This window comes from Acrocarpospora catenulata (assembly GCF_018476525.1).
GTDB lineage: Bacteria > Actinomycetota > Actinomycetes > Streptosporangiales > Streptosporangiaceae > Acrocarpospora > Acrocarpospora catenulata.
Genome location: NZ_JAHCST010000013.1, coordinates 56178 through 113471, shown reverse-complemented (window position 1 = coordinate 113471; position 57294 = coordinate 56178). Strand labels below are relative to the sequence as shown.

Annotated in this window: 50 protein-coding genes and 1 pseudogene (1 of these 51 cut by a window edge); 30 read left to right on the top strand and 21 right to left on the bottom strand. The window is 69.5% G+C overall.

Annotated elements, in window-relative coordinates; all coding sequences use genetic code 11:
• The first annotated feature begins 45 nt into the window (after positions 1 to 45).
• Entirely contained in the window at positions 46 to 3267 is a 3222-nt protein-coding gene (gene icmF / locus KIP79_RS16165; protein ID WP_214105630.1) for a fused isobutyryl-CoA mutase/GTPase IcmF, read from the top strand.
• Positions 3268 to 3281: 14 nt separating this feature from the next.
• Positions 3282 to 4145 carry a 3-hydroxybutyryl-CoA dehydrogenase gene (locus tag KIP79_RS16160; RefSeq protein WP_214105629.1) on the top strand — a complete coding sequence of 288 codons (864 nt, stop codon included), beginning with the start codon at positions 3282 to 3284 and terminating at the stop codon, positions 4143 to 4145.
• Between the two features lie 4 nt (positions 4146 to 4149).
• Here the strand turns inward: KIP79_RS16160 and KIP79_RS16155 are convergent, their stop codons facing one another.
• From KIP79_RS16155 to KIP79_RS16140, 4 genes are all read right to left on the bottom strand, one after another.
• Positions 4150 to 4692, bottom strand: a complete 543-nt coding sequence (locus tag KIP79_RS16155; protein ID WP_214105628.1) for a type 1 glutamine amidotransferase domain-containing protein — start codon at positions 4690 to 4692, stop codon at positions 4150 to 4152.
• Between the two features lie 54 nt (positions 4693 to 4746).
• A complete protein-coding gene (locus KIP79_RS16150) occupies positions 4747 to 7041 on the bottom strand; it encodes an ATP-binding protein (RefSeq protein WP_504742113.1) in 2295 nt (764 codons plus the stop codon).
• Between the two features lie 178 nt (positions 7042 to 7219).
• On the bottom strand, positions 7220 to 8122 hold the full coding sequence (locus KIP79_RS16145) for a hypothetical protein (protein ID WP_214105626.1): 903 nt from the start codon (positions 8120 to 8122) through the stop codon (positions 7220 to 7222).
• 249 nt (positions 8123 to 8371) lie between these two features.
• Positions 8372 to 8986 carry a trimeric intracellular cation channel family protein gene (locus KIP79_RS16140; protein WP_214105625.1) on the bottom strand — a complete coding sequence of 205 codons (615 nt, stop codon included), beginning with the start codon at positions 8984 to 8986 and terminating at the stop codon, positions 8372 to 8374.
• A gap of 649 nt (positions 8987 to 9635) precedes the next feature.
• Here KIP79_RS16140 and KIP79_RS16135 point away from each other — a divergent pair.
• Entirely contained in the window at positions 9636 to 10682 is a 1047-nt protein-coding gene (locus tag KIP79_RS16135; protein WP_214105624.1) for a LacI family DNA-binding transcriptional regulator, read from the top strand.
• Positions 10683 to 10757: 75 nt separating this feature from the next.
• Here the strand turns inward: KIP79_RS16135 and KIP79_RS16130 are convergent, their stop codons facing one another.
• The gene (locus KIP79_RS16130) at positions 10758 to 12227 is read right to left on the bottom strand and encodes an endo-1,4-beta-xylanase (protein WP_214105623.1); all 1470 of its coding nucleotides are present in this window, start codon (positions 12225 to 12227) and stop codon (positions 10758 to 10760) included.
• Between the two features lie 929 nt (positions 12228 to 13156).
• Here KIP79_RS16130 and KIP79_RS16125 point away from each other — a divergent pair.
• Complete coding sequence (locus tag KIP79_RS16125; RefSeq protein ID WP_214105622.1) at positions 13157 to 14491, top strand: extracellular catalytic domain type 1 short-chain-length polyhydroxyalkanoate depolymerase; 1335 nt, start codon at positions 13157 to 13159, stop codon at positions 14489 to 14491.
• 92 nt (positions 14492 to 14583) lie between these two features.
• On the opposite strand, the gene KIP79_RS16120 is transcribed toward KIP79_RS16125, so the two are convergent.
• The 3 genes from KIP79_RS16120 to KIP79_RS48385 form a co-directional block, all read right to left on the bottom strand.
• Positions 14584 to 15303, bottom strand: a complete 720-nt coding sequence (locus tag KIP79_RS16120) for a family 43 glycosylhydrolase (RefSeq protein ID WP_214105621.1) — start codon at positions 15301 to 15303, stop codon at positions 14584 to 14586.
• Entirely contained in the window at positions 15300 to 15629 is a 330-nt protein-coding gene (locus KIP79_RS16115) for a hypothetical protein (protein ID WP_214105620.1), read from the bottom strand. The genes KIP79_RS16120 and KIP79_RS16115 overlap by 4 nt, the downstream gene beginning before the upstream one ends.
• A 76-nt stretch (positions 15630 to 15705) precedes the next feature.
• On the bottom strand, positions 15706 to 15840 hold the full coding sequence (locus KIP79_RS48385) for a hypothetical protein (RefSeq protein WP_256447283.1): 135 nt from the start codon (positions 15838 to 15840) through the stop codon (positions 15706 to 15708).
• Between the two features lie 27 nt (positions 15841 to 15867).
• Here KIP79_RS48385 and KIP79_RS16110 point away from each other — a divergent pair, with 27 nt between their 5' ends.
• From KIP79_RS16110 to KIP79_RS16100, 3 genes are all read left to right on the top strand, one after another.
• Positions 15868 to 16479, top strand: coding sequence for a hypothetical protein (locus KIP79_RS16110; protein ID WP_214105619.1), 612 nt, complete (start codon positions 15868 to 15870; stop codon positions 16477 to 16479).
• On the top strand, positions 16446 to 16820 hold the full coding sequence (locus KIP79_RS16105; RefSeq protein WP_214105618.1) for a phosphotransferase: 375 nt from the start codon (positions 16446 to 16448) through the stop codon (positions 16818 to 16820). The genes KIP79_RS16110 and KIP79_RS16105 overlap by 34 nt, the downstream gene beginning before the upstream one ends.
• A gap of 354 nt (positions 16821 to 17174) precedes the next feature.
• On the top strand, positions 17175 to 17516 hold the full coding sequence (locus KIP79_RS16100) for a hypothetical protein (RefSeq protein ID WP_214105617.1): 342 nt from the start codon (positions 17175 to 17177) through the stop codon (positions 17514 to 17516).
• A gap of 163 nt (positions 17517 to 17679) precedes the next feature.
• Here KIP79_RS16100 and KIP79_RS16095 read toward each other — a convergent pair whose 3' ends face one another.
• From KIP79_RS16095 to KIP79_RS16085, 3 genes are read right to left on the bottom strand one after another with little or no spacing between them, the layout of a single operon-like run.
• A complete protein-coding gene (locus KIP79_RS16095; protein WP_214105616.1) occupies positions 17680 to 18021 on the bottom strand; it encodes a hypothetical protein in 342 nt (113 codons plus the stop codon).
• A 46-nt stretch (positions 18022 to 18067) separates the two neighbouring features.
• Positions 18068 to 18379, bottom strand: a complete 312-nt coding sequence (locus KIP79_RS16090; protein WP_214105615.1) for a hypothetical protein — start codon at positions 18377 to 18379, stop codon at positions 18068 to 18070.
• Positions 18380 to 18417: 38 nt separating this feature from the next.
• Positions 18418 to 19458: a tyrosine-type recombinase/integrase gene (locus KIP79_RS16085; protein WP_214105614.1), complete on the bottom strand. Its 1041-nt coding sequence runs from the start codon at positions 19456 to 19458 to the stop codon at positions 18418 to 18420.
• 643 nt (positions 19459 to 20101) lie between these two features.
• On the opposite strand from KIP79_RS16085, the gene KIP79_RS16080 reads away from it, so the two are divergent.
• The 8 genes from KIP79_RS16080 to KIP79_RS16045 all read left to right on the top strand — a co-directional run bounded on the left by KIP79_RS16080 (position 20102) and on the right by KIP79_RS16045 (position 32990).
• Positions 20102 to 21061, top strand: a complete 960-nt coding sequence (locus KIP79_RS16080) for an ABC transporter ATP-binding protein (RefSeq protein WP_214105613.1) — start codon at positions 20102 to 20104, stop codon at positions 21059 to 21061.
• Complete coding sequence (locus KIP79_RS16075) at positions 21058 to 21897, top strand: ABC transporter permease subunit (protein ID WP_214105612.1); 840 nt, start codon at positions 21058 to 21060, stop codon at positions 21895 to 21897. The genes KIP79_RS16080 and KIP79_RS16075 overlap by 4 nt, the downstream gene beginning before the upstream one ends.
• Before the next feature lie 28 nt (positions 21898 to 21925).
• Entirely contained in the window at positions 21926 to 23944 is a 2019-nt protein-coding gene (locus KIP79_RS16070) for a YcaO-like family protein (protein WP_214105611.1), read from the top strand.
• A gap of 539 nt (positions 23945 to 24483) precedes the next feature.
• Positions 24484 to 26400, top strand: a complete 1917-nt coding sequence (locus KIP79_RS16065) for a TOMM precursor leader peptide-binding protein (protein ID WP_214105610.1) — start codon at positions 24484 to 24486, stop codon at positions 26398 to 26400.
• Between the two features lie 9 nt (positions 26401 to 26409).
• Positions 26410 to 28005: a SagB family peptide dehydrogenase gene (locus tag KIP79_RS16060; protein ID WP_214105609.1), complete on the top strand. Its 1596-nt coding sequence runs from the start codon at positions 26410 to 26412 to the stop codon at positions 28003 to 28005.
• The gene (locus KIP79_RS16055; protein WP_214105608.1) at positions 28002 to 30743 is read left to right on the top strand and encodes a lantibiotic dehydratase; all 2742 of its coding nucleotides are present in this window, start codon (positions 28002 to 28004) and stop codon (positions 30741 to 30743) included. The genes KIP79_RS16060 and KIP79_RS16055 overlap by 4 nt, the downstream gene beginning before the upstream one ends.
• Positions 30736 to 31758, top strand: coding sequence for a thiopeptide-type bacteriocin biosynthesis protein (locus tag KIP79_RS16050; RefSeq protein WP_214105607.1), 1023 nt, complete (start codon positions 30736 to 30738; stop codon positions 31756 to 31758). The genes KIP79_RS16055 and KIP79_RS16050 overlap by 8 nt, the downstream gene beginning before the upstream one ends.
• Positions 31755 to 32990 carry a M50 family metallopeptidase gene (locus tag KIP79_RS16045; protein ID WP_214105606.1) on the top strand — a complete coding sequence of 412 codons (1236 nt, stop codon included), beginning with the start codon at positions 31755 to 31757 and terminating at the stop codon, positions 32988 to 32990. The genes KIP79_RS16050 and KIP79_RS16045 overlap by 4 nt, the downstream gene beginning before the upstream one ends.
• Here the strand turns inward: KIP79_RS16045 and KIP79_RS16040 are convergent.
• On the bottom strand, positions 32980 to 33753 hold the full coding sequence (locus tag KIP79_RS16040) for an AfsR/SARP family transcriptional regulator (RefSeq protein ID WP_214105605.1): 774 nt from the start codon (positions 33751 to 33753) through the stop codon (positions 32980 to 32982). The two genes, KIP79_RS16045 and KIP79_RS16040, sit on opposite strands and share 11 nt — an antisense overlap.
• A 265-nt stretch (positions 33754 to 34018) precedes the next feature.
• On the opposite strand from KIP79_RS16040, the gene KIP79_RS16035 reads away from it, so the two are divergent.
• From KIP79_RS16035 to KIP79_RS49460, 6 genes are all read left to right on the top strand, one after another.
• Positions 34019 to 35866 carry an AfsR/SARP family transcriptional regulator gene (locus tag KIP79_RS16035; RefSeq protein WP_214105604.1) on the top strand — a complete coding sequence of 616 codons (1848 nt, stop codon included), beginning with the start codon at positions 34019 to 34021 and terminating at the stop codon, positions 35864 to 35866.
• Positions 35867 to 35959: 93 nt separating this feature from the next.
• The gene (locus tag KIP79_RS16030) at positions 35960 to 36271 is read left to right on the top strand and encodes a PadR family transcriptional regulator (protein WP_308169744.1); all 312 of its coding nucleotides are present in this window, start codon (positions 35960 to 35962) and stop codon (positions 36269 to 36271) included.
• Positions 36268 to 37566 (top strand): tetratricopeptide repeat-containing protein, encoded by a 1299-nt coding sequence (locus KIP79_RS16025; RefSeq protein ID WP_214105603.1) that lies wholly within the window; start codon positions 36268 to 36270, stop codon positions 37564 to 37566. Before KIP79_RS16030 ends, KIP79_RS16025 begins: the two co-directional genes overlap by 4 nt.
• Positions 37563 to 38501: a sugar phosphate isomerase/epimerase family protein gene (locus tag KIP79_RS16020; RefSeq protein WP_214105602.1), complete on the top strand. Its 939-nt coding sequence runs from the start codon at positions 37563 to 37565 to the stop codon at positions 38499 to 38501. Before KIP79_RS16025 ends, KIP79_RS16020 begins: the two co-directional genes overlap by 4 nt.
• Positions 38502 to 39095: 594 nt before the next feature.
• Positions 39096 to 41159 carry a cellulase family glycosylhydrolase gene (locus KIP79_RS16015; RefSeq protein WP_214105601.1) on the top strand — a complete coding sequence of 688 codons (2064 nt, stop codon included), beginning with the start codon at positions 39096 to 39098 and terminating at the stop codon, positions 41157 to 41159.
• A gap of 136 nt (positions 41160 to 41295) precedes the next feature.
• Positions 41296 to 42381: a GNAT family N-acetyltransferase gene (locus KIP79_RS49460; RefSeq protein ID WP_214105600.1), complete on the top strand. Its 1086-nt coding sequence runs from the start codon at positions 41296 to 41298 to the stop codon at positions 42379 to 42381.
• Positions 42382 to 42400: 19 nt separating this feature from the next.
• Here KIP79_RS49460 and KIP79_RS16005 read toward each other — a convergent pair whose 3' ends face one another.
• A complete protein-coding gene (locus KIP79_RS16005; protein WP_308169743.1) occupies positions 42401 to 43492 on the bottom strand; it encodes an ADP-ribosylglycohydrolase family protein in 1092 nt (363 codons plus the stop codon).
• Positions 43493 to 43569: 77 nt separating this feature from the next.
• Entirely contained in the window at positions 43570 to 45210 is a 1641-nt protein-coding gene (locus KIP79_RS16000; protein ID WP_214105599.1) for a phosphodiester glycosidase family protein, read from the bottom strand.
• Positions 45211 to 45550: 340 nt separating this feature from the next.
• Here KIP79_RS16000 and KIP79_RS15995 point away from each other — a divergent pair, with 340 nt between their 5' ends.
• The 8 genes and pseudogenes from KIP79_RS15995 to KIP79_RS15965 all read left to right on the top strand — a co-directional run bounded on the left by KIP79_RS15995 (position 45551) and on the right by KIP79_RS15965 (position 50634).
• Entirely contained in the window at positions 45551 to 46156 is a 606-nt protein-coding gene (locus KIP79_RS15995; RefSeq protein WP_214105598.1) for an HAD hydrolase-like protein, read from the top strand.
• A gap of 222 nt (positions 46157 to 46378) precedes the next feature.
• Positions 46379 to 46618: a hypothetical protein gene (locus KIP79_RS15990; protein ID WP_214105597.1), complete on the top strand. Its 240-nt coding sequence runs from the start codon at positions 46379 to 46381 to the stop codon at positions 46616 to 46618.
• On the top strand, positions 46611 to 47114 hold the full coding sequence (locus tag KIP79_RS15985; RefSeq protein WP_214105596.1) for a DUF6879 family protein: 504 nt from the start codon (positions 46611 to 46613) through the stop codon (positions 47112 to 47114). The genes KIP79_RS15990 and KIP79_RS15985 overlap by 8 nt, the downstream gene beginning before the upstream one ends.
• A gap of 17 nt (positions 47115 to 47131) precedes the next feature.
• Positions 47132 to 47335 (top strand): annotated as a pseudogene (locus KIP79_RS50065) (helix-turn-helix domain-containing protein); the annotation flags it as partial.
• 102 nt (positions 47336 to 47437) lie between these two features.
• Positions 47438 to 47980: a DUF5753 domain-containing protein gene (locus KIP79_RS46995; protein ID WP_250213313.1), complete on the top strand. Its 543-nt coding sequence runs from the start codon at positions 47438 to 47440 to the stop codon at positions 47978 to 47980.
• Between the two features lie 188 nt (positions 47981 to 48168).
• The gene (locus tag KIP79_RS15975) at positions 48169 to 48459 is read left to right on the top strand and encodes a hypothetical protein (protein WP_214105594.1); all 291 of its coding nucleotides are present in this window, start codon (positions 48169 to 48171) and stop codon (positions 48457 to 48459) included.
• 4 nt (positions 48460 to 48463) lie between these two features.
• Entirely contained in the window at positions 48464 to 49453 is a 990-nt protein-coding gene (tgmB, locus tag KIP79_RS15970) for an ATP-grasp ribosomal peptide maturase (protein ID WP_214105593.1), read from the top strand.
• On the top strand, positions 49441 to 50634 hold the full coding sequence (locus tag KIP79_RS15965) for a methyltransferase domain-containing protein (RefSeq protein WP_214105592.1): 1194 nt from the start codon (positions 49441 to 49443) through the stop codon (positions 50632 to 50634). Before tgmB ends, KIP79_RS15965 begins: the two co-directional genes overlap by 13 nt.
• 172 nt (positions 50635 to 50806) lie before the next feature.
• On the opposite strand, the gene KIP79_RS15960 is transcribed toward KIP79_RS15965, so the two are convergent.
• The 6 genes from KIP79_RS15960 to KIP79_RS15935 form a co-directional block, all read right to left on the bottom strand.
• Positions 50807 to 51856: a vWA domain-containing protein gene (locus KIP79_RS15960; RefSeq protein ID WP_214105591.1), complete on the bottom strand. Its 1050-nt coding sequence runs from the start codon at positions 51854 to 51856 to the stop codon at positions 50807 to 50809.
• Positions 51857 to 52798, bottom strand: coding sequence for a VWA domain-containing protein (locus KIP79_RS15955; protein ID WP_214105590.1), 942 nt, complete (start codon positions 52796 to 52798; stop codon positions 51857 to 51859).
• Positions 52795 to 53676: a DUF58 domain-containing protein gene (locus KIP79_RS15950; RefSeq protein WP_214105589.1), complete on the bottom strand. Its 882-nt coding sequence runs from the start codon at positions 53674 to 53676 to the stop codon at positions 52795 to 52797. Before KIP79_RS15950 ends, KIP79_RS15955 begins: the two co-directional genes overlap by 4 nt.
• A 4-nt stretch (positions 53677 to 53680) precedes the next feature.
• Positions 53681 to 54664, bottom strand: coding sequence for an AAA family ATPase (locus KIP79_RS15945; RefSeq protein ID WP_214105588.1), 984 nt, complete (start codon positions 54662 to 54664; stop codon positions 53681 to 53683).
• Positions 54665 to 54683: 19 nt separating this feature from the next.
• Complete coding sequence (locus tag KIP79_RS15940) at positions 54684 to 55481, bottom strand: S1C family serine protease (protein WP_214105587.1); 798 nt, start codon at positions 55479 to 55481, stop codon at positions 54684 to 54686.
• Positions 55482 to 55582: 101 nt separating this feature from the next.
• Positions 55583 to 56509, bottom strand: coding sequence for an SDR family NAD(P)-dependent oxidoreductase (locus KIP79_RS15935; RefSeq protein ID WP_214105586.1), 927 nt, complete (start codon positions 56507 to 56509; stop codon positions 55583 to 55585).
• Positions 56510 to 56595: 86 nt separating this feature from the next.
• Between KIP79_RS15935 and KIP79_RS15930 the strand changes: the two genes are divergently transcribed.
• Positions 56596 to 57183, top strand: a complete 588-nt coding sequence (locus tag KIP79_RS15930) for a TetR/AcrR family transcriptional regulator (RefSeq protein WP_214105585.1) — start codon at positions 56596 to 56598, stop codon at positions 57181 to 57183.
• A 32-nt stretch (positions 57184 to 57215) separates the two neighbouring features.
• On the opposite strand, the gene KIP79_RS15925 is transcribed toward KIP79_RS15930, so the two are convergent.
• Positions 57216 to 57294 carry the final stretch of a heavy metal translocating P-type ATPase gene (locus KIP79_RS15925; RefSeq protein ID WP_308169742.1) on the bottom strand. Its footprint extends 1910 nt past the window's final position, so only the last 79 of its 1989 coding nucleotides appear in the window; the start codon falls outside the window, past its right edge; it ends in the stop codon at positions 57216 to 57218.

Here is a 57294-nt window from a genome sequence, read left to right as displayed (position 1 = left end):
CCAAGTAACTTACCTGTGGCTGACCCATTCCCCCGGAGGACCCCCATGCACGTTCCCCAGCACCCGGTCCGCGTGGTCACCGCGGCGGCGTTGTTCGACGGTCACGATGCGGCGATCAACATCATGCGGCGCATCCTCCAGGCCCAGGGCGCCGAGGTGATCCACCTGGGGCACAACCGGTCGGTGGAGGAGGTCGTCACCGCGGCCGTCCAGGAGGACGTGCAGGGGGTGGCGATCAGCTCCTACCAGGGCGGGCACGTGGAATATTTCACGTATCTGGTGGATCTGCTCCGCGAGCGCGGCGCCGGTCACGTCAAGGTGTACGGCGGGGGCGGCGGCGTGATCGTCCCCGAGGAGATCGAGCGGCTGCACGCGCACGGGGTGGCGGGCGTCTTCTCGCCGGAGGACGGGCAGCGCCTCGGCCTGGCCGGGATGATCAACACGATCGTGCGGGCCTGCGACGTGGACCTGAGCACCGGGGAACCGCCCGCCGTCGCCGCGGTGGCCGCAGGGGACCAGCGGGCCCTGGCCCGGGCCGTCACTCTGGTGGAGTCCGGCGCCGCGGACCAGGAATGGCTGGCGAAACTGCACGCCGCCGCCTCCGCCAGGACCGTCCCGGTGCTCGGCATCACCGGCACCGGCGGCTCCGGCAAGTCCTCCCTCACCGACGAACTGCTCCGCCGGATCAGGCTCGACTACGAGGACAAGCTCCGGGTCGCGGTGATCGCCGTCGACCCGACCCGGCGGCGGGGCGGGGGAGCGCTGCTCGGCGACCGGATCCGGATGAACAGCCTGGCCGGGGGCGGCGTCTACTTCCGCTCCCTGGCCACCAGGGGCGCCCAGGAACTGCCGCCCTGCCTCGGCGACGTGATCGCCGCCTGCCGCGCCGCCGGGCACGACCTGGTGATCGTGGAGACGCCGGGCATCGGTCAGGGGGACGCCGCGATCGTGCCGTACGCGGACGTCTCGCTCTACGTGATGACCCCCGAGTTCGGTGCGGCCTCCCAGCTGGAAAAGATCGACATGCTCGACTTCGCCGACGTGGTGGCGATCAACAAGTTCGAGCGCAGGGGCGCGGAGGACGCGCTCCGCGACGTCCGCCGCCAGCTGGTCCGCAACCGGGAGGCGTTCGGCGTGCCGCCGGAGCGGATGCCCGTGTACGGGACGATCGCCTCCCGCTTCAACGACGACGGCGTGACCGCGCTCTACCAGCGCCTTCGCGACCTGCTCCATGAGCGTGGCCTGCCTGCCGGGCCCGCGCTGCTGCCGGCGGTGGCGGCGACCACTTCGACGGTCGCCACGGCGGTGCTGCCGGCGGGCCGGGCGCGCTATCTGGCCGAGATCGCAGAGGTGGTCCGCGACTACCACACGCACACCGACACACAGGCCGAGGCGGCTCGCAGCCACCAGCGCCTCCTGTTCGCCCGGGATGCGGTCGCCGCCGCCGACGGGGACACCGCGGTGCTGGACGACCTGGTCGCCCGCGCCGAGTCCGGCATCGACCGGCAGAGCAAGGAGTTGCTGGCGGACTGGTCGGCCACCCGGGACGCGTACGAGGCGGACGAGCTGGTGGTCAAGGTCCGTGATCGCGAGCTGCGCACCCCGCTGTGGCGGGAGACCCTGTCGGGCAACCGCATTCCCCGCGTCGCCCTGCCACGGCACACCGACCACGGCGACCTGCTGCGCTTCCTCCGCACCGAGAACCTGCCCGGCAGGTTCCCGTTCACCGCCGGGGTCTTCCCCTTCAAACGGGACGACGAGGACCCGACCCGGATGTTCGCCGGCGAGGGCGACGCCTTCCGCACCAACCGGCGTTTCAAACTGCTGTCCCAGGGCCAGAACGCGACCCGGCTCTCCACCGCGTTCGACTCGGTCACCCTGTACGGCAACAACCCCGCCGAGCGCCCCGACATTTACGGAAAAGTCGGGACTTCGGGGGTGTCGATCGCCACCGTCGAGGACATGAAGGCGCTGTTCGACGGGTTCGACCTGGCCGCGCCGAACACCTCGGTGTCGATGACCATCAACGGCCCGGCGCCGACCATCCTGGCCTTCTACCTCAACACCGCCATCGACCAGGCGGCCGAGCGGTTCCGCGCGACACACGGCCGGGAACCCGCCCCGGCCGAGGCCGCCGACCTGCGGGCCCGTACGCTGGCCACCGTGCGCGGCACCGTACAGGCTGACATCCTCAAAGAGGACCAAGGGCAGAACACCTGCATCTTCTCCACCGAGTTCAGCCTGCGGATGATGGCCGACATCCAGGAGTGGTTCATCGCCAACGGCGTACGCAACTTCTACTCGGTGTCGATCTCCGGCTACCACATCGCCGAGGCCGGGGCCAACCCGATCAGCCAGCTCGCCTTCACCCTCGCCAACGGCTTCACCTACGTGGAGGCCTACCTGGCCAGGGGCATGGACGTCGACGACTTCGCGCCGAACCTGTCGTTCTTCTTCTCCAACGGCATGGACCCCGAATACTCGGTGCTCGGGCGCGTCGCCCGCCGCATCTGGGCGGTCGCCATGCGGGAACGGTACGGCGCGAGCGAGCGGGCGCAGAAGCTCAAGTACCACATCCAGACCTCCGGCCGCTCCCTGCACGCCCAGGAGATGGACTTCAACGACATCCGCACCACCCTCCAGGCCCTGATCGCCATCTACGACAACTGCAACAGCCTGCACACCAACGCCTTCGACGAGGCCGTCACCACCCCCTCGCCCGAGTCGGTACGCCGCGCCATGGCCATCCAGCTCATCATCAACCGCGAGTGGGGCCTGGCGATGAACGAGAACCCCCTCCAGGGCTCCTTCATCATCGACGACCTGACCGACCTGGTGGAGGAGGCCGTACTGACCGAATTCGAGCGCATCTCCAGCCGGGGCGGCGTCCTGGGCGCGATGGAGACCGGCTACCAGCGCGGCAAGATCCAGGACGAGTCCATGCTGTACGAGCAGCGCAAGCACGACGGCACCCTGCCGATCATCGGCGTCAACACCTTCCGCAACCCCAACGGCGAGGTCGCCCACGGCAGCCTGGAACTGGCCCGCGGCACGGAGGTGGAGAAGCAGTCCCAGCTGACGCGGCTGCGGAGCTTCCACGACGCGTACGCCGGGGCGGCGCCCGCCGCGCTGGCCCGCCTCCGCCAGGCGGCGATGTCCGAGGGGAACGCCTTCGAAGCCCTGATGGACGCGGCCAGGGTCTGCTCGCTCGGCCAGATCACCGACGCACTCTTCGAGATCGGCGGGCAGTACCGCCGCAACGTGTGAAAGGAACCACCAGAATGACCGACATCACCCGGGTGGGCGTGATCGGCTGTGGACTCATGGGCGCCGGGATCGCCGAGGTCTGCGCCCGCGGCGGTCTGGACGTCGTGGTCCGCGAGATCGACGACGCCGCCCTGGCGGCAGGCCGGGCCAGGCTGGAAGGCTCCCTGCGGCGGGCGCTCAACAGCGGCAAGATCACCCAGGAGCAGTTCGACGCGGCGGCCGGCCGGCTGACCTACACCACCGCGCTGGACGACCTCGCCGACCGCGACCTGGTCATCGAGGCGGCCACCGAGAACCCCGAGCTCAAGGCGGCGCTCTTCGCCGAGCTGGACCGGGTGGTCAAGCGCCCCGACGCGATCCTGGCCTCCAACACCTCCTCCATCCCCATCGCCCGGCTCGCCCAGGCCACCACCCGGCCCGCCCAGGTGATCGGCCTGCACTTCTTCAACCCCGCCCCCGTGCAGAAGCTGGTCGAGGTCATCCCGTCGATCCTCACCGACCCGGCCGTCCTCACCCGGGCCCGCGCCTTCGCCGCCGATCAGCTGGGCAAGACCACGATCGAGGCGCCGGACCGGGCCGGGTTCGTGGTCAACGCGCTGCTGGTGCCGTACCTGCTGTCGGCCATCCGGATGGTGGAGGCCGGCCATGCCACCGCCGAGGACGTCGACACCGGCATGACCCTGGGCTGTGCCCACCCGATGGGCCCGCTCCGCCTGTCCGACCTGGTCGGCCTGGACACGCTACTGTCCGTCGCCGAGTCGCTGTACGCGGAATACGCCGAGCCGCACCACGCGCCGCCGCCGCTGCTGCGCCGCATGGTGGAGGCCGGGCGCCTCGGCCGCAAGTCCGGGCGAGGCTTCTACGACTACTCGGCGTGACCCGCTAGGCGAACGCCTCCACCGCCGCCTCGCCGAACGCCTTCAGGTCATCCGGCATCCTGCTGGTGACCAGTTTCGACGGGGCCGCGGTGCAGACCACGACCTCCTGGTCGTGCCAGGTCGCGCCCGCGTTGCGCAGGTCGGTCTGCAGGCTGGGCCACGAGGTCATCGTGCGTCCCCGGACGACCTCGGCCTCGATGAGCGTCCACGGTGCGTGGCAGATCGCCGCGACGGGCTTGCCCAGGTCGAAGAACGCCCGTACGAACCGGACGGCTTCGGGCCGGGTGCGCAGGTAGTCCGGGTTGGCCACGCCGCCTGGCAGGACGAGCCCGTCGAACTGGGCGGCTTCGACCTCATCCACGGTGGCGTCCACCGGGAACGTGTCGCCACGGTCGAGGTGGTTGAACGCCTGGATCCGGCCTTCCCGGGTGGAGATCAGCCGGGGCGTGCCCCCGGCGTTCATGATGGTCTGCCACGGTTCGGTCAACTCGACCTGCTCCGTGCCCTCCGGTGCGACGAGAAACGCGATGGTCTTGCCTTGAATCATGGCTGGCTCCCCTCTGAGCTGCCTGGACTCTTCCCCTTCCCGTTCTCGATGGCCCTATTCGGGGAGGGGAAGGCGGAGCACGAAGCGGGCACCGTGCGGGGACGCTTCCTCGGCGTGGAGGGTGCCGTGGTGGGCGTGCGCGATCTCCCGGGCGATGGCCAGGCCGAGACCGGTGCCGCCCTGGCGGCGGCCGCGGGCGGTGTCCGGGCGGGCGAAGCGCTCGAAGACGCGGTCGCGTTCGGCCTCCGGTATTCCGGGGCCGTCGTCGGTGACGGTGAGCTCCGCCTGGTCGCCGACGCGGCGGACGGCCACGGTGACGCTGCCGGCGGCGTGGCGGTGGGCGTTGTCGACCAGGTTGCTCAGCAGGCGGACGAGCTGGGCGGGGACGGCGTCGACCGTCACCTCGCCCGTCAGGTCGAGATGGGTGGTGTGGCGGTCGCCGAGCCGCCTGGCCGCCTCGCTTTCCGCCAGGCGGGCCAGGTCGACGCGCTCCAGCGCACTGGGGGGAATGGCGCCGATCTGGGCGAGCAGCAGCAGGTCGGTGATGATGGCCTGCAGTCGGCCCACATCGCCCAGCGTGCGGTCAAGCAGGTCCGCCAGGTCGGTCTCGTCGGGATGGAGCCGAGCTTCCTCCAGTTGGGTACGGAGCCCGGCCAAGGGGGTGCGCAGTTCGTGGGAGGCGTCGGCGGTGAAGTGCCGCTGGCTGTCCAGCGACTGTTTCAACGACGCGGCGGCGCGTTCCAGCTCCAGCGACATCGCGTGCTCGTGGGTGTAGCGGCGGGCGTTGTCCACGCACACCGCCGCGCGGCTGACCAGTTCGGCGGCCAGGGTCACATCGTCGTCCTCGAACGCGTCGGTGTGCGGCGCGCGGTAGAAGCTGACCACCCCGAGGGTGACGCCGCGTGCCCGCATCGGCACCGCGATGACCGAGCCCACGCCCTGCTCGCCCTCCTCCAACGCGGTGTCCGGCCCGGACTCGAGCACGGGCTGACCCATGGCCAGGCAGTGCGCCTGCGGGGTGGACGGCAGCAGGTGGAGGAGCGAACCGACCCCCTGGAGGCAGGATTCCCGCTGGGCGGTGGCCAGGGCGATGCGGAGCAGCCCCGCACCCAGGCTGGACGGCTCCCGGCCGCGTAGCACGTCGGGGGACACATCGACGGCGGCGTGGTCGGCGAACCGCGGGACCGCGACCTCGGTGAGTTCCTCGGCGGTCCGGGTCACCTCCAGGGTGGTGCCGATCCGGGCGCCGGCCTCACAGAGCAGGGCGAGCCGTTCCCGCGCCTGTAGCGCCAGCCGTCCGATGCTCGGCTCGCTCACCGCCAGCAGCCATCTGTCCGTGGCGGCCTCCGCGGGAACGGCAGGGGCCGATGCGGCGGGCGTGGTTGCCGGGGCGGTTGCCTTCAGCACGGCGTCGAGCGACGGCGGGCCGGTCTTCGCCGGTGGCGTCCCGTCCCCGGGATCGCTGGATGCCACGTACCTGGGCGGCCCGCCGTCGAGGACGGCCTCCACCGCGATGCCGCTCACCCCGCCCGGATCGTCGACCGGAAAGCTGCGCAGCGTCGCGGCGCGGTTCCCTGACAGCGGCACCATCGCCATCCCCACATGACCGACGGAGATCAACTCCGTGGCCTTCTCCAGCAGGCGGAGCCGATCGTGTGACGGCAACAGGTCGGCGGGTAGGACGCCCGCCCGATGCGTGGCGTCGAGGAACGCCCGGAGCAGCATCTGTTCCCGTTCGGATGTCTGCTCAAGCAGGCGTTGTTCGATGCGGGCGGCGGCGTCCACGACCAGGCTGAGCATGGCCGGGTGGGCGATCCGGTCCAGGCAGGTCAGATCCAGTACGCCCAGGATGCGGCCGCTGATCGGGTCGCGGATGGGAGCGCCGGCGCACGCGTGCAGCCGCAGCGATTCCGCGAAGTGTTCCGGCCCCCGGATGAGGACGGGACGCCGCTCGACCAGTGCGGTGCCGACGCCGTTGGTGCCGACGATCTGCTCGGGGCACCCCCAGCCGGGCAGCGCCGGCAGCTCATCGAGCGATCTCAGAAGTGCCGACTCTCCGACGCGGCGCTGCAGGATCCTCGCCTTCTCGTCGCAGAGCAACACGCTGACGTCGATGCCGGAGATCTGAGCTTCAAGCTGATCGAGCACAGGCAGGGCGGCATGAACGAGCCTGCCGTTCATGTCAACGTCCGGGTGGTACAAGTAGGGCGCGTGCTCGGGCACGAGGCCCAGGCTCCGACACCGCTGCCATGACATCAGTACCCGATTGCGCACCCCGTGCCCGACGGCTTCGTCGGCGAAAAAGCGCTCACGAGCAACGGCGATGCCTCCTTCGTCGACAGCCGCCATTGATCATTTCTCTCTGGTAGGCGCCATTTCATTCCACTGTGCACGTCCAAAGCCAAGGATTCTGCTCAAACGGTTAAACGTCTGGCGATTAAAAACCACAATAGCCTTGAAATATCGGGGTTTAACGCCAGAGCCCCTCCACCGGCACGGGGGAAGGGCTCTGGATCGTCGCCGGGGATCAGCCGGGCGGGAGGTTGCCGTTCTTGGCGACCGGCAGGGCCAGCTGGCTGGGGCCGGTGAGGGTGGCCTGCTCGGCCGGGAGGCCGGCCAGGACGGGGTTGATGTGCCGCAGGGTCAGCGTGACCGTGGGCAGCACGACCGAGGTGGTGAGGTCGAACTTCTCCAGGTCGATCCACCGGACGATGTTGAACACTTCGGCCGGGATGTTGTCGCCGGCCTTCTGCACCGGGACGCACAGCTGGCGGGCGTAGAGGACCTGCACGCTGTGCGTGGGGATCGTCGAGGTCAGGACGGGGTTGAGCTGGCGCAGGGACAACTGCGCGTTCAGCGAGGTGTTGGGGGTGATGCCGTAGCACTTGAGATCGATGTGGCTGACCAGCGACAGCACCTCGGCGGGTGGGACCACGTTGTTCTTGATGACCGGCACGCACAGCTGCTGTGGGGTGTTCATGGAGATCTGCGTGCGCGGCAGGGTCTGGAACAGCGGGTTGAGGTGGCTGAGCACCAGGCCCGTGGTCACCGTGGCGCCGGAGATCTTGTAACAGGCCAGGTCGATGTACTTGATGAAGTCGATCGCGGGCGACGGTGCCATCTGGTTGTTCTTGGCGACCGGGACGCACAGCTGCTCACGCTGGCCGAGGGTGACGGTCTCGGGCGGCAGGTTGGCGAGCACGGGGTTGATGTGCCGGAGCGTGAGCGTGGTGGCGGGTGGCTGGTACGGGTTGGTCTTGAAGCATTCGAGGTCGAGGAAGGCCGTCAGATCCTTCGGGGTCGGCAGCGCTAGGGCGGTGGCGGGCGGCACGCAGAGGAACACCACGGAGAGCACTGCGGCGGAGGCGGAGACGATGCGCCGGAGCGTCGATTTTCTGCGCCCGTGAATTCCGATTACGGCTCGGTCCATTGCGGCTCCAAAAGTAGGGGTCAGGCCTCCTTTGTCGCGAGTGTGTGCCGCCATGGCCGGATTATCAATATCACGCGAAATTCGGGCCGACCGGTGGGGGAGTTAGCATCAGGTGCAAAGCGTTCTCCGTTCGCAGGGAAAACGGAATTCGGTCGGATTTACAGAGACCCTGTCTGCCTGATGGCGCAGGTCGTCAGACGTGTGCGCCGGGGCCGGTCGGCGTGGTTTCGGTTCATGAAAATTTCGCGCTCATTCCGGCGTTGTTACGCCTCTGGCCAGGGGTGCCCGCCAGGAGTAGCGCATCGCCAGCATCCGCAGGGTGAAGGCGAGCAGGGCGGCGGAAAGGATGGCCGCGTAGTCCGGCACGCCGAGGCGGGACAACACCGCCATCAGGATCGCGCCGACCATGGCGGGGACGGCGTAGAGCTGCCGGTCGTACAGCAGTGTGGGCGTCTCGCCCGAGAGCAGGTCGCGCAGGATGCCGCCGCCGACGGCGGTGCACACGCCGAGCAGCACCGCGTGCGGCGCGGACAGGCCGAACAGCAGCGCCTTCTCGGTGCCGACCGCGCAGTACAGGCCCAGCCCCGCCGCGTCGAACACCAGCACGGCGGGCATCAGCCGGGCCACCTGCGGATGCCAGAAGAACACCACCGCCGTCGCCGCCACCGGCACCAGCAGGTAGCCCAGGTTGCTGAAGGCGGCAGGCTGGATGCCGAGGAACAGGTCCCGCAGGATGCCGCCGCCTACTGCCGTGAAGAACGCCAGCACCACCATGCCGACCACGTCCAGCCGCTTCCTGACGCCCTGCAGTGCCCCGGAAATGGCGAAGACGAAGATCCCGGCCAGGTCGAGTACAGCCGTCATGGCATCGGGTCGCCTTTCTCATGACGTGCGTAGGCCGTCCAGACGAATGCGGCCTAACGGGGAAATGATCGCCATCCGGCGATGTCCCGATCAGCATACGATTACCGACCAAAATGATGATTCCGGCCACTCCGGCGGCTCCCGCGAGATGGCACCTTCTCCATTGCTCGCGGACAAGCATGGAGAAGGTGCCGCTGAGTGTGACTTGTCAGCCGGTGTGGATTGTCGGCTAGCCCCAGTAGGCCAGGGCCTGCCTGCCGAGCGATTGTTGTCCGGCGGTGTTGGCGTGGCAGCCGTCGGCGACTTCGTTGCTCCTGAGACGGAACGTCCCGGGGTAGGTAACGTTCTGTGTCGTGTCGGCGGCCGCCTGCCTGGCGAGGCTGTCGGTCAGCTGCGGTGTAGGCGACCGGTGGCCGCGTGCGCGGCCGGCAAGTCAGAAAGTTTCTGCTGTATAGAGAAAGTTACAGGATCGGGGCGGCCTCACTCATGGTCGGCGAGTGTCTCCCGCAGTGGCGACGACCCCGGCCTGCCGGGTCTTAACCCCCGTTGCCCTGGCAGCCAGTGCAGGCCCTACGGCGGGTATACATTTCGTATGATCACCGAAACTGTCAGGGGAAGGCCTCTGAGGCCTGACCACTAGACTGCGTTCATGAGCGCCGTCGACGAGCCGTCCGCACCTGGCTCCGAGCCGCTGACCCTCGCGCAGATCGCCGAGCTCGCCGGTGTGTCCGTGGCGACGGTCTCCAAGGTGGTGAACGGCCGCTCCGCGGTGGCGCCGGAGACGCGCGCCCTGGTCGAGGGCCTTATCCAGCAGCGCGGTTTCCGCAGGCAGCGACGGCGTGGCAACCCGGCCGCCGTGGTGGAGCTGGTTTTCCACGAACTGGCGGGCGACTACCCGACAGAGATCATCAAGGGCGTCGGGCAGGTCGCACGCGAGCACCACCTGGCCGTGGCGGTCTCCGAACTGCAAGGCTCACACACCCCCGGGGCCGACTGGCTGGAGGACGTGCTCAGCCGCCGCCCCACCGGCGTGATCGCGGTTTTCTCCAGCCTGACCGACCTCCAGCGCGACCGGCTCGCCAACAGCGACATCCCGCTCGTCCTCCTGGACCCGCCCGGCGACCCCGGCCACCGAATCCCTTCCGTGGGCGCGGGCAACTGGCACGGCGGGCTCACCGCCACCCGCCATCTGCTGGAACTCGGGCACCGGCGCATCGCCATCATCACCGGCCCCGCGGGCACGCTGTCCAGCCGGGCCCGGCTCGACGGCTACCGCGCGGCACTGGACACGGCCGGGCTGCCGGTCGACCCCGACCTGATCTGCCAGGGCGACTTCCAGATCCAGGACGGCCTCATCCACACCCGCCGGCTGCTGCGCCTGCCCCACTCGCCCACCGCCATCTTCACCTGCAACGACGGCCAGGCCACCGGCGTCTATCACGCGGCCCACGGCCTGGGGCTGCGCATCCCCGAGGACCTCAGCGTCATCGGCTTCGACGACATGCCCTCGATGCGCTGGGCCATCCCCCCGCTGACCACGATCCGCCAGCCACTCACCGAGATGGCGGCGGCGGCCACCAGGATGGTGGTGACCTTGGCCAGCGACGAGCCTCTCTCGCAGGACCGAATCGAATTCGCCACAAACCTGATCGTTCGCGCCAGCACCTCCCCCCCAAAAAAGGCCGGAACCACGTAGCGCGGTGACTTGAGCCGATGGCCTCCGGTGCGGCGGGGTCGTGCCGCACCGGAGCGCGCTCATCGAGGGATCAGCTCACGTCCTGGTCCATTTCTGGTTGTTGCCGCCCCAGCAGGAGTACAGCTGGAGCTGGGTGCCGTTGCCGGTGCCGGCGTTGACGGCGTCCAGGCACAGGTTGGACTGGACTCCGACGATGGTGCCGTCGGAGTTGATCCGCCACTTCTGGTTGTTGCCGCCCCAGCAGGAGTAGATCTGTACCGCCGCGCCGTTGCCGGAGCCGCCGGCGTCCAGGCACTTGTTGCCGTACACGCGCAGTTCCTGGGCGGAGGTGTAGGTCCACTGCTGGTTGGAGTTGGTGTGGCAGTCCCACAGCTGTACCCGGGTGCCGTCGGTGGTGCTGGAGTTGGGTACGTCCACGCAGCGGTTGGAGGCCACACCCCTGATCTGGCCGCTGCCACCACCGGTGGAAGGAGTGGGCGTGGGCGTTGGGGTCGGCGGGGGTGAGGGGTTCGGGCTGGCGGCGTTGAGGGCGTTCAGCACCGAGGTGTAGGCGGCCTTCTTGTTGCCGCTGCCGTCGAACAGCAGCGGGGCGCTCCCCGAACCGAGCCAGGAGTCGCTGTCGCGCACGCCCCAGACGGTGATGCCGGCGCAGCGCGCCACCGCCAGGCAGTCGTTCACCACGCTCGCGTAGGTGGTGGCCGAGCCGCCCTGGATGTCCAGCTCGGTGATCTGCACGTCCACACCGAGGGCCGCGAAGCTGGAGATGGTCGTGCGGTAGTTGCTGTTGTACGGGCTGTTGCTGTTGAAGTGCGACTGCAGGCCGACACAGTCGATCGGCACGCCGCGCGACTTGAAGTCGCGGACCATGTTGTAGACGCCCTGGGTCTTGGCCCAGGTCCAGTTGTCGATGTTGTAGTCGTTGTAGCAGAGCTTGGCGGCCGGGTCGGCGGCTCGCGCGGTGCGGAACGCGACCTCGATCCAGTCGTTACCGGTCCGCTGCAGGTTGGAGTCGCGCCGGCCGCCGGAGTTGCCGTCGGCGAAAGCCTCGTTGACCACGTCCCAGGCGTAGATCTTGCCCTTGTAGTGGGCCATCACGCCGTTGATGTGGTCGATCATCGCCTGACGGAGCGTGCTGCCCGACAGCGACTGCATCCAGCCCGGCTGCTGGGAGTGCCAGGCCAGCGTGTGCCCGCGTACCCGCTTGCCGTTCTGCACGGCCCAGTTGTAGACGCGGTCGCCGTTGGTGAAGTTGAACTGCCCCCGGTTCGGCTCGGTGGCGTCGATCTTCATCTCGTTCTCGGCCGTCACCATGTCGAACTCGCGGTTGGCGATCGTGGTGTACGCCGAGTCGCCGAGCCTGCCCGCGGCGATGGCGGTACCGAAGTACCGGCCGCTCTGCTGGGCCGCCGCGCCCAGCGTGCTCGCCGCGGCGTTGGAGGGAAGCGGCACCACCAGCGCCGCGACCACGCCGAACACGCCGACCGCGCCGGCGACCAGGGACCGGCGTAGCCGGGTTCCAGGTGGGGGTATGGCGATTGCGCTCATACCTGAACCTCCATAACTGAATCAGTGGAAAACGGGAGAAAGGGGAATATGGGCGCCCCGCGAAACGACGCCGCGGCCCCTCGCCAGGGGACGCACACCACCAGAGCGTCGCCAACGGCGGCCCCCTGCCTGTGCATCACCCCGCAGGGGAGAGCGCCTCGGAGAGTCAGTTTGGAAACGTCCCCGAAACTTGTCAAGACTGTTCTGAAAAGTTTCGGAAAATCACCGGTGCTGAGCTTGTAACACCGGCCCTACACGCCGGTACGGCAGGCGGAAATTTTCGCTGATCTGCGCTGTTAGGTAGACAAGGCCTAGCTGAAAGTTTCATCACGGGCGCTCCTCGGGGAGGTGCATTCGCTCCCGATAACGCCAGATAAGCCGCCCTCAGCTGCCACGCAGTCGACGCGAACATGCGTGGACGCCTTGACAGTGGCTCTCTCCCTCGTATTTGCTCCGCCCCACACCGCCTCCGACCGCCGGATGGAGAGGAGACCCACCAACAGTCGAATGTGAGCGTTAACAGTTGCGGCACCCTACGTGCTGTGGCCAAATATCCGTGCAATCCGGGCCGACGTCATATGTCTGCCCGCAGGGCACGGCTATCTCGCGGCATTCATTGACGAGTGCTGAGGTATCGGCAAAGCCGAGGCTAACGTACCGAGCTCGAACGTCTCGTAGACGGCTGGCGGCAGCCAGGTCACCGTGACCAACGTCAGCTACGACGGCTCGGTACCACGGCGGGCTCCCAGGGCTTACAGGCCCCAGAAACGGCAGGTCGCCGAACCCACCCCCATTCACCCTCAGTGGGACCCCTCGCTCTTTCCTGACGCGCCTGTCCGGCGACGGCCGGGCACTCGTCTCCTGCCCGCGATGCGACCTCTATCGATTCGACCGCGATGAAGCGCGGCCTCCCAAGAAAAGGCGGATGGATGAAACGCCATATCAGGAAACTCGCCGGTGCCAGTGTCGCGGCCATGGTCACGGGACTGTCCATGCTGGTGGCGTCCGCGCCGCAGGCGTCGGCGGCGAGCCTGACCGAGGTGACCAACTTCGGTGCCAACCCCGGCAACATCCGGATGTACCTGTACGTCCCCAACAACGTGGCACCCCGCCCAGGCGTACTGGTGGCGATGCACGGCTGCAACGGCACGGCTCAGGGCTTCTACCAGGGCACCGAGTTCGCCTCGCTGGCGGACAGGTACGGCTTCATCGTCGTCTACCCGCAGGCGAACAAGAGCGCCAACGGCCTCTCGAACTGCTTCGACGTCTGGTCGAACGAGGCCCTGCGCCACGGTGGCGGCAGCGACCCTGTCTCGATCGTCTCCATGGTCAACTACGTCCAGCAACGCCACAACGGCGACCCCGAGCGGGTGTTCGCCACCGGCTTCTCCTCCGGCGCGATGGAAACGAACAACCTGCTCGCGACCTACCCGGACGTGTTCAAAGCCGGCGCACCGTTCTCCGGGGTGCCCTACGGCTGCCTCGGGCCCGCCGGGTGCGGCGACAAGACGCCCCAGCAGTGGGGCGACCTGGTCCGTAACGCCTACCCCGGCTACACCGGACCGCGGCCCCGCGTGACGGCCTGGCACGGCACCGCCGACAACGTGCTGAACTACAGCATGCTGCAGGAGGAGGTCGACCAGTGGACCAACGTGTGGGGGATCAGCCAGACCCCCACCTCCACCAACAGCCCGCAGTCCGGGTGGACCAGGCGGGTCTTCGGCTCCGGCCAGGTCGAGGCGTACACCGTCAACGGAGCAGGCCATGACCTGCCGCGACCCGGAATGGCGGCCTACGCGATCCGCTTCTTCGGCCTGGACAGCACCACGACACCGTCCCCCACTCCCACGCCAACCCCCACACCGACTCCTTCCACCGGTGGTGGCAGCGGCCAGATCAGGGGTGTGGCCTCCAACCGCTGCGTGGACGTACCCAACTCCAGCACCACCGACGGCACCCGGGTACAGCTGTGGGACTGCCACACCAACTCCAACCAGCAGTGGACCTACACCTCCGCCCAGGAACTCCGCGTGTACGGCAACAAGTGCCTGGACGCCGGCGGCTCCGGCAACGGAGCCGTCGTGCAGATCTACTCCTGCTGGGGCGGCAACAACCAGAAGTGGCGGATCAACTCCGACGGCACCATCGTCAACGTTCAGTCCAACCTGTGCCTGGACGCCGTCAACTCGGGCACCGGCAACGGCACCCAGCTCCAGCTGTACTCCTGCTGGGGCGGCAACAACCAGAAATGGACCAGGACGTGAGCTGATCCCTCGATGAGCGCGCTCCGGTGCGGCGAAACCCGTCGCACCGGAGGCCCTCACCCGGTGTCCTCTTTCTGATCAGGTGTGGGTGATCATGGGGTGGTCAGGTCGAACCGTCGTACGGTCACCGAGCCGCCGAGGGCCTGGGTGGCGTAGTTGAAGATCCCGAATCGGTAGCCCATGAAGAACCGCCAGGAGTTGTTCAGGGCGAACGCGGAGCCGAGGGCGGTGAAGTTCACGCCGTCCGTGCTGTAGGAGAAGCGCGCCTGCCGTCCCGAGCCCGGGCGGACGTCGGCGTTGGCCCGCAGCCAGATCCGGCCGCCGGGGTAGGCGTCCACGAACGCCATGTAGTACCAAGCGCCGTTCTGGGTCTGCACCAGGCAGCCCTGGTGGGGCACCCCGCCGCCGGAGATCGGGCCGGGCATGTCCAGCAGGACCTGGCGCATCTCGTACGGGCCGAACGGGCTGGTCAAGCAGAGCACGTACTGGCCGTTGGCGGGGCGGGTCAGCCAGATGTAGTAGTAGCCGTTGCGCTTGTAGAAGCGGGCCCCCTCCAGGGTGCCGACGCTGGACGGCGTGCTGAACACCTGCTGGGCGCGTACCTGGCTGAGGCCGTCGGCGGACAGTTGCGCGACGCTGATGGTGGTGTTGCCGTAGGCGACGTACATGGTGTCGTTGTCGTCGATGAGCAGCCCGGCGTCGTAGTAGCAGTTGTTGATCCGCGACCGCTTGGTCCAGGTGCCGTCCACCGCCGACGCGGTGTAGACGTAGGTGCGGTTAAAGGGCAGTTCGTGGCTGACGATGACGGTCATGCACGACAAACGAAGGCGGAGCACTCCACCTCGGCGCGGCGGTAGCTCATGCCGCACCGGATGGATTCGCGCAGGCACACGATCTGGCGCTTGCTGAGCCGGAGCTTCCCGCACACGATCACATTCGAGTACCTGCGGCAGTCGAGGTTGTGATCCCAGGCTCTCCCGTCCTCCGGGTGGCAGTCCTGGCGGGTGGCCTGCCTGTCGAGGTACGAGCACTGGTGGCTGACCTGCTCCTTGCCGGTGGAGTCTGCCGCGAAACCGGTGCCGGCGGTCGTGAGCACGGTCGTCGCGGCGAGTGCGGCAACACAGATGATCTTTTTCATGGCAAATCCTCACTTCTGTGAATTCGGAGGCCCGCTCGACGCCGGAGCACGGTGGCGGAGGTGTGGCCTCGGGGTGTCACCAGGTGACGGGGAGTTCGTAGACGCCGTAGGCGAGTCGGTCGTGCTTGAAGGTGAGACGGTCGAACTCGGTGGCGAGTTCGAGGGTCGGGATGCGCTTGTAGAGGGTGCCGTAGACGATCTGCAGTTCCACCCGGGCCAGCTGCTGGCCGACGCACTGGTGGCGGTCCGCCCCCAGTGGGCGAGCCTGCCCGGACACGTCCGCCACGCGATCGCCGACCGGCTCGGCGGGCCCGTCACCGACGTCGCCGATCAGACCGGCGGCTTCACCCCCGGGGTCGCCGCCCGCCTCCGGCTCGGCGTCGGCGCGCCCACCCGGCATGTGTTCGTCAAGGCCGTACAGGCCGGCCACCCCTTGGCCGCCGCCTACCGGCACGAGGCCGCCGTCGCGGCGAGGCTGCCAGCGGCCACGCCGGCACCTGGCCTGCTATGGGCAGCCGAGGTGGACGGCTGGTTGGTGCTGTGCTTCGCCGCGATCGCCGGCCGTCACCCCGACCTGACGCCCCGCTCACCCGACGTGCGGCTCGTGGTCGACGCGGTCGCCGCCGCCGGGCCCGTGCTCACCCCAAGCCCGGCACGCGAGGTTCCCACCTCGGCTGAGGCGCGGGGCCGCTGGCTGCACGGTTGGCAGGCCATGGCGGCCGCCGGGGGCGACCTCGATGAGGCACGCCCATACGGGATCGACGTGCTCGCCCAGTGGAAACCCTGTGGCTCGATGACGCCGACGGGGAAACCCTCGTGCATGGGGACCTGCGCGCCGACAACATGCTGATCAGCGGCGGCCGGGTGCTGCTCGTCGACTGGGCGCACGCCACCCGAGGCGCCGCCTGGCAGGACCACGCCGACCTCATCCCTCATCTGATCATGGCAGGGCACGACCCCGACCAGGCACTCAAGATCGCCTTTCCGGGCCGTCAACCCGCCTGGGAGACGCTCGCCGGCTACGCGGCCGCCTACGCCGGATACTGGCTGCGGATGAGCCGCGAACCCGCCCCCGCCGGGGTGCCGCACCTACGCGGCTACCAGCGGCGGCCCGCCCGCGCGGCGCTGGCCTGGCTGCACGCGCTGACCGGCCCGCTTGATGACGACGTGCCGATCTACGCCAAGGACTAGGGCCCGCTCTCGACCGACCGGGGACGGGCATTTCACTTGCTGCCAGCCTGGGGCAAACCGATTACCACGCGACCCAAACGCCTCTGCCCGGCTAAACGGGAATGGCCCCCTCATGTTTAGTCACGTAGTCGAAGATTCGCGGCCAACCCCGAAAATCGGGGTTAGATCGAGGTCAAACGTCTAGACGGGCACAGAAATCCACTCACATGCTGGGAAGGAACGACAGGTTAGAAAGGAGGTGGAGACCTTCACAACTCACCTTGCCTTTATGAGATCGGCTCTCTTGAGCCATTTCCAGGCGCTATTTCCTCGACCGGATCACCTTGGCCGAGATAGCGCCGGAAGGAGACGAAGATGCGCGGAAAACGTCTACTCTTCGCCAGCCCGCTGATCGCCGCCCTAGCGTTCGGGACGGTCGACACCGCACAAGCCACGGCCGCTCCGACCTCCGCAAGCGCCGGCAACAGTCACCTCACGCCCACCTCGAACATGGCACCGCCCACGTGCAGGCAGAACTTCGCGGAGGCCGCCCTCAAGGAGTGCGCGCAAGGCTACGACGACGGATACGAGGCAGGGCTAGCCTCGTGCAACGACCTGCATTCTCACCACCATCGCGCGCTGACGCCTGAGATTCAGAACATGGCTTACGGCCATGGCTACGAAGCCGGGAAGGAGCGGGGTCGGGCCAAGTGCTAGCCGCTGCGGAGCTGCAGCCATACATGGCGTGCACCATTCCGTAAAGGATCTCAAGCCGTCCAAGGTGGGTCTGTCCGGCTACAGGCCGGACAGGCCGACTTCCCATTGAGCGATCCACGCCTGGATCAGCGCAGTTGGCCTCCTGCGGTTGGCTTCCCCATGGTCAGCCGGCAAGTCTCCATCCGTCTGCTGCCCGGATGTACAGCCCCGGTTTGAACTGCTGGGCCTGGAGGACAATTTCGAGCACCAGGCCGAGCTCGCCGAAAAGCCGCGCGTGCCGGTCCTCGTCGTTGTCGCCGAGGATCGCCGCCATGTCCTCGTACGGGTCGTCCCCGCCGAACGGGCGCCGGTGGTCCAGGCCGGGCGCGCCCGTCTCCCGGTGTCCTTCCCATGCGCTGCGGGCGCGGCCGAGCAGGGCGAGGTGCTCGGGCAGCACCTCGAACTGGTCGGTGTCGGCGATGGCGCGCCACACCGTGTAGGGGCTCGGGTCGTACATTTCCGTCATCGTTCAACGCCTCTCGTCGCTTTTCCTCGGCTGGCTTTCCCGGGGGTCAGCCCACGGGTCTCCATCCGTCTTGCGCCCGGATGTAGATTCCTGGCTCGAACTGCTCGGCCTGGAGCAGCACGCCGAGGACGAGGCCGAGTTCGCCGTACAGGCGTGCGTAGCGGGGTTCGTCGGCGGGGTCGTGCCGTCCGTCGGTGCGGCCGTCGACGATGCGCGCGATGTCGTCATAGACGCTGCCGTTCCCGAATGGGCGTTTGGCGCTGAGGCCGGGGGCGGTGCCTTCGCCGGTCTGCAGCAGGTGCGTGTTCGCGTGGCGCAGCAGGGCGAGGTGGGCGGGCAAGACGTGGAATTCGTCCACCCATTCGAGCTTTTCCCACGTTTCTAGGGACAATTCGTCTATTTGTCCTCCATGATCACAGTCCGACGCCCCTCATCTTTTCGCGCCACCGGTCCACCGCGCGGATATAACGCAGCAGCACCGGAGAGTTGATCGCCCACCGGCCGTGTTTGGCGATGACCGAGACCGGCACCCCGGCTGCGTACGCCACGGTGGCGCCCCGGCGCGCAGGCTGTGCGCGGTGTACTCATCCGCCCGAGGCACCCGGGCCGCGACTGCCAGACCCCTGACGATGGTGTTGACCGCGACATCCGACAGGCTCGGGCCGAGCCGTCCGCCCGCCCAGATGCGGCGCAGCAGGCGACCGTCATGCTGGTCGTCCTCATCGAGGACGGCGCACCAGCCCGCCAGGCGGTGACTGGGTCGGTCAGCGGGTGAGTGCCGCGGGGGATGGCGATGATCGCCCCGCGGGCGTCCTTGTCGGTCTTGCTGGCGCGCACCAGGACTTCGATCCCCTCGGCCGCCTCGCTGACGTCGCCGCGGTGCAGGGCTGCGAGTTCGCTGCGGCGGCCCATGAGGGCCAGGCCGAGCATGAGCACCAGGCGGTCGCGGACGCCGGCCCGGGTGGACAGGTCGCACGCCTCTGTCATGGCGCGCAGGACGGGGATCGTGACCGGGGGTGCCTCCCGCTGGGCGGCCCGGCCGGTCGCTGCGCGGTCGCGGCGGTAGCCGCGTAGCACGACCAGGGCGGCGGCCGAGTCGGGTTGGCCGGGATACCCGGCGGCGCGGTGCATGGAACGGATGGCGCCTTGGGCCTGCTCGATCGTGCTGGGGTCGTACCCGGCGTCGCACAGGTGGGTGACGTAGTCGGCGAGCGTCTGTGCGGTGGCGGGCAGGGCCAGGCGGCCGTGCTGGGCGCACCAGGTCGTGAAGAGGTTCCATTGGCGGGTGTAGGCGCGGCGGGTGTTGGGCGGGACGGCGTCGGCGAGGCGTTCGCGGGTCCGATCGCTGATTGCGAAGTCTGCATCTGTGTATCCGATTTCGGTGGTTATGGGCCCGGTGTCACGGGAGTCGCGTTTGGCAAGCTCTGACCCGTGCATCCCCACCCCCGGCCCCCACTTTCGATAAGGACAGCTACCGCAACTTCGGCTGGATCGTGGAGGACGCGAACCCGTCCACCACCGGCTCGGTCACACTCAAGCTGAAGCGAGATCGTCGCATCAAGAACCGGCCGCTGCTCGTGGAACTCCAGCGCAAGTGCGACGCCGCGCTCACCGCGATCTGGAACATGGAGCGGGCGAAGACCACGACGGCGACCGCCGCGGCCGTCGGCGTCGGCGTCGCCCGCCGGGGCCGCCTGCCTCGCCGGCGCCGTTTTCGCGCTCAACGCCGACCTGCTTCCGCTGTCCATTCCGCTGGGTGCCCTCGGCCTCATCGGCTGGGCTCTGGGGCACTTCGTCCACCGCTATGTGAAGGCGACCAAGACCGCACAGCTGACGCTCCTGATCGACCGCCAGTACGACTTCGTTTACGAGACCGGGGAGCAGGCCAGCCGCCTGCTGTCGAAGCCTCACTCTCGCTCGGCCGGCCTGAGGTGATCGCGGCGCAGGAAACAGCCGCCGACCGATTACCGGGGAGCGCGTCGGGAGCATGCGGGGAGCGGCTCGGCGAATTATTCCCTCAGCCGATGTCTGGTGCTGAGGAATGGGTGGTTGACATGAGCCCGCGAACTGCGCGGCAGGTATGACGGATCACCAGGACGTGCGGCCGGGCTCCACCACCGCCGCCCCTGTGGTGGTCGAGTTGGCGAACGTGACGAAGGCGTTCGGTGCGGTCCAGGCGGTGCGCGGCGTGACGCTGCGGGTCGAGCCAGGACAGGTCTATGGTCTGCTCGGCCCGAACGGCGCGGGCAAGACGACGCTGATGCGAATCCTGCTCGGCCTGGTACGCAGTGACGCGGGCACCGTCCGGGTCCTCGGCGAGCCGCCAGGGGACCCACGGACGCTGCGCCGGATCGGTGCCCTGATTGAATCGCCCGCTTTCGTCCCTCATCTGTCGGGGCGCGTGAACCTTCAGGTGCTCGCCCGGGCTCGCGGGCTGCCCGACGCGGAGGTCGACCGGGTGCTGCGGGTGGTGGACCTGGAAGGGGCAGCCGACCGCCGGGTAACCGGCTACTCCCTCGGGATGCGGCAGCGACTGGGTGTCGCGGGCGCGCTGCTCGGCGAACCGTCGCTGCTCATCCTGGACGAACCGACCAACGGCCTCGACCCCGAGGGCACGGCCGCGATGCGTTCGCTGATCCGCGACATGGCGGCCCATGCGACTGTCCTGCTCTCCTCGCACCTGCTCGGCGAGATCCAGCAGGTCTGCGACCGCGTCGTGGTGCTGGACAAGGGTGAGGTCGTGGCCGAGGACTCGGTCTCCGAGCTGCTGTCACGGGCCGGAGAAAGGACCGTCGTCCTCGAGGCCCAGCCGGCGGACCTGACGGAAAAGGTCCTGAAGGCGAACGACGCCTGGTCCGGCGCCACCCGGGACGATTCGTCCTGGCGGCTGGAACTGGACGGGGCCGGCGTCCCCGCGCTGGTCCGGGCACTGGTCGAGGCCGGCGTCGAGGTGCACGAGGTACGGCGCGAGCGCCGGTCCCTGGAAGAGGTGTTCTTCGCGCTGACCGGAGACCACCACCCGGTGAGGAGCGGCACATGAGGAACGCGCTCGCCGCCGAGGCGCTGCTGATGCGCAAACGCCTGGCGCCATTGGTGGTCGGCGGGACCTGGATCGTGCTGGTGGTCGCCTTCGGCTTCGGCGTCCCCTACATCGTCTACGCCACGCTGGACCCGGTGACCAAGGCCGCCGACCGGGCCGCGCTGCTGGACCTGCTGCTGCCCTCCGCCGCCCACACCACCGCGGCGGGCAGCTATCCCCTGTTCGGCGGAGCGATCATGCTGATTCTCGGCGTGCTCGTCACCGGGCCGGAGTACCGCTGGGGGACGTGGCCGGCCCGGCTGTCCCAAGGTCCTGGCCGAACCCAGGTCGTGCTCGCGAAGGTCCTGGCCGGCGCCGTCGTCGTGGTCGTCATCGCGGTCGCGGCCCTGGCGGCGTCGATGGTGACCTCGGTCGTCGTCGCGCTGGTCGAGGGGCAGCCCCTCACCTGGCCCGCCGCCGGCGCGGTCGCCGCGTCGCTCGGCGTCGCGGTGTTCATCTCCGTCGCCTGGCTGAGCCTCGGGGCCGCGCTCGGCGTGATCTTCCGGGGCGTCGGCACGGCGCTCGGCGTGGGCCTGGTGTGGACGCTCGGCCTGGAGAACGCGCTGTCCGGCCTCGCCGGGGTCGTACCCGCGCTGGAACCCGTACGCGCGGTCCTGCTGGGTCCGGCCAGTGGCTCCCTGGTCGCCGCGCTGGGCGTGCCCTCCCTGAGCGAGGGGGGCGCCGTGGGCGTGGGGGAGTACATGAGCGGTCCCGTCGCCTGCGCCGTGCTGCTCGCCTACACGGCCGCCGGGCTCGCGGTCGCCACCGTCCTCATCCGCCGCCGTGACATCACCTGACGCCGAGCACCGCACCCGGGAGGCTGTCTTGACCACCCAGATCCCCGTCGTCGTCCGTCCACGGATGCGTACCGACATGGCGTTCCTGGAGACCCAGGACGGCGTGTACGTGCGCGGGCACGGTGACGGCTTCGTCATCAGGGGCGCGGGCGCCTACCGCTACCTGTCGGCGCTGCTGCCGCATCTCGACGGCTCCACCAGGTTGAGCGACCTGCTGGACGGGCTGCCCCCGGCGCATGCGGAGAGCGTCCGGTCCCTGATCGTCATGCTGGCCGCCCGCGGGGTCATCACCGACGTGCCAGAGAGCGACGCGCTCCAGGATCCGGAGCTCCGGGCCAGGTTCTCCGGCCAGATCGCCCTGCTTGAGCAGCACGGCGACGACGGCACGGGCTTTCTCCGTGCCGCGACGGCACGGGTTCTGGTGGTCTCCGAGGACCCCGCCCACGCGGCGGCGCTGGCGGACGCGCTGACCGCCAACGGTGTCGGCAGCGCCGCTCCGGGGGCGGTCCTGGTCGGCTCGGCCGCGGGCGTGTCCGGCGCCGACGTCGTCTGCCTGATCGCCGCGGACCGCCCGTCGCCCGCGCTCTTCGACCTGGCCGAGCGGGCCAGGGCGGCGGGTGCGGCCTTCGTCCCGCTGGTACGGATCGGGGACCGCCTGGTGCTCGGCCCGTGGCAGCACGGCGAAAGCGCGTGCGCCTACTCGGCCGTCCTGCGGATGAGCGACAACGGGATACCGGGCAGCCCGGACGTGTGGCAGGCGGCCGGTGCGGGCGCCGGCGCGGCCGGCCCGGTTGCGGCGCTCCCCGGCACCGCGGTGTCCATCGCCGTCAGCATCGCCGGTTTCGAGGTGTTCAAGGCGCTCACCGGCGGCATCGCCTGCGACCTCGACGACGCCGTCGTGATCGTCGATCCGGACCGCCTGACCGTCGGGATCGAGCGCGTCGTCGCCCATCCCGCCTCGCCACACGAGCCGGTGTACCGGGTTCCCGAGGACGATGGTGCCGACATGTTGCCGGTCGAGCGCGCCTACCAGCGCTTCGAGCGCGTGGTCGCCGGCACGGTCGGCATCATGCGGGCGTTCGACGACGACGCGCTCTCCCAGATCCCCGTCAAGGTCTCCGCCCTGATCGCACCGGCCGCCGATCCCGCGCCGATCGTCGCGTTCGGCTCGGAGACCCTGCTCGAAGCCAGGGTGGCGGCCCTTGAGGAAGCGGCCCTGCGGTACGCCCTCAACATCCAGCGCCGATGCGGCCTTCTGGCTCCGGCCATGCCGGGCGCCGAGGTCGTCGCGGCCGAGCGGTTACAGACCTGGCTCGGCGGCGCTCCGCTCAGCCACGACCCGCTGGTGGCCGGAACCGACCTGGCCGGGGGCTCGCTCGCGATTCCGCGCGCGGCCGTGCTCGCGGGTCCCTGGGATCGTAGGAACGCCCGATTCGAGCCTGACCTGGTCGGGGCGGCGGCGGGGGACACGCCGCAGGTGGCCCTGTCCAGGGCGCTGTTCGGGGCGGCGGGCGCGTACACGATCGCGGCGGTCGCCCGCGGCGACATCCGGGCCGCCCGGGTGGACGACCCGGCGGAGGTCGAGGGCGCGGAGCCGCAGCAGCTCACCCGCCTGGCCATGCTGGTGGACGCGGTGCGTCAGGACGGCCGCTCGGTGGTGTTCCATCAGGCCCACGGCCTCGTACCGGTCGCGATCGTGCTGGTGCGGGACGGCGCGCGGGAAGAACTCCTAGCCCGGGCGGGCAGTACCTGGCTCAACGCGGCCGAGTCCGCGTTGCTCGCCCTCGTGGGCGAAGGCCAGCTCGCCGGGTCGCCGACGGGCTGGGCGACCGGGCCGTGCCTGCCCGCCGCCCCGGCTCTCGACGGCTTCTCCCTCACGGCGGCGGAGGACGTCCCGGCCGAGCCCGTTGATCACGACCTGGTCGTCGCCCGGCTGCGCGCCGCCGGCCTGCGGGCCGGGGCCGTCGATCTCACCCCGCCCGACCTGGCCGGGGTCACGACTGTCACCAGGGTCCTGCTGTTCCGCGGGACCGGCTTGTCGCAGTGACCAGCCGGCTGGGCCCTGGGGCGAATTCCCCCGGGAAGGAGGTGAATGACCATGGCGCTCAGGGATGAACTGCTGGCCCTGGAGACCGCGACGTTCGAGATCGCCGACATCAGCGATGTCGGCCAGGACGCCGCCGGCTGGTGCAGCTCGTCGTGCAGCTGCTCCAGCTGCTGCTCGTGCAGCACGTCCAGCTGCTGCTCCACCAGCACCAGCACGGGATGCGGCGGCGGCTGAGCCGCGTATCCGTCCAGCCGGCACTGACCTGAAAGGCACCGGATGAGCAAGACGCTCGGCCTCGAGCTGCTTGAGCTTGAGGCGGCCACCTTCGAGGTGGTCGACACCATCGACCCGGCCATGGACATGGCCGCCACCAGTTCGTCCTGCAGCTGCTCCAGCTGCTGTTCGTGCAGCACCTCCAGCTGCTGTTCGTGCAGCACCAGCACGTCCAGCTGCGGCTGATCCACAACTGAACCCTGCGGGCCAAGGGCCCTGGCCCGCAGCAGTCCATCAGCCCGTTCCGCACGGAAGGTCCGCGTCCATTGACGAGCTTGACAGAGGAGACCACCGCCCAGCCGGCCGCCGCCGTGCTGCGGGACCACATCGCGTCGGTCCTCTCCGACGCGGTGGCCGAACGCTGTGGCGCGGTGGACATCGCCACGCTCGGGGTGCCGGGGGAAACCGATCACTTCACGATCCCCGGGCACGCGCGGCGGGCTTCGGTCAGCGTCCGGCGCCACGACATGACCATGATCGTGGCCGCCACGCCCGGCGGCGGCCCGTGCTCCCGCTGCCTCGACCGCCGTTGGACGGGGTGCCGGCCCATGGTGGAGCGGCAGGCCCTCGACGAACCGCATGGGGTCGTGCGTTCTGCGGTCACCGTACCGGGCCCGCATGTGCTCGCCATCGTCGCCGCGCTGATCGAGGCGGCCGGGCGCAACGCCGTACCGGACGCGCCGACCCAGCCCGTGTGGGAGATCGACCTGCTCACCGCGCGGATCGACCGCTTCAGCCTGCTCAAGGACTCCTCCTGCGAGGCCTGCTCGGCGCCAGAGCCGGACACTGCGGAGAACGCGCATATCCTGCTCGCCCCCACCTCGGCCGCCCGCCCCGGCGCGACGCGCTCGCGCGCGCCCGAGGACCTCGGGCTGCCGATGGACGCGCTCGCCAATCCGGTGTGCGGGATGCTGGGCAGACCGCCGCTGCGCGTCTACCACGCCACCGCAACCGCCCCCGTCACCGGCCGCTTCCTGGCCCGCAGCAAGTACGGCCTGCACGAGATGTACTGGAGCGGCCACGCCGAGAGCTACGGCCGCAGCGAACTGCTCGGCGCGCTCGAAGGGCTGGAACGCGACGCGGGTCAGCGGGTTCGCCGCGTCGAGGTGGCCCGGTGGGCGCGGGTGACCGAACTGGACGCCCCGCACGTCCCCATGGAGGAGTGCGGGCTCTACGACCCGGCCTTCTACCTGTCGCACGTCGACAAGTACGTGCCGTGGCACGAGAACCCCTCCGTGCCCTGGGTCTGGGGATGGTCACTCCGCGATGACCGGGCGGTCCTGGTGCCCGAGCAGCTCGTGTACTACCTGGACCACCGCACGAACCACCGGAACACCGTCCAGGAGTGTTCCAACGGCTGCGCGTCGGGCAGCTCGGTCACCGAGGCGGTCCTGCACGGCCTGCTCGAACTCGTCGAACGCGACGCCTTCCTGATCAGCTGGTACGCGGGGATCACCCCTCCGGAGATCGATCTCGACACGGTGGACCACCCCTTGGTCCAGCAGATGCGCGCCCATGTCGACCTCCAGGGCTACGACCTCCGCTGCTTCGACATCCGCGCCGATGTGCAGGTGCCGGCCGTGGGCGCGGTCGCCGTACGGCGGGACGGCGGGCTGGGGCGCCTCTGCTTCGCCGGGGGCGCGTCCCTCGACCCGGCCGACGCGGTCAGGGCCGCCGTGTGCGAGGTGGCGTCCTACGTGACCGGATTCGCCGACCGGGTGGCCGCCTCCCGCGACCACGTCGAGCGCATGGTCGCCGACTACGACCACGTCAGCGAGCTGGAGCATCACGCGCTGCTGTTCGGGATGCCGGAGATGGCGCGGCACGCCGAGCACTGGCTGCGCCAGACCCGCCGCACCCCCCTCGATGAGGCGTTCGCCGACTGGACCGCCGGGCGGGAACCGGTCACCGACCTCGCCAGGTCCGCCCGGGAGATCGTCGCCCTGCTCGCCGCAGCCGGGTTCGACACGGTGGCGGTCGACCAGACCACGCCGGAGCAGCAGGCGATGGGGCTGCACACGGTCGCCGCGCTGGTTCCGGGGCTGGTGCCGATCGACTTCGGGTGGCGCAGGCAGCGGGTGCTGTCGATGCCGCGGACCCGGTGGGCGCCCTACCGGGCGGGGCGGACAGCCCAGCCCCTGAGGCCGGAGCAGCTGCATCTCGTCCCGCACCCCTTCCCGTAGGAGTTTCAGGTGAGCGCTGAGATCGCGCTGGACTACGCGCGACGGATGTTCGAGCGACAGCACGTGCCGCTGCCGCCGCTGGGGTTCCAGGTGGACTGGGCCGATCAGCCGTCCCGCCACAAGCTGTACCTGGACACGGTCAAGGTGCCGCTGCCGGAACCGTTCCGCTCGATGCCCCCGGTGGGGATCGGCTCCGCCCTGCGGATCGCCGGTTCTGCGCAGGCCCCCGGGGTGCCTGATCTCGGCGTGCTCGCCTCCATGCTGGGCTGCTACGGGCTGACCGGCCGCCGTACCGAGCCGAACTGGAACGACGACAGCCACGCCAAGATCCGCTCGGACCAAGCGGTCTGGGCGCGGCCCACGGCGTCCGGCGGCGGCATGTACCCGGCCGAGAGCTACCTGGTGGTCGGCCGCGCCGGGCCGCTGCCCCCGGGGGTGTACCACTACGACACCGCGCACCACAGCCTGGACCGGCTGTCCACCGGCGACCGGTGCGGCGCGCTCGCCACGGCCACCGGAGTACGGGCGGAGCTGTACGCGGTGGTGACGCTGCGCTTCTGGAAGAACGCCTTCAAGTACAACTCGTTCAGCTATCACGTGGTCACCCAGGACGTGGGCGCCCTGCTGGCCTCCTGGCGGCTGGTGCTGGCCACGCACGACACGCCGGTCGAACCGGTCCTGTGGTTCGACGAGGCGGCCGTCGGCGCCGTGCTCGACGTGGACGGCCATGATGAGGCGCCCTTCCTCGTCCTGCCCCTCGGCCGTACGGACACCGACGCGGACGAGGCGGTCAGGATCCAGGTGCGGGCACCGCACCGGGTGTGGGAGAAGTCCCGGCGGGTCCGGTCGTTCGAGCTGGTCAGCCGGGTCCACGCGGCGGCCCTGGTGGGCGACCTGCCCCGCCCGGATCTGGCGCGGGCCGGGGCCATATCAGGCGACCCGGCGGACGCCCTGGTCCCGCTGCCGGACCCCGCCCCGGAAGCCGCCGACCTCGACGTCCGGGACAGCCTGCGCCGCCGCAGGTCGAGCTTCGGCCTCCTCAACGCCCGCCCGCCGCTCGACGCCCGCGATCTGGCCTGGGTGCTCTCGTCGGTGGCACAGGCCGGACTCGCCGGGACGGACGTCGCCCCGGCTCCTCGCGGCCACGGGTGGACCGGGCAGTGGGTCCTGGCGAACAGCGTCGCCGGGCTGGAGCGCCGCGCCTACCGGTACGACGCCGCGCGGGGCGGCCTGGTCGCGGGCGCCGCGCTGGACGTTAACCTGCAGCGGCTCTACGCGCTCACCAACTACAGCCTGCCGGAAGTGGCCGCGGTCCTCGTCGTGACCGGGCGGCTGGACGCGCTGGTGGAGGCGTACGGCGCGCGCGGTTACCGGATGCTCTCCATCGAGGTGGGCCAGGCGGCCCAGACCGCCTACCTGGCGGCCACCGCGCGTGGACTCGGCGTCGGCGCGGTGCTCGGGCTCGACAACATCGGGATCGACGAACTGCTCGGCATCGAGGGCACCGGCGAACGGAGCATGGTCTTCATGCTCCTCGGCCACGAGCGCGCCCCGCGGCTCGGCTACGACCACAGCCTGTACCGCTCAGAAGGGGGCACACGATGACGGACGTCCTCGACCATCCGCCGACCGGTCTCGGCCTCGACCCGGGCGCGGGCCGCTGGCGGCTCGGCGAGGCCTTCCTGCTCCGGGTCGCCGGGCAGCCCGCCGACGTGGTCACGGCCGTGCGTACGGACAACGCCGTGGCCTGGACCCTGCGCGTCTTCGACCACGAGGCGGCCAGGGACGCGGCGGGGACCCGGCTCCGGGAGGAGATCGAGCGGACCGTCGCCAGCCTGGACAGCGGTGATCAGAACCGGGTCGCGTTGATCAACCTGCGCCGGGACGTCTTTAACGCCCGGCAGCCCCGGCCCGCCACGCTGGCCAAGGCCGAACAGGCGCTCACCTCTGTCCTGCTCGCGGACTGGCGAACCGCCATGGCGTCACTCGACGAGGTCCTGGCAGAGGGCGCGGAGATCCTCGCCGCGGACGTCGCCGCCGCCCGGGTCCGGGCCAGGGCCGTGCTTGCCGACGACGCGCTGCGCTGCGCGGTGCTGCTGCAGTCGGAGGTCCTGGAACGGAGCATGGACCGCTACCTCGACCCGGCCAGGAAGCTGGACAAAGCCGGGCGGCAGACCGAGTGGACGCTGCTTGAACTGCTCTACCGGGCCGCGCTGAAGACGAGCCCGTTCAGCACGCTCACCTCGGTCGGCCTCGGGCGGTTCACGTCCGAGGCCACCCGCCCGGTGCCCGAGCCCGCCTCGCTCCGGCAGCGTTCCACCGTACGGCTCAACGTCGCGGTGCTCGCCAGGCTGTCGGCCGCCATCCTCGCGGACCCGGGGCTGAGGTCCGACGTCTCGGTCACGCTCGCCCCGGGCGTCAGCGTGGACGGCGACACCGCGCGGTACGTCCGCCGCAGGACCACCGCCGGCCTCGACCCCGACGCGGTCGTCGCGATCGACGGCGTACACGAGGATCTGTTCTTCCTGCCCAGCGGTCCCGCGCTGAACGACGTGGTCACGATCGCCAGGCAGGCCAGGCTGACCCTGCGCGAGCTGTCGGAGAAGGTGGCGGCCGCGGCGGACGACCGGACCGCCGAGGCGACCGACCGGCTGCTCGGCCACCTGCTCAGGCTCGGCCTGCTGCTCGCCCCCGACCTACAGCTCGACCTGGGGTCGCCCGACCCGGCCGCCGCCTTCGGTGCAGGGCTGGCCACCCAGTCCCACCCGGCCTTACGTCGGGTGGCGGCGGCCCTGGACCAGGCAGGCGATCTCGTCACCCGCTACCCGGCGACCCCCGCCCGTGGCCGGGCCGTCCTGCTGGCGGAGATCCGCGGGCGGGTCCGCGACGCCTACGACCTGGCCGGCGCGCCGGAGCGGCTGGTGCCACGCACCCTGGTCTACGAGGACACGACGATCACGAGCGACGGCATGGCGACAGACCGCCGCGCCTGGGAGAGCCAGGCGCTGCCGTCCCTGGCCGCGCTCGCCGACATCCTGCCCGCCTTCGACCTGAGCCTGCCGCGCCGCCTGACCGCCCTCGGCTTCTTCAAGGCCAGGTACGGATCCGGCGGCCGATGCGACGACCTGGAGCGCTTCTGCCACGAGTTCCAGCGCGACTTCTTCGCCCCCTACGCCCAGCGCTCCATGCGCAGACGCGCCTTCGACGAGGGCAACATCTACCTGCCGCAGGAGAACTGGTTCAAGCTCCCCGAGCTGGCGGCGCTGGATCGGGCCCGCGAGGCGGCCTCCCTGCACCTGCGCGGTCTCCAGCCCGAGGCGGGCACCCCGGAGGAGATCCGGCTGGGTGCCGACTTCGTGGCGGCGGTCCTGCGGCATCTGCCGGCCGACGGCAGGTTCGACCAGCCGTGGTCGTTCTTCGTCCAGCTCGCGTCCGCCTCCGGGCGGCCCGGTGACGGCAGGCTGGTGCTCAACCAGGCGTATTCGGGGCTGACCCTGATGTTCTCGCGGTTCGCGCACAGCCTGGAGGAAGGCGGGGCGCGGGCGCTGCTCGCGGAGACCCTGCGCCGCGCCACCCCGCCCGGGGCCGTACTCGCGGAACTGCGCGGCGGCTACGAGACGACCAACCTCAACATCCATCCGAGCGTCACCGACTACGAGATCGTCTGCCCGGGCGACATCAGCACCCGGCCGCCCGGCGAGCAGATCCTCCTCGACGACCTCGTCATGGTGCACGACGAGCGGGCCGACCGGGTGCGGCTGATGTCCGGCCGGCTCGGCCGCGAGGTGATCCCGATCTATCTGGGCTTCCTGCTGCCGATGGCGCTGCCGGAGGTCCAGCAGGTGCTGATGTGCTTCGCGCCGGGCGGCATGGCCCAGATCGACCTGTGGGCCGGCACCGGGCAGCCGGTCCCGGCCGAGGGCATCACGATGTACCCGCGCCTGGTGCTCGGGGACCTCGTGCTCCAGCGCCGCATGTGGAAGCTGAGCACGAGCGTGTTCCCGTTCCGCGACCCCCGGCACAGCGACGCGGAACACCTGTTGAAGGTCCATCGGTGGCGGCGCGAGCACGGGATTCCCGGCCGGGTCTTCGCCCAGGTCGACACCGCCGGCCGGGGCGCGGGGGACGGCGAACGCAAGGCGACCCGCAAGCCGCTGCCCGTCGACTTCGGCAGCTGGATGTCCCTGCAACTGCTCGAACAGCTGGCGCTGGGCGCGTCCGCGCGCGTCGTGCTGACCGAGTGCGCCCCAGACTTCGGCGAACTCTGGCTGCGCGACGAGCACGGCAGGGCCCATGTCGGCGAATTCCTGATCGAGCTCTACGAGAGGGGCCGGCATGGGTAGCGAGTGGGTGGCGCTGCACGTCTTCTACGCCAGCGACGCCAATCCGATCGTCGTCGAGGCCGTTCGCCCGCTCGTCGCGGGCCTCCGGGAGGACGGCCTGATCAGCGGCTGGTTCTTCATCAAGTACTGGCAGGAGGGCCCGCACCTACGCCTGCGGTTCAAACCGGCCCGTCCCGCCGACCGGGCGGAGGTCACCCGCCGGGCCGTCGGCGCGGTGGAGGACTTCCTCCGCCGGCGCCCCGCACTCTACGAGAACGACGTGGACGGCCTGGCCGACCTCTACAAGCGGATGTACCTGGCCGAATACGGCGAGGAACGCTGGAACGCGGAGTACGGCGCCGACGGCCGGATGCCGTTCCGCCCCAACAACAGCGTCGCGCTGCTGCCGTACGAGCCGGAGTACGACCGCTACGGCGGCGAGGCAGGGATCTCGATCGCCGAGTGGCACTTCGAGCGGTCCAGCGACATGGTGGCCCAGCTGCTGGCCACCTCCAACACCCACGTGCGACCGGTGCTGCTGGGGCTGGCCGCCCAGTTGAGCCTGATGACCGCCTACACCTTCCTCGGGGACGACGAGGCGGTGAGCAGGTTCTTCCGGCGGTACCGGACCTTCTGGGAGACCTCCTACCAGGAGCCTTCGGACGGATACCACGACTCGTTCGACAAGAGCCTGGAGCTGACTCGCGACACGTTCGCGGCGCGGGTCGCCAGGATCGGATCGCTGGCCACCGCCGAAGGACCTCTGGAGTCCTCCGGCATCGAGCGGACCTGGTTGAACCACTGCCGGAAGCTGCGTGACCGGGTACGGGCCGCCGCGGGCCGGGGTGAGCTGCTGTTCCCCTCGCGTAGCGGCGGAACCGCACCGATGACCGACGGGGAGGAACTGGCCACGGTCCTGCTGAGCTCGTACATCCACATGACCAACAACCGCATCGGCGCGGCCATCCTGGACGAGATCTACCTCTCGTATCTCATCGAGCGGGTGCTCGAACCCGGCCTCGCGAGGTCGGCGTGACGGACCTCTCCGCGCCCGCCTGGCTCGACGACGCCCGTCCCAAGCTCAGGCAGTCCGTACGGGTGGGGCCCGCCCTGCTGAAGGGAACCGCCACCGTCCACTTCGTGGCGGAGGCGGATACCCAGGCGTACCTCCAGGTGGGTCCCCGCGAGGCGTTTCTCATGGGGCGTCTGGACGGGTCGCGTAGCCTCACTGAGATCGGCGTCGAGTACGCCGAGCGGTTCGGCAGGCGGCTGGGCGTCGAGCACTGGCAGCAGCTCCTCGGCCTGCTGGGCTCGCGCGGGCTGCTCGACCCCGCCGACCCCGGCCTGCTGGCGGACGTCAGGGAGAAGGCGGCGCTCGCGCGCAGGTCGGAGGGACGTACCCCGCTGCTCTGGCGGCTGCCCATCCCCGGCGCGCCGGATCTCGTGCCCCCGGTCGCGCGCGCCTTCGGATGGCTGCTCCGGCCGATCGTCGCGGTGCCCCTCACCCTGGTCGGCCTGGCGGTCTGTGCGCAGGTCGCCCTGAACTGGGCGGCGCTCTACGCCTCCCTGGGGGAGGCGGGGTCGCCGTGGTGGGTCACGGCTCTCGGCCTGCTCATCTCGTGGATCACGATCGGCCTGCACGAGTTCGGCCACGGCGTGGCCTGCCACCGCTACGGCGGGCGGGCCACCCAGATCGGCTTCATGTGGCGCTTCCCGTTCGTCGCGCCCTACTGCAAGGTCGACGACATCGTCACGTTCGCCGCGGCGCGTCACCGGGTCGCGACGTCCTTCGCCGGGATCTACGTCAATCTGCTCGCCGTCCTGCCTTTCGCCGCCTTGTGGCTGTGGGGCCCCGCCTCCGGCTGGCCGCACAACCTGGCCACCACGCTCCTGCTCTTCGGAACCGTCACCGTCCTGGTCAACCTGCTGCCGGTGCTCCAGCTCGACGGCTACCACATGCTCGAACACGCCACCTCGACGATCGGGCTCCAGTCGGAGTCCTTCCGGTTCGCGGGGGCGTTCCTGCGCCGTGGGCCCGCCGGCGTGCGCGCCTATCCGCGTCGGGCGCGCTGGATCTACACCGCGTACACGGCCTTGTCGGCGGCCGTCCTCGGGCCCGTGCTGGCCTGGCTCGGGGCGGTGTGGTTCGGCACCCTCGACGACCTGTGGGGCCCGGTGCCGGCCGCGCTCGTCCTGGCCGCCGAAGCGGTCCTGGTGGTCGTCTTCCTGACCTGGGCCCTGCGCAGGCGCCGTGCCGTCAGGAGCTGACCTCGGCCAGATTCCGGTCGCCCCGGAGAATCGCCTCCTCCAGGTCCCGCAGCAGGGGGCCCGGCTCAAGCCCCAGCTCGTCGATGTACAGCCGCCGCGTCTGCCGGTAGACCGCCAGCGCCTCCGCCGTACGGCCGGAGCGGTACAGCGCGCGCATCAACTGGGCGCGCAGCCGTTCCCGGAAGGGCTGCTCGGCGACCAGCCGGTGGAGTTCGGCGGTCACCTCGGCGCTCCGGCCGAGCGCGATCTCCAGGTCGAGCCACTCCTCCTGCGCGGACAGCCTCCGCTCGGTCAGCTGGACCGCCGCCCGCTGCATGATCCGGCCGGGCACTCCCGACAGCGGGGGGCCCTGCCAGAGCGAGAGCGCCGACCGCAGCCGCGCGGCGGCCAGCGTGGTCTGTCCCAGCGCGGCGAACTCGCGTGCCTCGGCGAGCCACCGGTCGAACACGGCGGCGTCGAGCCGCGACTCGCCGAGGTGGATGGTGTATCCCGCCGGATAACCGGTGATCTCGGCCGCCGGCACGCCGACGTCCCGCAGCCGTCGCCGGAGCATCCAGACGCAGTTGTGGATCTGGTGGCGCGCCCCGTCCGGCGGACGCTCGTCCCACACGGCCGTGATCAGCGACTCCACCGGCACCATGCGGTCGGCGTTGAGCAGGAGCGCGGCCAGCACTACCTGCTGCCGTGGGCTCTTGAGCTGCACGCGCCGACCCTCGGCGCCGAGCTGGAGGGGTCCCAGGACGCAAAACTCGATCTTCGGCATCGGACCTCCACGTGCGGTGTGCGACCGTCCAATACCTGACCAGACGGAGATCCACCGCCGGTCCACCACCGGTCCACCGCAGGTCTTTTGGCAACTCCTGATCAGATAGCTATGGGAAGACTGTCATTATTCATCCCGATTTCTCTTGATCATCTCTTTACGGCGGCGCGATGAAGATCGAACATTGGGGAATTGATCACGCCCTTGACTGTCCGTACGACCTAATGGTCAGCTGATCCGGAGCACGATCTTCATGCAATTCGGCTTGCTTGGACCCCTTTTCGTCAAGTCAGCCAGCGGATGGTCGCTCTGCCTGAAGCGTCCGAAACATCGGCAACTCCTGGCCGCGCTCCTGCTCCGGCCCAACGCCACGGTCGCCTCGGGCCTGCTCATCGACTACCTGTGGGGGGAGCGAGCGCCGAAATCCGCCCGCGGCAACCTGAAAACCTACATCTGGCAACTGCGCGGGATGCTCGCCGCGCTCGACCACGGCCGGGCGCGCATCGAGACGACCGGCAACGGCTACCAGATCACCGTACGGCCCGACGAACTCGACACCCTCTCCTACCAGCAGCTGACCCAGCGGGGCGACCAGGCCCACCGCCGGGGCGACGCCGCCGCGGCCGAGGTCGCGTTCAGCCAGGCGTTGAACCTGTGGCGTGGCGAGGTGTTGCAGGGCCAGACGCTCTCGGAGCCGCTGAGCGCCTGGGCGCGGATACTGGCCGAGGACCGCCTCCGGGTGCTTGAGGAACTGGCGGAGGTCCGCATCGCGCTGGGCCGCCACGCCGAGACGATCGGCCCGCTGCGCCGCGCGCTCCACGAGAACCCGCTCAGGGAACGGCTGTGGGCCCAGCTCATGCTGGCGCTCTACCGGGACGGCAGGAGCAGCGACGCCCTCCTGGCGTACCAGGACCTCCGGCTCCATCTCATCACCGAGATCGGCACCGAGCCCGGACCGGCCGTGCGCCGCCTCCACCAGCGCATCCTTGCCGCGGACCCCGGCCTCGACGGCGGCTGCGCCCCAACCGCCCTCGACGACGCGTCGCCCCGCAGAGCGATGATCAGCCTTTCCCCGCCCGACCTCCCGGCGCAGCTGCCCTCCGACGCCGGGCCCTTCGTGGGCAGAGACGGCGAACTCACCGCGCTGACCGCCCTGCTGTCCACCCCCGGAACCGGCCATGGGCTGGTCGCGGCCATCGACGGCCCCTGCGGGGTCGGCAAGTCGCGGCTGGCCGTCCACGCGGCACACGCCGTCGCCTCCGCGTACCCCGACGGGCAGCTCTACGCCGACCTGCACGGGACGACCGCCGGCCGCGCCCCGCTGCCCCCGGACGAGGCCCTCGCCCGATTTCTCCGAGCACTCAACGTGCCCGACACGAGCCGCCACATCGACGAGGCCGCCGCGCTCTTCCGGACCCAGACGGCCGGACGGCGCATGCTCATCGTCCTCGACAACGCCGTCGACGCCGCCCAGGTGAGGCCGCTGCTCCCGGGCGGCTCGGCCTCGGCCGTCCTGGTGACCAGCAGGGCGCGGCTCACCACCCTGGACGCGACCACCCGCCTCCACCTGGACCTGCTCGGCGAACGCGAGGCGACGGACCTGCTCGCCGCCTTCGCCGGCCCCGAGCGGGTACGCCAGGAGCCCCAGGCGGCGGCGCGGATCGTCGAACTCTGTGACCGCCTGCCCCTCGCGGTCCGGGTCGCGGGCGCCCGGCTGGCCGACAACCCCCACTGGCCGGTGACCCGGCTGGCCGCCCGGCTCACCCCGCCCGAGACCCGCCTGGCCGAACTCCGCCACGGCGACCTGTGCGTCCGCGCACGTCTGACCGCGGGCCACGAACTCGACCACCACCCGGCCGCCGGCGACCTCTTCGAACTCCTCGGCCTCCTCGACCTCCCGGAGGTGACCGCCCCCGTCGTCGCCTCACTCACGGACGGGAACACCGACGACATCCAGCCATCCCTCGACGCCCTGGCCCAGGCCCGCCTACTGGAAAGCCACGCCCCCGACCGCTACCACATGCGCCCCCTGATCCGCCTCTTCGCCCGCGCCCAGTCCGCCCACTCCTGCCTCCTCAGCGCACCCTTCCTGCTCAACCTCATCGGCGTGTAGCACGGCAAGTCCCTTTCCTTGGTTGGGGCTTTGTTGACGGCATTTGCCCCCTATGTAAAAGTTTTACTTATGGCTCCTCAGATAACCGTCGCAGTGGCGACGATCCTCGGCGTCTTCCTTGAAGATCCAGCAAGAGAGCGGTACGGCTATGACCTCATGAAAGAGACCGGTTTCCCCAGTGGGAAGATCTATCCATTGCTGGCCCGGCTCCAGGCCGCGCAGTGGCTGACTGTCACAGAAGAAGACATCGACCCAGCAGTGGCCGGCCGTCCTGCGCGCCGTGGATACCGACTGACGCCCGAGGGCGCGAGGGTGGCCCGGCTGGAGTTGGCAAGGCTCAGCGACCGGCTGCGGCCGACGCCGCGCGACCTGCGAGCGCTACGCCCCGGGGAGGGGCTTCAATGAGCCACGTACTGCCGGTGGCCGGCGCTGCCGCGACCTTTATCGGCCTGCTCATTCTTGCCATATTCCAGGACCTGATCAGCGAGGAGGCCCGCGTGCGCCTGGAGAGGCTACCCTTCGCCATCTTGCGGCTCGCCGCCCTGCAGATGCCCGCGGAACTGCGCGAAGAGATCTACAGGAACCATTGGCTACCCGACCTTGAGTTCCAACTCAGCGAGGAAGCCGGGGCAGGGCCGATCACCCGGGTGATCGCCGCCAACCGGTGGGCGTTGTCCATGCTCGTTCGTCGCGGCGGATCCCGGATCGCGAGGGAGCTGTACGCCGGAATTCCCCCGAACATGCGGGGTTTCGAAGATATCCGCCTCATACCCCGAAGCCGCCGCAAACAGTTCGACGCACGGGCCGTACGGCTGAACAAGCTATGCCAGCATCCACCGGCGAACTTCGACGAAACCGCCTTGGCGAAGCTGGCGTCCGATCTCGCCATCGCCTGCGAGGCCCTTGTCGACGCCCGGGCCGAACGGGAAGCCGTGGCCCTTGCCATTCCCCTGCTCGACCGCGCACACCCGATCACCATGCGCCTCGGCTTTGATCACCCGGCCTTGCTGGCGGTGCGTCGTTCGTACGCTCACGGGCTGGTCCAACTCGGCCACGCGCGGGCTGAGGCGTTGCTACGTGAGCTGCACGAGGAAGAGGCCAGGCTGTACGGCCACCAAGATCCCCGCACTTTCCCCACCTTGCAGCTGCTGTGGTGGGCGGTAATGCGCGCGGGACGTCTGGAAGAGGCCAAAGCGGGACTGCTGGCCCTCGAAGCCCTCATGGTGCGACTGCCCAACCCCAAACTGGCACTACTCCGACATGTCCAGTGCAAACGCAACTGGATCCAGGGCGAACTACGGGAGAAGCACGAAGCGACGCAGGGATATCGACAGGTCGCCAGGGACAGGTCGGACGAACTGGGCGCCTCGCATGCCGACACCATCGACAGCATCGACAGCATGGGCAAGATGCTGGTACGAAACGGCGACGGGATACGAGGCCTGAAGATCCTGCGCGCGGTCTACGCCGAACGAAGGCGTTTGCAGGGCCGCCGACACACCGACGCCCAGGAGACGGCCAAGCACCTGGCATTGGCGCATGCCCTGGCCCATCCAAGTGTGCTCGTCCGCCGTCGGGCGCTGCGCCGGCTGCGCCGCATCCTCAAGGTGCAGATCCGCGTACGTGGGGCTGATCATCCCAACACCCTCGACACCGAGCAGTTGCTCGCCAAACTCGTCACCCTCCTGGAGAAGCGATGAAACTCGGGCTCCTCACCGCATGCCTGGGCGAGCAGTCTCTCGAACAGGTGGCCGCGTGGGCCTCCCAGGCCGGGTACGACGCCCTTGAGGTGGCGGTCTGGCCAAAGGACAGCAGCCACATCCACCACGCCGCTCATCTCGACGTTCGGGACTTCTCCGCCGCTGACGCCGACCAGGTCAGAAAACTCCTGGACCGTTACTCCCTCACCATCCCGGTGGTCACCTACTGCGACAACAACCTGCACGCCGACGACCGGCGACGCGAGGCCATCCACCGGCATCTGCGGTCGGTCATCGACACCGCTGCCGCCCTGGAGGTCCCTGATGTCTGCACCTTCATCGGCCGGGATCTCACCCGGTCGGTTTCCGACAACCTGAAGCTGGCCGAACAGCACCTGCGCCCGCTGCTGGCGTACGCGGCCGAACGCGGCGTCCGCCTCCTCGCCGAGAATTGTCCGATGGAGGGCTGGCATGCCGACGGTTACCCCGGGAACCTCGCGTACTCGCCCGAACTGTGGGACTGGATGTTCGATCTCGGCTTCCAACTCACCTACGACCCCTCCCACCTGGCCTGGCTGGGCATCGATCCGGTCGACGCACTCCAGTACGCCTTGCGGCGCGGCATGGTCGCCCACGTCCAAGCCAAGGACATCGAAATCGACGAACGGGCCCGAAGCCGCTACGGCATTTTCGGCAAGACGGTCGAACGCACCTCACCTACCGACGTCGGCTGGTGGCGCTACCGTATTCCCGGCCGCGGCCAACTCGACTGGAACCGCATCATCGACACCCTCTACGTCCATGGGTACGAGGGAACCGTCGCCGTCGAGCACGAGGATCTCGTCTGGGGCGGCACACTCGCCAAGACGCAACAGGGACTGCGCATCGCCGCCCAGACCCTGCGCCCCTTCATCGCTCCAGGCACTCGGCAGTGACGGCCATCCACCTACTCAAGGCTGCGGGGGCGCTGCGCCCAGGGTGGTAGCTGGTCTTGAATGGCCGCGATCGCTTTCGGCGTAGGCCGTCCGATGGTCGGCGGAACACTTTTGAGCGGTATTCCCAGCACCTCCGCCCATCGCCGGCGCCAGGAGAGGCGCCGCTGGGTTCTTCGTTCCGCGCGGGCTTGGGCTCTGCGGTGGCAGCGCTCAATCTCGGCGCGGATAGCGGACGGTGAGTATCCGGCCGTACTTCCGGACCTCATCGACGGCGACAGGCGTCAGGCCCGTGGCGAGGCGTTTGAAGGTTTGAGGTGAAATGCCCAGCCTGTTTGCTGCCTGAGCGGCGTTGCAACGATGTTCGGCAGCGAGTAGGCGCTGGAATCGCTCGATGTCCGCTTACCAGACTGATGACGCGGAGGCCAGGTGGAGGCGGCCCGCTAAGTCGTAGCACCGGCCGTGGATTGAACGGTTCACCGGCAAATGGGGCGTTCGATGACGGGCGACACGATAACGGCTTAACGCCCTGTACATTGCCGTGAAACACAGCAATCTGGGAGCGCTCCCATCGCTCGCGTAGAGAGAAGCTCTCGGATGAGTACGTTGAATCGGCTCCGCCGCCGGCGGAGCACGCTGGCCGCGACCGCGGCGGTGGTTCTCGCCGCAGTGGGTCTGGTGGCCACCTCCACAGCGGCCAACGCGGCCATCGCCTGCTCGGTGACGTACACCAAGGCGTGGGACAACGGCAGCGGGTTCGGCGCCAATGTCACGATCACCAACCTCGGCGACCCGGTCAACCCGTGGACGCTGCGCTTCGCCTTCCCCGGCAACCAGCAGGTGAGCAACGGCTGGGGCGGCACCTGGTCGCAGTCCGGTCAGAACGTCACAGTGGTGGCGCCTTCCTACGCCCCCAGCCTGGGCACCGGCGGGTCGACCACCATCGGGTTCAACGGCACCTACAGCGGGACGAACACCAACCCCGGCACCTTCTCGATCAACAACGTGACGTGCACCGGAAGCAGCCCGCCGCCCAACACGCCCCCCACGGTGTCCCTAACCTCGCCCACCAACGGGCAGAGCTACGGCGCCCCCGCCACCATCGCGCTGGCCGCGACCGCGAGCGACTCGGACGGGTCGGTCACCAGTGTGGCGTTCTACAACGGCAGCACGCTGCTCGGCACCGACACCACCTCGCCCTACACCTTCAGCTGGACGAACGTCGCGGCCGGCAGCTACTCGCTGACCGCGAGGGCGACGGACAACGGCGGCGCGACCACGACCTCCACCGCGGTGAACGTCACCGTGCTGCCCGTCGTGGCCGACCCCATCGTCGTGGTCAGCCCGACGGCCGTCACCGTGCCCGAGGGCGGCACCGCGACCGTGTCCGTACGGCTGTCGCGGGCCCCGACGAGCAACGCCACCGTGACCACCACGCGGGTCAGCGGCGACACCGACCTGACCGTGGCGTCCGGCGGCACGCTCACCTTCACCACCGCCAACTGGAACATGCCCCAGAACGTCACCATCGCCGCGGCCGAGGACGCCGACACCACGAACGGCACCGCGAACTTCACCTCGGCGTCGCCCAACTACCTGTCCGGCACGTTCACCGCGACCGAGGCCGACAACGACACCGCCACCGGCGCCGCGCCCGCGCTGCACGTCGAGGGCAACCGCATCGTGACCAGTTCCGGCGCCACCTACCGGCTGCTCGGCGTGAACCGGTCCGGCGGCGAGTTCGCCTGCATTCAGGGGAATGGCATCTGGGACGGCCCGATGGACCAGGCCTCCGTCACCGCGATGCGCTCCTGGAAGATCCGGACGGTCCGGGTGCCCCTCAACGAGCAGTGCTGGCTGGGCGTCGCCCCCGTCCAGGCGCAGTACGGCGGCACCTCGTACCAGAACGCGGTCAAGACGTACGTGAACCTGCTGATCGCGAACGGCATCACGCCGATCGTCGAGATGCACTGGAACTACGGCCAGTACACCGGGAACTCCTCTGGCTGCTCCGACGTGAACGCGACCTGCCAGAAGCCGATGCCGGACGCCCAGTACGCCCCGTCGTTCTGGACCGGGGTGGCCAACGCCTTCAAGGGCAACGACGCGGTCATCCTCGACCTGTTCAACGAGCCGTACCCCGAGCGCGCCACCGGCAGCACCACCACCGGCTGGGCCTGCTGGAAGAACGGCGGCACCTGTCCGGGCATCTCGTACCAGGTGGCCGGATTCCAGAGCCTGGTCAACACGGTACGGGCCACCGGCGCCACCAACATCATCATGATCGGCGGCCTGGCCTACTCCAACGACCTGACCGGCTGGCTGGCCAACAAGCCGACCGACCCGCTGAACAACCTGGCGGCGTTCGCGCACATTTACAACTTCAACAGCTGCGCGAACACCTCCTGCTACGACAGCCAGCTGGCCCCGGTGGCCGCCGCCGTGCCGCTGAGCCTCACCGAGATCGGTGAGAACGACTGCGCCCACAGTTTCATCGACACCTTGATGAACTGGGCGGACGCCCACGGCGTCGGCTACCTCGGCTGGACCTGGAACACCTGGCCCTGCACCAGCGGCCCGGCCCTGATCACCGACTACAACGGCACGGCCACAGCCTTCGGCCAGGGCCTGAAGACCCGCCTCGCCACCGTCTCCAACTGATCACCAGGGGTGGCCACCACCTCCCGGCGGTGGCCACCCCTGATCGCAGCCCCCGAGCTTGGGCCACCGGTTCTCCTCACTCGATCGGATCAGGCACGATCAGATCCAACTTGTGGACGCGAGAGGAGATCCCGCAGTGACCTTCGCCACCGATGCCCGACGCGTCCGCGATCATGGCCTGCCCTACAGCCACCGGCGCACGGCCCTGCGATGCGCCGTCGGACGGCACATGCCGCTCGGGTTCACCGCCACGTGGCGGTACATCACCGGCGCGGCCGGGCCGGTGATGTACCGCCGCGACGAGGCGCTGCTGCGGGCCCTGGACATCCTGGAGACCAGCCGCGCGGCCCGGCTCCGGGAGATGGAGGCGTTCGCCGCACGACGGCGATCGGAGAAGCAGCGCGGATACGGCGTGCGCCACGACGAGCAGCGGTACCGGTTCGGGTTCCGCTGGTACGGGCCGGACAGCCACGAGGCGATGTATCAGACCGTTGAGACCTTGTGGGCCGAACACAAGGCCCAGCCATTTCCTGGGGGGTCCCACGCTCTGATAACTGACGCTCTGATGGCTGACACGTACACGGCAGGCTGTGTCCACAGCTATCTCCATTCGGGTGGTCGGCTGACCGGCGGCACCCGGGCGATCCTCCGCCGGTGCGTCGCCGACCTGCACCGCGGACCCTTCGGCGGTCCGGAGAGCTTCCAGTACTTCCGGCGGCTGGCGAAGATGGCCGACCTCGTCCTGCACGATGCCCTGCCGCTGATCCGGCGGGGGTGGGTCGGCGACGCCGCCGCGGTCCGCGACGTCTTTCTGTCCGCCACGGCCGGCAAACCGTACCTGCGGGAGGCCGAACCAGACGCCGGGAGCCCTGGATGGATCGAGGGCTTCCTGGCGTGCGGCTCCAGCCACGAACTCTGGGTCGCCGAGCTGCGCGGCCGGATCGTCGCCTTCGCCACGCTCAGCATCGACCAGCTCGGCCACCTCTTCGTGACGCCCGGCCTCCAACGTCAGGGCATCGGCACCGATCTGATCGTTCATGCCAAGCGTGTCAGGCCCGGAGGCCTGCGCCTGCACGCCTTCCAGCGCGACACGGACGCCTGCCGCTTCTACGAACGGCACGGCTTCACCGTGTCCGGCCTGGACGACGAGTCAGGCGAACCGGAGCTGACCTACTCCTGGCAGCAGTCTGGCGGTGGATGCGGCAGTCGAATGGATCAATGACAACTGCTGAGCCTGGCCGTCAGCATCCCGGGTACTTGTCCCCGGCGAGGCGGCCACCGGTGAACTGGGTGGTGAAGTCGTCGGCGAGTTCGGTGATGGTGTCGCTGCCTTCCAGGCGGGACAGCCAGTGTGGAGGAAGGGCCGCGTCGCCGTACCGTGCGCCGAGGAGGTTGCCGCAGACGGAGCCGGTGGAGTCGCTGTCGCCGGAGTGGTTGACCGACAGTAGGAGCGCCCGCTCGATGTCCTGGCCGCCCACCAGCGCGCAGTAGATCCCGATCGCGAGGGCTTCCTCGGCCACCCATGCGCCGCCGAGTTTCTCCACCGTCTCCGGCGACGGCTCCGCCGCTCCGGCGAGGTCGACCGCGCCCTGGATGGCGGCGGTGGTCTCTTCGTGTGCGGGCTGCTCGCCGAGCAGGTCGAGGGTGTTATGTACGGCCTCCGGCAGGGGCCTGCCCTCGACCAGGAAGAAGACGATCGCCGCGAAAGCCCCGGCCGCGAGGTAACCGGTGGGGTGCCCATGGGTGATCTGGGCGCAGTCGGCCGCGAGTTTGAAGGCCGTGTGCGGGTCACGGGCGGCCAGTCCGAAGGGGGCCGACCGCATGACGGTCCCGCAGCCCTTGGAGCCGGGATTGATCGGCCCCGGCGTGCCGGGAGCGGCGATCGGGCCGCGGTCGGCGTGCAGGCCGGACAGGCAGGTGGTGCCGGGCGCGCGACGCGAGTAGAGCCAGGTCTGTTCGCGCAGCCGGCCGGTGCGGACGAGATCGTCCGCGGGTGGCGGGGAGGGGTGCTGCTGGGTGTCGAGCCAGCGTAAGTAGGCGTGGCGGAGGACGTCCACCGCGCTGCTGATGCCTCGCTCCCGTCCGCGTACGTCGGCGCGGATCAGCCCTTCGACGGTGAACAGCGTCATCTGGGTGTCGTCGGTGATCAGACCGATCTTGCCGCGCCAGTCGGGTGCGAGGTCGGTCAGCCCCGCCTGGCCATGGTCGCGGCGGATGGCGGCGATCGGGTCGAACTCGATGGGCGCGCCGAGGGCGTCACCGATCGCTCCGCCGAGCAGACAACCGCGCACCCTGGCGCGGAATGGAATGTCGCCCGTATTGATATGGCTCACCACAATGATCCCTTCTCGCACGGCTGGACCGACCGTACCCGCTACACCGCCAACGGGAGCGTGAGAGAAGCTGACATCTACTCCGCGATCCCCGACTCCAGCGGAACCTTCGGCGATGACGATCGTGGGCCCGTCGCAACGGGAAGAGCGGGCAGCACCTGGACCGTGTCGCCGACCGGGCGTTCGCCGGTCGCGTCCGACGGGCGGTTCACGAGTGCCCCGTCCACCGCCATGGCTGTGGAGCCCCCGCCGTCCAGGCTCATCGCCTGTACGGCCCCGAGCGACTGCATGAAGGCCGCCCCCTCGGTGAGCGTGAAGCCCTCGCTGCCGCCGCTGAGGCGGCCGTCCACCGTGACCAGCAGGAGGCGGCCCTGCTGGTCGAGGCCGGCCATCGTCCGGGGCTGGCGCTTGTTCGCCCAGGTGTAGCCGAAGGACAGGTCCGCAGGGTCGACGACGCCTTCGGCGGCGGCGTCGATGTGGATCCGTCCGTCCTTCACCAGTGTCGGGGCGGCGCTGACGATGCTGTCGTCCGCGCCGAGCCGGACCCGATGGCCGTCGGTGTCCCGGATGACCTTCCTCACGGAGACCTTCCGGCCCACCTCGGCGTGGCTGGTGAGCCAGTCGGCCGCCAAGCCGGTGCCCTGAAGCACGGTATGGCCGGGGGGAACGGCGCCGCCCCGGCTGCCAGTGGACACCACACGGTTCCTGGAGTTCAGCACCACCTGGACACCCGGCCCGGTGGGCAGCTCGTGCACGTATTCGGAGGTGAACCCGACCAGGTCGTCGGCCTCGGTGCAGGTGACGTCCTGGCGCGGCTCCGCGGTGGGCTGCCCGCCAGGCCGGCCGCAGTCGCGCACCAGCCCCGGCGTACGGTTGATGCCCTGGACGTCGTAGGAGGAGCGGCCGGCACGTGCGGTGACGGTCGTGGTCAGATCGGCGATCCGGTTGTGCCGTCCGCCGTCCGCGAGGATCAGCGCCGTGCGCGAGCCCACCGCCATCGACGCGAGCTCGCCGTCGTAGGCGGAGATGCCGGCCGGGACGCCCTGGACGCCGTCGGCGTCGGAGGTGATGAAGAAGCCGCCGTTGACGCCCACCAGCGAACCGAGCTTGGCGGCCACCGAGGACGTCTGCCGCCGATCGGTCACGTTCCCCTCGTGGGTGGCCGTGATCGAGCCGCTGAAGGTGTGGGGGTCGATGACCGCGACATGAACGTTCTGCAGATCGGCCAGTTGGTCGGCGTCATAGCCCGTCCAATCGACCGCGGTGCGGAATCCGGCCTCGGTGACCCGTGCGGCGATGCTGTTGGCCGTGCTCCGCTTCACGTACGCGCCGATCCTGACCCGTACGCCCATGAGACCGCCGGGTGTGTCGCTGTAGTCCGGCCACGGTATCGGCCGCACTGTCGGCGTGAATCCGGCGGTGCGCAATGTGTCAGCGGTTTCCAAGGCCCAGGACTCCGTCCCCACCGGGGCCCAGGCCGGAGCGCCGGTGAACCGGGCCTCCACCGGGGCCTGCACGTTGACCGTCCAACGGGGCGAGGCGGCGGCGTTCCGCAGCGTTCCGGTGCGCACCTCCACGCCGGGCGCGAGGATCCGCGTGGTCCACTCCGCCGTGCTTCCGGTCGCCGATGTCGGGGACGCGGTGGGCACGGGCAACGTGTCCGCCACGGCCACACCGGCGATCGACCCCGGCGCCGCGACGGCCAGCGCGGTGGCCATGCGGAGCCAGCGCCCCGTACGAGTTGCAGCGCCTTCCCCCTGCTGTGCGCCTTCGGCCGTACCTCGACCAAAGACCTGCAAAACCCCCACCCTGCCCCCACCCCACCGCACTCCCGCCCCTGGCGGTCATATCGCCCACTTCCACGAGATCGAAACCGCCGGGTACCGGCATGCGCCGGGGCGAACTGGCCGGGGGTGAGAATGGGCCTACGACAATCACGGGGGAAGGTGAATGGGCGCGAACACATCGACGCCGCTGCTGGTGCTCTGGGACATCGACCACACGCTGATCGATGCCGGTTCCGTCGCGCGCCCGGCATATGCCGCAGCGTTCCAATAGGTGACCGGCCGCGCCTTGGCGCAGCCCTGGCAGTTCGACGGCCGTACCGAACTGGCCGCGGCGACGGACGCTTTACGAGCCCACGGCCTGGAGCCCAGCGCCGAACTGGTGGACGCCTTCATCGAAATGTTGCTCATGGAGCTGCGGGAGCGTGCCGGAGAGATGGCCGTCGGCGGGCACGTGCTGGCGGGCGCGGATGCCGCATTGACCGCGCTGGGCGCTGTCGCGGGAGTACGTCAGTCGGTTCTGACCGGGAACGTGCATCCGCTCGCGGTGCTGAAAATGGAGCTGTTCGGGCTCGACCACCACCTCGACTTCCGGCTCGGCGCGTACGGAGGCGACGCCTACGAACGCGCCGACCTGCCGGCGCACGCCTTCGAACGGACCGAGCGCCATCTCGGCTATCGCCACGGAGGCGCCGACACCGTCATCGTCGGCGACACCCTCCGCGACGTCGCCACCGCGCAAGCCGCCGGGGCCCGGGTGGTCCCGGTCGCGACCGGGACTACGAGCACCGCGAAACTTCGGGCGGCGGGCGCGGACGTCGTACTGCCCGACCTCGCCGACACCAGAGCGGTAATCCAGGCGATCACCGGAACCCTTTGAAGACCCCCCTGTGGTGGACACCCTGCGCACCGCGATACCGGGCTCCCAGATCGCCACGCTCCTCCGCGTGGCGGCCAACGCCAAACTGCACCTGGTCGCCCGAGCGCGGCAACCCGGCGCTCTCCGAGGGAGCGGGCAGCGTAGCCCTTGACTGGCGCACTGCTGGCGTTCAACCTCGAGAGGTGTACAAGTCCGTACAGACTCAGAGCCCAGGAGAGATCAATGGCGCTACGGTTCTACGGCAAGGGGGGCAGCGACACTGAGAACTGCCCTTCGGTCTCGGTCGATGAGGCTGACAACAGCCTTGTGTTCGTCGGCTGGCCGATCGAGGACCCCGAGGTGATCTCCGAGATCGAGCAGTACAGTCACATCGCACCGGACGAGCGCGCCTTCCGGATTCCTCCGGATCTGCGCAAGGCTATTTGGGAGGCTTTGGGTGGCGACAATCCCAACTTTGGCTGAGCTGCTGGACAAGACCCAGCGCTCGGTTACGCACCTGGAGATGCGGGACACCTATGGGCTCCGCGGTGAGGGCTACCGGGCATGGCGCTCCGGCGTCAGTATCGAAGAAATCTCCAGGTACGACTACCTGTCCTCCTGGGTAGACCTCATCGGCCGGCACGTCGCGCGCGGCGTCATATTCCGTCGCGCGAGAGTCGTCTCGGAACCTTTCAGCGACTACATCCGGTACGAGCACGCCATCACTCCTGCCGCGAACCTTGCGGCGGGGGAGTTGGTTCGTTGGCTACCCCGGCAGCGTGCCTACGATCTAGCGCTGCCTGGCTGCGACTTCTGGCAGTTCGACGATGGGCTGGTGCGGCTGATCTTCTCGTCAGGTGATGGTGACCTCGTCGGGTACGAAATGACCGACGATCCAGCAGTGGTCAGCCTGTGCAACTCCGCCTTTGAAGCCGTCTGGGAGCGCGGCATCGACCATGCGGAGTACAACCCCGCCTAGTCACCGCGCCACGTACCGTGCCCTCGATATCGTCCAGCAGCGCTCAGCAAGCCCGTAAGGCCATCGGCAACCGGCTACGAGCGATCCTTCGCCAGTCCGGCCTGACTTCGCGCGCTCTGGCGCGGCAGGCTGGCTGGGAGGAGTCCAGGTGCTCTCGTCTCATGTCCGGCCGTACGCCGCCGACCGAGAAGGACATCGAGATCTGGTGTCACTTTTGCGGCGTGCCAGAGGAGATTCCCGGCCTGATAGCGGCTTCGCGCAACGTGGAGAGTGCCTACATAGAGTGGCGCCAATTTCAGCGCAGTCAGAAGCACCTTAACGAGATGCGGCTGAAGCTGTACGAGGAGAGCCAGGTTTACCGCTTCTACAGTTCGACCACCTTCCCCTGGCCCGTTCAGGCCACCGGATACATGCGCGCGCTCATGCTGCGGAGTGCGGAGTTGCACCGTTCAGATCCCCCGGACATCGAAGACGCGATCCGGGTACGGGTGGATCGTCAACGACTGCTGGACGATGGCACCCGCCGAGCGGCCATCCTCGTGGAGGAGTCGGCGCTACGTGCCCAACCTTTCCCCCGGGACGTGATGCGGGAGCAGTTGAACCGCCTCCTGGTCATGATGCGACGACCGAACGTCTCCCTGGGCGTAGTGCCTACTCAGGGGAGGCGGGTCCAGAAGCCCGCCGAGAACTTCCACCTCTATGACGAGGTGCAGGTGTTCATCGAACTGCTGACGGCGGCGGTGACCATCACGCAGCCTCGCGAGATCGCCCTCTACGTCCAACTCTTCGAGGACCTGGCCGCCGACGCGGTCTACGGGAGGAAAGCTCGCGCGCTGATCAATGCGGCCATGGAGTTCCTGGACTGATTCTTGTACAAACTCGTACACACTAATTGAGTCGACGGAACGGACACTTCTACGGTCGATGCATGGCCCCGCGTGAAGCCCCCGCCTCCGATTGGCGGGAACGGCCCGAAAGAGTATGCCGCGACCCTTTCGGCACCCCCTGAGCAGCTGAGGGACCAGTTGGAGCACGCCACAGAAAGGACCAACCAATGCTTACGAGCACCGTGCCGGAAGCCCAGCCGACTCTCGATCTCATCACGCACTCCCCGGACGGCGAATCGCGAGGGACGATCTTCCGGGCCGGGGACTTCTTCCCCATGTCGCCGAGCAACCACATCCTGTCCGCCCCCGACACCCCGGCCAGCCTCGCGCGGCCCTGGGGGCTGCGGCACCTGGTCGTGCCGCCTGTCACCGCCACCAAACACGAGGGGGGAAGCAACGAGACAAGCGAGCAGAGCAGTGACGGCACCGGCCCCAACGAGGAGAAGAGCAAGGACTGAGATCGTGGCGCATACCGTCCTGATCATCACTGATGACTCCGACGCCGTGGCCGAGCGCGTCGCGGTCGAGCTGGTGGACCGGGGAGTGCCGGTCGTCACGATGGACACCGCCGACTTCCCGTCTCTGGTGTCAATGACGGCTGGCATCCAGACCAGGGACATGGGCTGGACCGGGATTGTCAACACCCCGCGTGGTGAGCTGGACCTGGCTCGCGTGGGCGCTGTCTACCTCCGCAGGCCGACGCAGTTCAAGATGGACGAGCAGATGACCTCCCCCGAGCGCGCCTTCGCGTACTCGGAGGCGCGTTATGGCTTCGGTGGGGTGCTGACCGCCCTGCGGCAGAGCGGCTGCCTGTGGGTCAATGACCCCCTGGCCGCGATGCGGGCCGAGTACAAGCCGGTCCAGCTCGTCGAAGCCGCACGCGCCGGTCTGAACATCCCCAAGACCATCATCACCTCAGACCCCCAGCAGGCACATGCCTGGGCGAAGGGTCTTGGCGGGCCCGTCGTTTACAAGCCGGTGGGCGGTATCTGGCATGCCGACGAGGGGCAGGTCAGGGTCGTCTACACCACCCCCATCAAGGATCTGGACAGCCTGCTCGATCCGGCCTTGGGCCGGACTGCGCAGATGTTCCAGGAGTGGATCGACAAGGCATTCGAGGCGCGGGCAATCATCGTCGGCAGTCAGGTGCTAGCAGTGCGGATCGACAGCGGCAGCGAGCAGGGCCGCATCGACTGGCGCAGCGACTACGACTCGCTCAGTTACGAGCGGATCGACCTGCCAGGCGAAGTCCGGGACCGCCTCGTCGAACTGCACGACCGGCTGGGCCTGGTCTTCGGGGCCGTGGACTTGATCTGCGACGTCACAGGGCAGTGGTACTTCCTGGAGACCAACCAGAGTGGCGAGTGGGGATGGCTGAACCTGAAGACGGGCCTGCCCGTCCCTGCAGCCATGGCCGACATACTTCAGAAGGGACCCGCATGGGCGCGTTGACGCCTCCGGATGGCCAGACGGTCGAGGGATTGACCGCCTGGCTGTCCGGCCATCTACGAGCCCGAGGCTCGATCACCGAGCCCCGGTGGGAGCGGGCACTACGTGAGGTGCCCCGGCATCGGTTCGCACCTTCGGCTGCCTGGTTCTCGGCGAACCACGCCGACGCGCCCAGGGGACGGTTCGACGTCCACGACACCCCTGCGGCCTGGTGGGCGGCGATCTACTCCGACACCTCCATAGTTATCCAGACCGACGACGGATCGGGCGACCCGGCTAGCGGGAAAGGGGTCTTCTCCTCCTCGGTGTCGGCTCCCGGCATCGTGTTCCCCTTCCTGGAGCTGCTGAATCCGCGGGAAGGTGACCGTGTTCTGGAGATCGGAACCGGGTCCGGCTGGACAGCTGCCCTGCTGTCGTGGGCGGTCGGGCAGGACGGCGTCACCAGCATCGAGGTAGACCAGCAGGTGGCGGCCCAGGCCGAGGCCAATCTCCGCGCCGCCGGATTCAGCCCGCATCTGGTCGTCGGCGACGGCGTCAAGGGCTGCCCCGAACGGGCCCCGTTCGACGGCGTCCACGTCACCGCGGGCGTGTCGCAGATTCCCCTGGCCTGGATCGAGCAGACCCGGCCGGGAGGGACCATCGTGATGCCCTGGCACGGTAACGGACGCATCGGCTACCGGCTGCGCCTCACGGTGCTGGACGAGGCCACAGCGATCGGGCGCTTCCACGGGAGGGCCGACTACATGATGCTGCGCGAGCAGCGGTACAACCAGCGATGGAGCAGCCACTGCCACAAGATGGCGGAGCAATCGACGACCGCTGTCAATCCACGCACCATTGGGGAAGCGGCCGTGGGCGCGCGCCTGCTGTGCGCCGCGCTGGCTCCCCACGTCGCCTGGCACGACATCATCGAAGACTCCGAGTACTCGGTGCTGCTGTACGAACTGGACGACCACACCGCCGAAGGCTCTTGGGCGGCCTGCGACCACGCCCCGGGAGCCGCCGAGTGCCGGGTGACGCAGTACGGCCGACGGCGGCTCTGGGACGAGGTGTCTGCCGCCTATCTCGAATGGCTCACGCTGGGCAGCCCCGGATACGAGCGATTCGGCCTGAGTATCGATCCCGCGGGGACGCGGCTGTGGCTGGATCACCCTGACGGCCCGAGCTGGGAGCTACCCGCGTAGCCCGTTGAGGCATAGCCTTCCTCGGCCGGTCTGGCCCCGAAGCAGCTTGTCCCAATCATCAGCTTGGGCTGCGTTCCCGTGGAACGCACCGCGCTGGCCTTGGACCGCGCCATCACTTTGAATGTCGTTCAGCACCGTTGGTTCGATGCCGGTCCAGTTGATAGCGCCCAGGTCAGCGACTCCTGATTCCCCCGGAGGGCCGGTTGTTCCACCAGAGTGAGAGGGTGACGGCGGTTGCGATGAGGAGGCCGCCGCCGGCGGCGAACCAGGTGGCGATGTCGACCTGCTCGTGGACGACGGTGAACGTGCCTGGGAGTTTGGCCAGGGCCTCTTGGAGTTGGTCGGCGTTCTGTGCGCGGTAGTACGAGCCTCCGGTGGTGTCGGCGACCTGCTGGAGCGCGTCCTCGTCGATGGCCAGCCGGCCGCGCCCCCTGTCGAAGCCGCCGCGGCCGGGAAAACCGAAGCCGCCGTCGAACTGCGTGTTGTCGCACACCATGGGCGCGGGTGTGGTGGTGCCGAACCCGATGGTGAAGACCCGTACGCGGCGGAGAGCGGCTTCCTGGGCGGCAGTCTGCGGGTCGACGCCTTGGGTGTTGGCGCCGTCGGTGAGCACGACGATCGCGCTGCTCGCATAACCCTCGCCACGGTCCGCGGGCTCGGCACCGGTCGCGGCGACCGAGGGATCGACCTCCGCGATGGCGTCGAGCGAGGTGAGGATGGCCTGGCCGATCGCGGTGCCACGGGAGGTGACCAGGCCCTCAAGGCCGTCGAGCAGCGTCTGCGTGTCATCGGTCGGGGGGACGAGGAGGCCCGCGTTGCCCGCGAAGGTGACCAGGCCGATGCGCGGTCCGCCTTGCTGGGACCTGATGAAGTCCGCGGCGGCTTCCGTGGCGGCGGTGATGCGGTTCGGGTCCACGTCGGTGGAGCACATGGAGCCCGAGATGTCGAGGGAGAGCAGGATCGTCGCCGAGGTCATCGGGACCGGTACGGTCGCCTGCGGACGCGCGGCGCCAAAACCGAGCACGGCGAGCCCTGCCGCGAGCAGCGCCGCCGGGATCCAGCGCCGCCAGCGGACGCGTCCGGGCAGCGCCACCCGGACCAGCGCCACTGAGGTGACCCGGATCGCGGCGCGCCGCCGTCGCCGCCGCGTCAGCCACCAGATCGCGAACACCAGCGGGGCGGCCAGGAGGGCGAGCAGCGCCCAGGGCCAGGTGAAGGACATTCAGACCACCCGCCCGGTCCGGAAGACGGTGAGCGCCGACCCCACGGTGAGCAGGGCGAGGGCGACTGCGATGAACGCGCCCGCGAGGGGCAGCGGTTCGTCGCTGACGGTGAGCCGCAGATCGATCGTCGAGGCGATCCCGTCGAGCCGGCCAGTGTCGGAGCCGGGATAGTACGTGCCCCGGGTGGCCTGCGCGATCGATTTGAGCGCGTCCTCGTCGAGCGCGCTCCGCAGGCGGTATCCGTCCACCTTCACCGCGGTCCCGGCGGTGGTGCCGATGCCGACGGTGTGGACGCGCACCCCCGCCTGCTGGGCCACCGCCACGGCGCTGTCGAGGTTCCCGCCCAGGTCCTGGCCGTCGGAGAACATCACGATGGTCGCCGACGGCCAGTACCCGATGTCAGGGGCGGTGCCGTCGCGTCCGATGGCGACCTTCTCGCCGGTGATCGCGGAGAGTGAGGCGATGATGGCGCTCCCCAGCGAGGTGCCGCCGGTGACCTTCAGGCGATCGATCGCCGCCAGGGCGGCGGAGTGGTCGGCGTCCGGCCGCGCGGTGGTGAGCGCACCCCGCTCGAACGCGACGACGCCGATGTCGACGCTGCCCGGCTGCGCCTGGATGAACGACCGGGCCGCCTGCTGCGCGGCCGCGAGCCGGGTGGGAGCGATGTCGTCGGCGCCCATGCTCGCGGAGACGTCCATGGCCAGAATGACCGTACCCGAGGCCCGTGGCACGGGTACGGACGCGGTCGGACCGGCGACGGCGATCGCGAGAACCGCGAGGCCGCCGATGGTGAACCCGGTGCCCAGCTGCGTACGGCGACGGTTCGGCGCGGTGATCCCGGCGGCGGCCCACGCGGCCGACCGGCGGCGTGCGAAGACGACGGCCGTGGCGGCGAGCGCGGCGGTGACGAGCAGACCGAAGGCGAGAAGATAGAGGTTCACGCGCGCCGGTCCCGGGTCCGGGCGACGACCTCGACGAGCGACTCGGCGAGATCGCGATCGGTGTCTATGCGGTGGACCGGCACCCCTGCCTCGCGCATGCCGTCCGTCAGCCGGGCCTCGCGTGCGTCGACGGCCGCACGGAAGCGGACCCGGAACAGCGGATCGCCGGAATCGACGATGAGCTGCTCGCCGGTCTCCGCGTCCTCCACCACGATGAGCCCGGCCTCCGGCAGTTCGTCGTCTGTGGTGTCCGCGATGCGGAGGGCGACGACCTCGTGCCGTCGCGCCAGGCGCAGCAGCGAGTGTTCCCAGTCGCCGTCGCCGATGAAGTCGGAGACGACCACGATCAGGCTGCGGCGGCGGGCGAGGCGCGCGACCGCGTCGAGCATCGCGGCCAGATCGGTCGTCTGGCCGCTGTTCGCAGCGGCTGTGCGGTCCAGCTCGGCGCCGATGCGCAGCACGTGCCTGCGCTCGGTGCCGGGTGGCACGACCCGCAGCACGCCCGTGTCGAAGAGCAGGGCGCCGACGCGGTTCCCGCCGCGGCAGAACAGCCGGGCGAGGACGAGCGCGAGTTCGGCGAGGACCTCGTGCTTACCGCGTCCCGGCCGCCCCGCCGCCATCGACGCCGACCGGTCAAGCACCAGCCAGACCGTCATCTCGCGGTCCTCGTTGAACTGCCTGAGGTGTGGCTCGTTCAGCCGGGCGGTGACGTTCCAGTCGATGTGGCGCGCGTCGTCGCCCTCCACGTAGGCGCGCAGCCCGGCGAAGTCGGTCCCCGCCCCTCGGTGCACCGTACGGTGGCCGCCCTGAAGCCGCCCGTCGAGACGGCGGACGACCCGCCATTCCAGGCGGAGCAGGAGTTTCTCTGGGGCGCGCATCGGATCAGCGGTCCTGGAGGACGGCATCGGGTGCGCGTACGGCCCCGAGCACGCTCGTCACGATCGTGTCGGCGTCGACGTCGTCGGCGAGGGCCTCGTAGGAGAGCACGATCCGATGGCGCAGCACGTCGAGGGCGAGTTCGATGACGTCGTGGGGGAGCACGTAACCGCGGCCGCGGAGGAACGCCAGGGCGCGTGCGCCGATCACGAGCGCGATCGAGGCGCGGGGACTGGCGCCGTAGTTGACGTACCGTTCCAGCCGGCCGAGCCCGGCGTTGCCCAGGGCGCGGGTCACGGTGACCAGGCGCACGGCGTAGTCGACGATGGAGGGGTCGACGTACACCTCCCGCACGCGTGCCTGCATCCCGATCAGATCGTCGGTGGTGAGCATCGCCTGCGTCGGCTCCGGCGGACGGAGCGCGCGGTCGACGATCGCGTGCTCCTCGGCGCCGCCGGGGTAGTCGACGAGGACCTTCATCATGAACCGGTCCACCTGCGCCTCGGGCAGCGGATAGGTGCCCTCCGACTCGATCGGGTTCTCGGTCGCCATGACCAGGAACGGCTCGGGCACCCGGAACGTCTCGCGGCCGATGGTGACCTGGTGCTCCTGCATCACCTCAAGCAGCGCGCTCTGCACCTTGGCCGGAGCGCGGTTGATCTCATCGGCCAGCAGCAGGTTCGCGAAGACCGGCCCCAGCTCGGTACGGAACTCGCCGGAGTGCTGATGGTAGATCCGGGTGCCGATGAGGTCGGCGGGGACGAGGTCGGGAGTGAACTGGATCCGCTGGAACTGCCCGGTTATCGCGGCGGCGAGCGATTTGACGGCGAGCGTCTTGGCCAGGCCGGGCACGCCTTCGACGAGCAGATGACCGCCGGAGAGCAGGGCGACGGCCATGCGTTCCAGCAGCACATCCTGGCCGACGATCGTACGTTTGACCTCGAACAGCGCACGTTCGAGCGGGTGGGTGGACTTCGCGGGAGAGGTCATCGGGGGATTCCTTCGTCGCTCAGATCAGGGGTCCGTTTCCGTCGCCGTCGCCGTCTCCTCCGGACAGAGCCGTACCGATGGGCACCGCGAAGGCGATACCGGCGAAAGCCTCGTCTTTGCCCGGATCGGCGATCGAGACGACGATGCCGATGACGAGCCCTTGCGCGTCGAGAAGGGGGCCGCCCGAGCTGCCCGGGTTGACGGAGGCGTCGAACTGGATGAGCCCCTCCAGATCGCCGTCGTCGGATTCCGACGTCCGGTTCAAGCCCGAGATGACGCCGGAGGAGACGCTGAAGGTCAGCCCCAGCGGATTGCCGATGGCGACGACGGGGGCGCCCACCTCCCCGCCGCCGCCTAGAATCGCTGGAACGAGGACCTCGGGCAGGGACGCCGGCATGAGTAGCGCGATGTCCTGACCGGGATCGGCCGATGTGACCCGTGCCCGCGCCTTGGTGCCGTCCGAGAAGGTGACGCTGATGGCCTTGGCGCCGGCGATGACGTGGTTCGCGGTCACGATGGTCCCGTTGTCCGCTGCGATCACGCCCGTGCCGATCGCGTCGTCCGTGCGTATGACGACCACGGAGGGCCCGACCTGCTGGAAGATCTCCGACACCGTGGGACTGGTGGTCGCCGTCGGGGTGGGACTCGGGCTGCGTGACGGCGCGTCCTGCGTGCCGGTCGTCCTGCCGAGCAGGAATGCGAGCACCACCAACAAGGCGACCGCACCCACCCCGCCACCGATCAGCAGGCGACCCGGAACTCCGGCCTTGACCTGCCGCGATCCATCAGCGTCCGCCCTCTCGGGCCCGCGTTCCACCGCTTCAACGTACAAGTGCAAGCTGAAAAAAGGATTAAAAGTCACGTGTGTCCGCTTGGGCCTCCAGAACGGCAGGACCGTGATGCGGACGACCTCATCGCTCAGACGGGCATGCGAACACCGGCGAGCCGGGAGAGCTCATCCCAGACCCGTGTCGTCTCGGCGGCGCTGAGAGATGTCGAGGGCGCTCGCTTCTGCTCCAGCACCGGCGCGCCGCGAAATGAGCCGCTCGGGGTGAAGTAGTCGCCGCCGTGCGCCCCCGGATCGACGAGCGCCCGCACAGCGGACCACGCGGCGGTGTCCTTCCCCTGTGCCCACGGTGCCAGTAAGTGTCGGCGCTGTGCGGTGGTCTCGTCGTGGACCCCGGCGCGGCACGGCGTCCGGCCGTCGACGCCTACACCGGGTCGCGACAGCAGCGAGAGCACCGGCATCCCGTTCTCGCGCAGTCGGCGGTCGAGTTCGTACGCGACGATTTCGACGAGGGTCTTCGCCTTCGTATAGGTGAAGACCCACTCGCGGGAGGTGCCCGTCAGGTCGTCCACCCGTTGCGGGAACATCCGCACGAAGCCGGTCGAGGTGTGCACGATACGGGCGGGTACGGCATGGGTGCCGGTGGTCGCGAGCGCGGGCAGCACCCCGGCGATGAGCGCCATCGAGGCCAGCACGTGCGTGCCGAGAAGCACGGGATGGCCGTCGGTCGTGGAGGCGGTGCTCCGGCGATCCATCGAGCCGCCGTTGAGCAGGATGCCGTCGAGCCGGGGGAGGGCCGCGAGCTCCTCGGCCCCGCGGCGCACAGCGGCGAGATCCGCGAGATCTGCGACAACCTCGCTGCTGCTGCCCTTCGGGGCGTACGCGGCGAGTGACGCCCGTGCCTTCGCCAGCTTGGCCGGGTTGCGCGCGACCAGCACGACGTGTGCGCCGGCGGCGGCCAGCTGCTCGGCGGCGAAGTATCCGATGCCTGCGGTCGACCCCGTGACCGCGTACGTGCGGCCCTGCAGGTCGGGAAGGTGGAGTGGGTCCCAGAGCATGCCGTCTCCCATCGAAACCGGATGACCTATCCGTTTTTAAGGTACAGCAAAACGGATGACTCATCCAATTCGGTTAACATGGAGGCATGACACCCGCAGTTCGCGCCGACGCCTTGCGCAGTCGTGAGCGCATCCTGGCGGCCGCCCGGGGACGGGAGGTCGGCGACCTACGGCTGAACGAGGTGGCCCGCGCCGCGGGAGTCGGTGTGGGGACGGTGTACCGCCATTTTCCGACCGTGCAGGCGCTCGTCGAGGCGCTGAGCATCGAAACGCTCCGTCACCTGCGTGACCTGGCCGAGTCGGCGTCAAGAGAGCCCGATCCGTACGTGGCCTTGCGGCGTTCACTTGAGGGGGCGCTTGAGCTCCAGCTTCAGGACGGCGGTCTCCAGACCCTGATCGTCGCCCCCGAGACACTCGGCGAGGAGAGTCGTGCGCTGCGGGCCGAGGTCGATGCCGCGCATGCCCAGATACTCACCCGAGCACAGCGGGAAGGCGCCGTCCGCTCCGATGTGACCACCGAACAGCTCCAACGGCTCGTGTGCGGACTGGAGCACGCGGTGCGGCTCGGCGCTCCCGGGGACGGTCCGCTGCTGCTCGATGTCGCGCTTGGCGGCCTGCGCGTCGATGTGCCCGCAACGCGCCGGGCGCCGGGCGCGGTGCAGGCGACGGAGTAAAGGTTCAAGCCCGCATGGGCAGTTGGTGAGGATCAGGGTGAGGCCGCTCCTGTGGTCGGGGTAGCGGCGCGTCGCCAGGTGGCGTTGCGGAGCAGGCGCAGGCCGTTGAGG

Coding starts and splice junctions, on each gene's coding strand:
- KIP79_RS16015 (WP_214105601.1), top strand. CDS start 39,096: ATGAGTACGTTGAATCGGCTCCGCCGCCGGCGGAGCACGCTGGCCGCG.
- KIP79_RS46995 (WP_250213313.1), top strand. CDS start 47,438: ATGCGGCTGAAGCTGTACGAGGAGAGCCAGGTTTACCGCTTCTACAGT.
- KIP79_RS16095 (WP_214105616.1), bottom strand. CDS start 18,021: ATGACGGAAATGTACGACCCGAGCCCCTACACGGTGTGGCGCGCCATC.
- KIP79_RS16130 (WP_214105623.1), bottom strand. CDS start 12,227: ATGAGCGCAATCGCCATACCCCCACCTGGAACCCGGCTACGCCGGTCC.
- KIP79_RS15975 (WP_214105594.1), top strand. CDS start 48,169: ATGCTTACGAGCACCGTGCCGGAAGCCCAGCCGACTCTCGATCTCATC.
- KIP79_RS16050 (WP_214105607.1), top strand. CDS start 30,736: ATGGGTAGCGAGTGGGTGGCGCTGCACGTCTTCTACGCCAGCGACGCC.
- KIP79_RS16140 (WP_214105625.1), bottom strand. CDS start 8,986: ATGACGGCTGTACTCGACCTGGCCGGGATCTTCGTCTTCGCCATTTCC.
- KIP79_RS16155 (WP_214105628.1), bottom strand. CDS start 4,692: ATGATTCAAGGCAAGACCATCGCGTTTCTCGTCGCACCGGAGGGCACG.
- KIP79_RS16040 (WP_214105605.1), bottom strand. CDS start 33,753: ATGCCGAAGATCGAGTTTTGCGTCCTGGGACCCCTCCAGCTCGGCGCC.
- KIP79_RS16000 (WP_214105599.1), bottom strand. CDS start 45,210: ATGGCCACCGCGCTGGCCGTCGCGGCGCCGGGGTCGATCGCCGGTGTG.
- KIP79_RS16100 (WP_214105617.1), top strand. CDS start 17,175: ATGCGCGGAAAACGTCTACTCTTCGCCAGCCCGCTGATCGCCGCCCTA.
- KIP79_RS16160 (WP_214105629.1), top strand. CDS start 3,282: ATGACCGACATCACCCGGGTGGGCGTGATCGGCTGTGGACTCATGGGC.
- KIP79_RS16150 (WP_504742113.1), bottom strand. CDS start 7,041: ATGGCGGCTGTCGACGAAGGAGGCATCGCCGTTGCTCGTGAGCGCTTT.
- KIP79_RS15990 (WP_214105597.1), top strand. CDS start 46,379: ATGGCGCTACGGTTCTACGGCAAGGGGGGCAGCGACACTGAGAACTGC.
- KIP79_RS16135 (WP_214105624.1), top strand. CDS start 9,636: ATGAGCGCCGTCGACGAGCCGTCCGCACCTGGCTCCGAGCCGCTGACC.
- KIP79_RS15965 (WP_214105592.1), top strand. CDS start 49,441: ATGGGCGCGTTGACGCCTCCGGATGGCCAGACGGTCGAGGGATTGACC.
- KIP79_RS16025 (WP_214105603.1), top strand. CDS start 36,268: ATGAGCCACGTACTGCCGGTGGCCGGCGCTGCCGCGACCTTTATCGGC.
- KIP79_RS16115 (WP_214105620.1), bottom strand. CDS start 15,629: ATGAAAAAGATCATCTGTGTTGCCGCACTCGCCGCGACGACCGTGCTC.
- KIP79_RS15950 (WP_214105589.1), bottom strand. CDS start 53,676: ATGCGCGCCCCAGAGAAACTCCTGCTCCGCCTGGAATGGCGGGTCGTC.
- KIP79_RS16055 (WP_214105608.1), top strand. CDS start 28,002: ATGACGGACGTCCTCGACCATCCGCCGACCGGTCTCGGCCTCGACCCG.
- KIP79_RS16125 (WP_214105622.1), top strand. CDS start 13,157: ATGAAACGCCATATCAGGAAACTCGCCGGTGCCAGTGTCGCGGCCATG.
- KIP79_RS16120 (WP_214105621.1), bottom strand. CDS start 15,303: ATGACCGTCATCGTCAGCCACGAACTGCCCTTTAACCGCACCTACGTC.
- KIP79_RS15945 (WP_214105588.1), bottom strand. CDS start 54,664: ATGACCTCTCCCGCGAAGTCCACCCACCCGCTCGAACGTGCGCTGTTC.
- KIP79_RS15960 (WP_214105591.1), bottom strand. CDS start 51,856: ATGTCCTTCACCTGGCCCTGGGCGCTGCTCGCCCTCCTGGCCGCCCCG.
- KIP79_RS16085 (WP_214105614.1), bottom strand. CDS start 19,458: ATGCACGGGTCAGAGCTTGCCAAACGCGACTCCCGTGACACCGGGCCC.
- icmF (WP_214105630.1), top strand. CDS start 46: ATGCACGTTCCCCAGCACCCGGTCCGCGTGGTCACCGCGGCGGCGTTG.
- KIP79_RS16145 (WP_214105626.1), bottom strand. CDS start 8,122: ATGGACCGAGCCGTAATCGGAATTCACGGGCGCAGAAAATCGACGCTC.
- KIP79_RS15930 (WP_214105585.1), top strand. CDS start 56,596: ATGACACCCGCAGTTCGCGCCGACGCCTTGCGCAGTCGTGAGCGCATC.
- KIP79_RS16080 (WP_214105613.1), top strand. CDS start 20,102: ATGACGGATCACCAGGACGTGCGGCCGGGCTCCACCACCGCCGCCCCT.
- KIP79_RS15935 (WP_214105586.1), bottom strand. CDS start 56,509: ATGCTCTGGGACCCACTCCACCTTCCCGACCTGCAGGGCCGCACGTAC.
- KIP79_RS16075 (WP_214105612.1), top strand. CDS start 21,058: ATGAGGAACGCGCTCGCCGCCGAGGCGCTGCTGATGCGCAAACGCCTG.
- KIP79_RS16020 (WP_214105602.1), top strand. CDS start 37,563: ATGAAACTCGGGCTCCTCACCGCATGCCTGGGCGAGCAGTCTCTCGAA.